Annotated in this window: 60 protein-coding genes and 1 pseudogene (1 of these 61 only partly in view); 47 read left to right on the forward strand and 14 right to left on the reverse strand. The window is 58.6% G+C overall.

What is annotated here, in order from left to right; all coding sequences use genetic code 11:
• The 25 genes and pseudogenes from L0U80_RS31190 to L0U80_RS31305 form a co-directional block, all read left to right on the forward strand.
• A protein-coding gene (locus tag L0U80_RS31190) for a hypothetical protein (RefSeq protein WP_233875212.1) crosses the window boundary here: on the forward strand, positions 1-478 show its 3' portion. It extends 182 nt beyond the left edge of the window; 478 of the gene's 660 nt are visible here — the last part of the coding sequence; its start codon lies beyond the left edge, outside the window; its stop codon occupies positions 476-478.
• A gap of 45 nt (positions 479-523) precedes the next feature.
• Positions 524-1,936 carry a hypothetical protein gene (locus L0U80_RS31195; RefSeq protein WP_233875215.1) on the forward strand — a complete coding sequence of 471 codons (1,413 nt, stop codon included), beginning with the start codon at positions 524-526 and terminating at the stop codon, positions 1,934-1,936.
• Entirely contained in the window at positions 1,933-2,400 is a 468-nt protein-coding gene (locus tag L0U80_RS31200) for a DUF7941 domain-family protein (RefSeq protein ID WP_233875218.1), read from the forward strand. The genes L0U80_RS31195 and L0U80_RS31200 overlap by 4 nt, the downstream gene beginning before the upstream one ends.
• A 99-nt stretch (positions 2,401-2,499) precedes the next feature.
• Positions 2,500-3,018: a DUF7941 domain-family protein gene (locus tag L0U80_RS31205; RefSeq protein ID WP_233875220.1), complete on the forward strand. Its 519-nt coding sequence runs from the start codon at positions 2,500-2,502 to the stop codon at positions 3,016-3,018.
• A gap of 91 nt (positions 3,019-3,109) precedes the next feature.
• Entirely contained in the window at positions 3,110-3,595 is a 486-nt protein-coding gene (locus L0U80_RS31210) for a hypothetical protein (protein WP_233875221.1), read from the forward strand.
• Between the two features lie 379 nt (positions 3,596-3,974).
• A complete protein-coding gene (locus L0U80_RS31215; protein WP_233875222.1) occupies positions 3,975-4,148 on the forward strand; it encodes a hypothetical protein in 174 nt (57 codons plus the stop codon).
• A gap of 434 nt (positions 4,149-4,582) precedes the next feature.
• Positions 4,583-4,969, forward strand: a complete 387-nt coding sequence (locus tag L0U80_RS31220; RefSeq protein ID WP_233875224.1) for a hypothetical protein — start codon at positions 4,583-4,585, stop codon at positions 4,967-4,969.
• Between the two features lie 94 nt (positions 4,970-5,063).
• Entirely contained in the window at positions 5,064-5,678 is a 615-nt protein-coding gene (locus L0U80_RS31225) for a hypothetical protein (RefSeq protein WP_233875227.1), read from the forward strand.
• A gap of 187 nt (positions 5,679-5,865) precedes the next feature.
• Positions 5,866-6,111, forward strand: coding sequence for a DUF6440 family protein (locus L0U80_RS31230; protein ID WP_233875229.1), 246 nt, complete (start codon positions 5,866-5,868; stop codon positions 6,109-6,111).
• Positions 6,112-6,268: 157 nt separating this feature from the next.
• A complete protein-coding gene (locus L0U80_RS31235; RefSeq protein ID WP_233875231.1) occupies positions 6,269-9,739 on the forward strand; it encodes a hypothetical protein in 3,471 nt (1,156 codons plus the stop codon).
• A gap of 47 nt (positions 9,740-9,786) precedes the next feature.
• Positions 9,787-10,236, forward strand: a complete 450-nt coding sequence (locus L0U80_RS31240) for a hypothetical protein (RefSeq protein WP_233875252.1) — start codon at positions 9,787-9,789, stop codon at positions 10,234-10,236.
• Positions 10,233-11,075 carry a hypothetical protein gene (locus tag L0U80_RS31245; protein ID WP_233875254.1) on the forward strand — a complete coding sequence of 281 codons (843 nt, stop codon included), beginning with the start codon at positions 10,233-10,235 and terminating at the stop codon, positions 11,073-11,075. The genes L0U80_RS31240 and L0U80_RS31245 overlap by 4 nt, the downstream gene beginning before the upstream one ends.
• A gap of 109 nt (positions 11,076-11,184) precedes the next feature.
• Positions 11,185-11,580, forward strand: a pseudogene (locus L0U80_RS31915) (arabinofuranosidase catalytic domain-containing protein); the annotation flags it as partial.
• A gap of 183 nt (positions 11,581-11,763) precedes the next feature.
• Positions 11,764-13,617, forward strand: coding sequence for a LamG-like jellyroll fold domain-containing protein (locus L0U80_RS31250; protein WP_233875256.1), 1,854 nt, complete (start codon positions 11,764-11,766; stop codon positions 13,615-13,617).
• A gap of 295 nt (positions 13,618-13,912) precedes the next feature.
• Positions 13,913-14,692, forward strand: a complete 780-nt coding sequence (locus L0U80_RS31255) for a hypothetical protein (protein WP_233875258.1) — start codon at positions 13,913-13,915, stop codon at positions 14,690-14,692.
• A 16-nt stretch (positions 14,693-14,708) separates the two neighbouring features.
• Entirely contained in the window at positions 14,709-15,059 is a 351-nt protein-coding gene (locus tag L0U80_RS31260) for a hypothetical protein (RefSeq protein WP_233875267.1), read from the forward strand.
• Positions 15,060-15,105: 46 nt separating this feature from the next.
• Positions 15,106-15,579 (forward strand): hypothetical protein, encoded by a 474-nt coding sequence (locus L0U80_RS31265; protein ID WP_233875270.1) that lies wholly within the window; start codon positions 15,106-15,108, stop codon positions 15,577-15,579.
• A 228-nt stretch (positions 15,580-15,807) separates the two neighbouring features.
• Positions 15,808-17,205: a hypothetical protein gene (locus L0U80_RS31270; protein ID WP_233875272.1), complete on the forward strand. Its 1,398-nt coding sequence runs from the start codon at positions 15,808-15,810 to the stop codon at positions 17,203-17,205.
• Positions 17,206-17,304: 99 nt separating this feature from the next.
• On the forward strand, positions 17,305-17,772 hold the full coding sequence (locus L0U80_RS31275; RefSeq protein WP_233875275.1) for a macro domain-containing protein: 468 nt from the start codon (positions 17,305-17,307) through the stop codon (positions 17,770-17,772).
• Positions 17,773-17,938: 166 nt separating this feature from the next.
• Positions 17,939-18,205, forward strand: coding sequence for a hypothetical protein (locus L0U80_RS31280; RefSeq protein WP_233875278.1), 267 nt, complete (start codon positions 17,939-17,941; stop codon positions 18,203-18,205).
• A 308-nt stretch (positions 18,206-18,513) separates the two neighbouring features.
• Positions 18,514-19,191, forward strand: a complete 678-nt coding sequence (locus L0U80_RS31285; protein WP_233875281.1) for a DNA polymerase III subunit beta family protein — start codon at positions 18,514-18,516, stop codon at positions 19,189-19,191.
• Positions 19,145-19,633: a Panacea domain-containing protein gene (locus L0U80_RS31290; RefSeq protein WP_233875284.1), complete on the forward strand. Its 489-nt coding sequence runs from the start codon at positions 19,145-19,147 to the stop codon at positions 19,631-19,633. The genes L0U80_RS31285 and L0U80_RS31290 overlap by 47 nt, the downstream gene beginning before the upstream one ends.
• A 57-nt stretch (positions 19,634-19,690) precedes the next feature.
• Complete coding sequence (locus tag L0U80_RS31295) at positions 19,691-20,209, forward strand: hypothetical protein (RefSeq protein WP_233875288.1); 519 nt, start codon at positions 19,691-19,693, stop codon at positions 20,207-20,209.
• Positions 20,210-20,276: 67 nt separating this feature from the next.
• Complete coding sequence (locus L0U80_RS31300) at positions 20,277-20,534, forward strand: hypothetical protein (protein ID WP_233875291.1); 258 nt, start codon at positions 20,277-20,279, stop codon at positions 20,532-20,534.
• A gap of 77 nt (positions 20,535-20,611) precedes the next feature.
• A complete protein-coding gene (locus L0U80_RS31305; RefSeq protein ID WP_233875294.1) occupies positions 20,612-20,785 on the forward strand; it encodes a hypothetical protein in 174 nt (57 codons plus the stop codon).
• Positions 20,786-20,802: 17 nt separating this feature from the next.
• Here the strand turns inward: L0U80_RS31305 and L0U80_RS31310 are convergent, their stop codons facing one another.
• Complete coding sequence (locus tag L0U80_RS31310; RefSeq protein ID WP_233875324.1) at positions 20,803-21,873, reverse strand: YagK/YfjJ domain-containing protein; 1,071 nt, start codon at positions 21,871-21,873, stop codon at positions 20,803-20,805.
• A 319-nt stretch (positions 21,874-22,192) separates the two neighbouring features.
• Between L0U80_RS31310 and L0U80_RS31315 the strand changes: the two genes are divergently transcribed.
• The 6 genes from L0U80_RS31315 (at position 22,193) to L0U80_RS31340 (ending at position 25,315) form a co-directional block, all read left to right on the forward strand.
• Positions 22,193-22,582, forward strand: a complete 390-nt coding sequence (locus L0U80_RS31315; RefSeq protein ID WP_233875327.1) for a hypothetical protein — start codon at positions 22,193-22,195, stop codon at positions 22,580-22,582.
• Positions 22,583-22,786: 204 nt separating this feature from the next.
• Entirely contained in the window at positions 22,787-23,110 is a 324-nt protein-coding gene (locus tag L0U80_RS31320) for a hypothetical protein (RefSeq protein ID WP_233875330.1), read from the forward strand.
• Positions 23,111-23,291: 181 nt separating this feature from the next.
• Positions 23,292-23,612: a hypothetical protein gene (locus L0U80_RS31325; RefSeq protein ID WP_233875333.1), complete on the forward strand. Its 321-nt coding sequence runs from the start codon at positions 23,292-23,294 to the stop codon at positions 23,610-23,612.
• Positions 23,613-23,812: 200 nt separating this feature from the next.
• On the forward strand, positions 23,813-24,208 hold the full coding sequence (locus tag L0U80_RS31330) for a hypothetical protein (protein WP_233875348.1): 396 nt from the start codon (positions 23,813-23,815) through the stop codon (positions 24,206-24,208).
• Positions 24,209-24,358: 150 nt separating this feature from the next.
• Positions 24,359-24,937, forward strand: coding sequence for a hypothetical protein (locus L0U80_RS31335; protein WP_233875351.1), 579 nt, complete (start codon positions 24,359-24,361; stop codon positions 24,935-24,937).
• A 12-nt stretch (positions 24,938-24,949) separates the two neighbouring features.
• A complete protein-coding gene (locus tag L0U80_RS31340; protein ID WP_233875366.1) occupies positions 24,950-25,315 on the forward strand; it encodes a hypothetical protein in 366 nt (121 codons plus the stop codon).
• 93 nt (positions 25,316-25,408) lie between these two features.
• On the opposite strand, the gene L0U80_RS31345 is transcribed toward L0U80_RS31340, so the two are convergent.
• From L0U80_RS31345 to L0U80_RS31355, 3 genes are all read right to left on the reverse strand, one after another.
• Entirely contained in the window at positions 25,409-26,695 is a 1,287-nt protein-coding gene (locus L0U80_RS31345) for a hypothetical protein (protein ID WP_233875406.1), read from the reverse strand.
• A gap of 67 nt (positions 26,696-26,762) precedes the next feature.
• Positions 26,763-28,895: a DEAD/DEAH box helicase gene (locus L0U80_RS31350; protein WP_233875409.1), complete on the reverse strand. Its 2,133-nt coding sequence runs from the start codon at positions 28,893-28,895 to the stop codon at positions 26,763-26,765.
• 30 nt (positions 28,896-28,925) lie between these two features.
• On the reverse strand, positions 28,926-30,548 hold the full coding sequence (locus tag L0U80_RS31355) for a DnaB family ATPase (RefSeq protein ID WP_233875412.1): 1,623 nt from the start codon (positions 30,546-30,548) through the stop codon (positions 28,926-28,928).
• Between the two features lie 139 nt (positions 30,549-30,687).
• On the opposite strand from L0U80_RS31355, the gene L0U80_RS31360 reads away from it, so the two are divergent.
• The 8 genes from L0U80_RS31360 (at position 30,688) to L0U80_RS31395 (ending at position 40,246) form a co-directional block, all read left to right on the forward strand.
• Entirely contained in the window at positions 30,688-31,221 is a 534-nt protein-coding gene (locus L0U80_RS31360; RefSeq protein ID WP_233875416.1) for a hypothetical protein, read from the forward strand.
• Between the two features lie 50 nt (positions 31,222-31,271).
• Positions 31,272-33,494, forward strand: a complete 2,223-nt coding sequence (locus tag L0U80_RS31365) for a hypothetical protein (RefSeq protein ID WP_233875432.1) — start codon at positions 31,272-31,274, stop codon at positions 33,492-33,494.
• A gap of 265 nt (positions 33,495-33,759) precedes the next feature.
• Positions 33,760-34,923: a hypothetical protein gene (locus L0U80_RS31370; RefSeq protein WP_233875446.1), complete on the forward strand. Its 1,164-nt coding sequence runs from the start codon at positions 33,760-33,762 to the stop codon at positions 34,921-34,923.
• A gap of 22 nt (positions 34,924-34,945) precedes the next feature.
• Positions 34,946-36,622 carry a hypothetical protein gene (locus L0U80_RS31375; protein WP_233875463.1) on the forward strand — a complete coding sequence of 559 codons (1,677 nt, stop codon included), beginning with the start codon at positions 34,946-34,948 and terminating at the stop codon, positions 36,620-36,622.
• A gap of 69 nt (positions 36,623-36,691) precedes the next feature.
• Positions 36,692-38,674, forward strand: a complete 1,983-nt coding sequence (locus tag L0U80_RS31380; RefSeq protein ID WP_233875489.1) for a hypothetical protein — start codon at positions 36,692-36,694, stop codon at positions 38,672-38,674.
• Positions 38,675-38,811: 137 nt separating this feature from the next.
• Entirely contained in the window at positions 38,812-39,216 is a 405-nt protein-coding gene (locus L0U80_RS31385) for a hypothetical protein (RefSeq protein ID WP_233875504.1), read from the forward strand.
• Between the two features lie 148 nt (positions 39,217-39,364).
• Complete coding sequence (locus tag L0U80_RS31390; RefSeq protein WP_233875519.1) at positions 39,365-39,691, forward strand: hypothetical protein; 327 nt, start codon at positions 39,365-39,367, stop codon at positions 39,689-39,691.
• Positions 39,692-39,844: 153 nt separating this feature from the next.
• Positions 39,845-40,246, forward strand: a complete 402-nt coding sequence (locus tag L0U80_RS31395) for a DUF3597 domain-containing protein (protein ID WP_233875522.1) — start codon at positions 39,845-39,847, stop codon at positions 40,244-40,246.
• A gap of 203 nt (positions 40,247-40,449) precedes the next feature.
• Here the strand turns inward: L0U80_RS31395 and L0U80_RS31400 are convergent, their stop codons facing one another.
• A complete protein-coding gene (locus tag L0U80_RS31400) occupies positions 40,450-41,292 on the reverse strand; it encodes a hypothetical protein (RefSeq protein ID WP_233875525.1) in 843 nt (280 codons plus the stop codon).
• Between the two features lie 479 nt (positions 41,293-41,771).
• On the opposite strand from L0U80_RS31400, the gene L0U80_RS31405 reads away from it, so the two are divergent.
• Positions 41,772-42,116, forward strand: coding sequence for a hypothetical protein (locus L0U80_RS31405; protein ID WP_233875539.1), 345 nt, complete (start codon positions 41,772-41,774; stop codon positions 42,114-42,116).
• A 71-nt stretch (positions 42,117-42,187) separates the two neighbouring features.
• Here the strand turns inward: L0U80_RS31405 and L0U80_RS31410 are convergent, their stop codons facing one another.
• The 7 genes from L0U80_RS31410 to L0U80_RS31440 all read right to left on the reverse strand — a co-directional run bounded on the left by L0U80_RS31410 (position 42,188) and on the right by L0U80_RS31440 (position 48,217).
• Complete coding sequence (locus L0U80_RS31410) at positions 42,188-42,700, reverse strand: hypothetical protein (RefSeq protein WP_233875556.1); 513 nt, start codon at positions 42,698-42,700, stop codon at positions 42,188-42,190.
• A gap of 53 nt (positions 42,701-42,753) precedes the next feature.
• On the reverse strand, positions 42,754-43,467 hold the full coding sequence (locus L0U80_RS31415; protein WP_233875559.1) for a hypothetical protein: 714 nt from the start codon (positions 43,465-43,467) through the stop codon (positions 42,754-42,756).
• 123 nt (positions 43,468-43,590) lie between these two features.
• Positions 43,591-43,917, reverse strand: a complete 327-nt coding sequence (locus L0U80_RS31420) for an H-NS histone family protein (protein ID WP_233875563.1) — start codon at positions 43,915-43,917, stop codon at positions 43,591-43,593.
• Positions 43,918-44,031: 114 nt separating this feature from the next.
• Positions 44,032-44,826 carry a DeoR/GlpR family DNA-binding transcription regulator gene (locus L0U80_RS31425; protein WP_233875566.1) on the reverse strand — a complete coding sequence of 265 codons (795 nt, stop codon included), beginning with the start codon at positions 44,824-44,826 and terminating at the stop codon, positions 44,032-44,034.
• Between the two features lie 76 nt (positions 44,827-44,902).
• Entirely contained in the window at positions 44,903-45,904 is a 1,002-nt protein-coding gene (pdxA, locus tag L0U80_RS31430; RefSeq protein ID WP_233875578.1) for a 4-hydroxythreonine-4-phosphate dehydrogenase PdxA, read from the reverse strand.
• Between the two features lie 49 nt (positions 45,905-45,953).
• A complete protein-coding gene (locus L0U80_RS31435; RefSeq protein ID WP_233875581.1) occupies positions 45,954-47,210 on the reverse strand; it encodes a four-carbon acid sugar kinase family protein in 1,257 nt (418 codons plus the stop codon).
• Positions 47,207-48,217, reverse strand: coding sequence for a 2-keto-3-deoxygluconate permease (locus tag L0U80_RS31440; RefSeq protein WP_233875584.1), 1,011 nt, complete (start codon positions 48,215-48,217; stop codon positions 47,207-47,209). The genes L0U80_RS31435 and L0U80_RS31440 overlap by 4 nt, the downstream gene beginning before the upstream one ends.
• A gap of 444 nt (positions 48,218-48,661) precedes the next feature.
• Between L0U80_RS31440 and L0U80_RS31445 the strand changes: the two genes are divergently transcribed.
• The 7 genes from L0U80_RS31445 (at position 48,662) to L0U80_RS31475 (ending at position 55,657) form a co-directional block, all read left to right on the forward strand.
• Positions 48,662-49,561: a LysR family transcriptional regulator gene (locus L0U80_RS31445; RefSeq protein ID WP_233875587.1), complete on the forward strand. Its 900-nt coding sequence runs from the start codon at positions 48,662-48,664 to the stop codon at positions 49,559-49,561.
• Positions 49,562-49,617: 56 nt separating this feature from the next.
• Positions 49,618-50,334, forward strand: a complete 717-nt coding sequence (locus L0U80_RS31450) for a substrate-binding domain-containing protein (protein ID WP_233875603.1) — start codon at positions 49,618-49,620, stop codon at positions 50,332-50,334.
• 32 nt (positions 50,335-50,366) lie between these two features.
• Positions 50,367-51,404 (forward strand): amidohydrolase family protein, encoded by a 1,038-nt coding sequence (locus L0U80_RS31455; protein ID WP_233875778.1) that lies wholly within the window; start codon positions 50,367-50,369, stop codon positions 51,402-51,404.
• Positions 51,397-52,080 (forward strand): 4-carboxy-4-hydroxy-2-oxoadipate aldolase/oxaloacetate decarboxylase, encoded by a 684-nt coding sequence (gene ligK / locus L0U80_RS31460; RefSeq protein ID WP_233875634.1) that lies wholly within the window; start codon positions 51,397-51,399, stop codon positions 52,078-52,080. The genes L0U80_RS31455 and ligK overlap by 8 nt, the downstream gene beginning before the upstream one ends.
• Before the next feature lie 13 nt (positions 52,081-52,093).
• Positions 52,094-53,038 carry an amidohydrolase family protein gene (locus tag L0U80_RS31465; protein ID WP_233875649.1) on the forward strand — a complete coding sequence of 315 codons (945 nt, stop codon included), beginning with the start codon at positions 52,094-52,096 and terminating at the stop codon, positions 53,036-53,038.
• 101 nt (positions 53,039-53,139) lie between these two features.
• Complete coding sequence (locus tag L0U80_RS31470) at positions 53,140-54,459, forward strand: MFS transporter (protein ID WP_233875652.1); 1,320 nt, start codon at positions 53,140-53,142, stop codon at positions 54,457-54,459.
• A 127-nt stretch (positions 54,460-54,586) separates the two neighbouring features.
• A complete protein-coding gene (locus L0U80_RS31475) occupies positions 54,587-55,657 on the forward strand; it encodes a porin (protein ID WP_267955040.1) in 1,071 nt (356 codons plus the stop codon).
• Between the two features lie 240 nt (positions 55,658-55,897).
• On the opposite strand, the gene L0U80_RS31480 is transcribed toward L0U80_RS31475, so the two are convergent.
• Both L0U80_RS31480 and L0U80_RS31485 read right to left on the reverse strand, forming a co-directional pair.
• The gene (locus tag L0U80_RS31480; protein ID WP_233875655.1) at positions 55,898-56,650 is read right to left on the reverse strand and encodes a class I SAM-dependent methyltransferase; all 753 of its coding nucleotides are present in this window, start codon (positions 56,648-56,650) and stop codon (positions 55,898-55,900) included.
• Between the two features lie 22 nt (positions 56,651-56,672).
• The coding region (locus L0U80_RS31485; protein ID WP_233875698.1) for a LysR substrate-binding domain-containing protein at positions 56,673-57,244 on the reverse strand (572 nt) is incomplete at its 5' end.

Raw genomic sequence — 57,244 nt, forward strand, 5'->3', positions numbered from 1 at the left:
TCCCGATGTCGACCGGCAGATGCAGAACGAGCGCGTGGAGCGCATGCTCTCGATCGTCCAGATGGCGCACCTTTGGGGAGAAGGCGTTTCGATCGGGCTCGTCGATCCGCGTGATGCGACGGAGATCTACGAGCGCCTGAGCAATCACCTTTACGCCTGGAAGGACAAGCTTGAGAACGAGGTCAATACCCGCAACGCGCCGCTTGAGGACCTCGTAAAGCTCGATGCCTTTGCGAACGTCGTGTACGCACTGGCCAGATACCAGTTTCCCCGCGATTACATGGATTCGCGCTTCGAGCGCAAGGCGCGCAGTCTCTTCGCCTTCACGGGCGAAAGCCTGCTCAAGCCACTCAAGCCGGCGCCCACACCCGTCAACCAGGTGACTGGTGAAGAAGACCCGGGCGAGCAGCGCCTGAGTCTTGCCGACGCGTTCGTGCGCGGGCGCCCCTCCCCGGCCTCGGCACTACGCTGGAAATAGACAGGCGAGGCGCTGCTGGATCAAGGCAGACGCGAGGGAGGCGCCATGGAGTTCGAACAGTCCGCCTTGATGGTCGATGTCGAGCAGATCATCAACGGTGGGTCCAACCCGGTACATTTCACGGTCGGTGCGACCATCCTGGTTACGACCACGAACACGATCGTCAACCCGATCAAGGTGACAGGTATCGACCTGAGGCGCGATTACCTGAATCGCTACTCGGACGAGCTGATCATCACCACCGAAATCCTTGCGGGACAGTACAGCAACCTCGTCTACCCGTACAAAAACGCGGTCGACATCACGCTCACGCGCACGCCGCTCATGGAGGTCGGCGACACGCCAGACGCTGGCAGCACGGTGCAGTCCGAGCGGTTCACGGCGACCCTCCTCGACGAAGGCTCGCCCCTGCTTGAGCAGAATACGCCCTTTGCGCCCACCCAGCCGAACCTGGATCTCACGGGCCCGGTAACGGTGCAGTTCCAGCTCGTGAACAAGGCGCTCGAGCAAATGCGAATGATGGATGTGGGCCAGGTTTTCCGTGGCTGCTCCGTTGACGACGCGATCAGGACTGTGCTGACCAATGCGTCACAGACGACGACTGTCGACGGTCAACGCACCGTCCAGGGCGTCACGATGATCCCGTCCGCCAACCCGACGCCGCGCGAACATATCGTGATTCCGCATGGCGTGAGACTGGTAGACGTGCCCCAGCATATCCAGAAGCACTGCGGCGGCGTCTACAACGCCGGCATGGGCTATTTCCTGCAGGGCAACCAGTGGTATGTCTATCCGGCACTGGATACGACGCGCTTTAACAGCGCTGCGGCGAACTCTCCTACCCTCACCGTGCTCAACGTACCGTCGAACAAGTTTCCCCAGGTCGAGCGCACGTATCGGCAGTCTGGCACGAACCTGATGGTGATGGCCACCGGCAGCGTGAAATTTCGTGACCCCAGCAATCACGCGCAACTGAACCTGGGCAACGGCGTGAGATTCTCGGACGCCTCGAAGTTCATGGATGGCTTTGTCTCGGTGTCGGACAACCGTGCGCTAGCTTCACGCGGCAGCGTCAACAACGAATTCATCGGCACGTCCCGCCCCAACGGCAACAACAACGTCCACGTCTCAGGCAATCCCGTCAACGCGAATTCGCTTGAAGAGTATTCGAATCTCGCGCGTGCGATGGGCGCGTCAATCACCATGGAGTGGGAGAACTCGAATCCAGACCTGATCGTACCGGGCATGCCGGCACAGGTGCTGTTCCTGCAGAACGAGCAGATCCAGACGCTGACGGGTGTGGTGATCGGCGCCCAGCACTATACGCAGATGCGCGGTCAAGGATTCAGCGCGTCGCGCTATGTCACCACAACGCACCTGAACATCTTTCTGCAACCCCAGGATCAGACCAGTCCGGCCTCTGCCACAGGTGCCGGCACGCCCCAGGATGCATCATGAGTACGCCTGCTGTCCTCGTGCTGGATTTTAGCCAGCCAGCCGAGGAAGTATTGCTGGCCCAGATCAACCATGACAACGCCACGCTGATTACACCCGATCAGGTTCGCATGGGTTACGTCGGTGCGCTTCCCCAAATCGATTCTGACGGCAGGAACACCACGGTCTATGTGAGCGCTGCGCAGGGGGCGAACCTCGAGGGCGCTGGATACTTCAATTATCACCGCATCGACATCAGCACGGTGCCCGGTACGCGTTCGACGCTCTTCACGCTTGTCGCCCAGAAGAAGCTGTCTGATCTGCTGCCAGACATCAACGCGCGCTTCTCGCTGAACCTCACACGGGCCGATATCGTCGATGCGCGACTGCCCTCTGTCGCGGCGGGTCAGACGCTCAATGCGAGCTTGACCATGAGCGCCCGCGCCCTGCTGTGGACCGGAACGCTTGCGCTGACGCTCACCCGATAAGCCATCCGCCGGACATCCGCAACATGCTATGAGCCGGTAGCCAGAGCCGGTCACCCAGGCGCTGGCGTCAAATCGTTTCGTTCCAGCTATGGAGGTCGTATGCAAATCAATACCGCGGAAAGTGCGGTGAGCAATCTGCTCGCACTGATTGTCGCGTCCAACGCCCGCTTTTCGTCGATGCACGAAGGGGCGTTGCAGGTGGAGTCCGTCACTGCACTCGCGACGCCAGACGCCGACGGCAACGATACGACCACCGTGGTGTCTGCGCAAGGATACAGCAACACGCAGGCCTTTTCGTACAGCCGCGTCGCGCTCACCGATATTGTTCCCGATTCGCCCCCGGTTGTCACGGTGACGGTTGGCGACGAAGAGGCCGATGTGCTCGCCGCGGTTGCCGCTGCCATGGGACTCATTGCCAGCGAGCTGATCCTGGTCGATCCAACGGAAACGCTCGCTGGGGCAAGCGAAGCGGTCGTTGACGCCAGTGCGACCTCGCTGCTCTACAACAGCAACCCTGTTACGGTGCCGCTGGACTGGGAGCCAGCTCACATCAATTCACTGGTCGACAACACCAGTATTGGCGGTTTCGAACCACCGCCCGACGGGGCGGATTCCTGATGGTTGAACCGCCCTGCACTGCCTGGCATGGGGGAGTCTTCCTCCATGCCTTTTATGCCGTCAGCACACGAACCACACGGAGATGGCGAAAATGAACATCGATCCGACGCTCAGCACAGTGGAAAATTTTCTTCAATACGCGACGAATCCCGCGCTGGGACAGCCAACCAGTCCGGACCAGGTTGCGGTGACTGCACCGCAACCATACGACCCGGCGACGCTGGGTTTCTTTCTCGGCGCGGGTCTGAACGTCGACGGTGAGGCCAGCAACACCCAGATCATCGTCTATCTGCGGCCGTCGCTCGAGGACGTGACGCAGGATGGGGTCAACCAGGTGCTGATCTACGAACGGCAGGTGCTTTCAGATGTGGTGAGTACCGGTGCAACTGTCGAGGTCGACTCACAGATGTCTGCGCCACAAATACTGCAAGCGATCGCGGGTGCCTTGGGTGTCGTAGCCGACGCGATCGGGTTTGTTACGCCACTGGACGGGCAGCCTGATGCGGTTCAGATTGACGCAGACCCATCACCGCTCTATCTCCCGGGTGCTGTAACAGTTCCGTTGAACTGGACGTAAGCACGAAACCGTACGTGATGACGATTCCAGATTTTTTCAGACCTATATTCCGCCCGTGAATCCAGACCAGTAATGGAATGATTCAATTCAATACTGTCAATACGAAAGGAGTGGAAGATGGAATTCTGGGCGAAGTTTGGAACGGCTGCAAAGATGTCCGCCTATCTGGTGGTTGCCGGTGTTGCATCTCTGGTCGTGGGTCAATCGATCAACGATCTCTTTAATCCGAAGTGAAAACACGAGTCAGGGAAACAAGATGAACTGGAACAAGCAAGGTGCACTCCTGAAAATTATTGCCGGCATCGCGATCAGTACCATCGCAACGACCCAGGCAAAGAAGTGTTTCGAAAATCTGTTCAACATCCGATAAGGTGAAAAAATGGCATTCTGCAAAGCGTTTGGTTACACGGCCGGAGCAGTACTCGGCACGTATGTTGGCTGGAAAATCGTGAGTGAAATCGAGTCCCATCTCAAGGCGAGAAGTCGGGAAAACAACGAGCAGCGGAAGCAGGAACAAAAGACCGGGCAGCCGCGGGAAGCAGCGGCAGCGTAAGAGCGTGCAGCACAAAAAAGGAAGGCGACATGAAGTCAGGAATTCTGGTGGGACTCCTGTTCGTCTACGTCATTGCCGAAGTGTACCGGCACGGTCGTTAGACGAACGGAAGGACTGGGAAGAATACCGCTGACATGCACTTTATGCGGTATCAGAAACAGCACAAAGGGGCGGTCCTGTCTGTGCGCTGCTGGCAAACCGGGAGCGAGCAGCGCGCCGCAGTCACCTGGACGATCCCCCGGTTCCCGGCTGAAAAGTCGGGAGCCCTTCGAAACCGCCTCACACGCTTGTGGAGGCGGTTTCTTTTTTTAGCGTCATGAACCAAAACAACTTGGATCCTATATTACTCAAACAGAGTACAAGTTGTTTGCCTCAATTTTCTCTCGTAGTGCTAAATCACGTTGACCACCTTCTTTTGCTAAAGGAGTATGAAAATGAAAGCTATCAAACTCGTAAAGGCGAATACCCTTTCCATTAGCGGTCTGAAGAATCATGTACGCAGCGCGTTTGAAGCGGGTAAGTTCATGACCGATGGACGTGCACTACCCAGCGTAGATTTCGGGCAACCAATCGCAGTGGAGGTCACGGCGATGGATACGCTGGGATTATTTCCGACCGTCGTTTGCGAGGATGACGAGGTTGTCGAACACGGGCGCCAGTTCACACGGCAGATGCATCTGAAGATGGTGCCGGACTGTGTGCATCAGGACGCAATCATGGAACTCGTTGCCGCGAACCGGTTGCTTGCAGGCGAGTTCGATCACGTGAAAAACATACGTGTTTGCCTGAAGAACTACAGCACCGCGAACGCCGTCATGTAAGAACCAGGCAGCAGTCAAACTGACCGGAGCCCCGGAAGCACTTTCACGTGCTTCCGGGGCTCTCTTTTTTCTGGAACCCAATTCGCACCGAAAGATGACCATCACACAAGACATTCTCTCGCTGTTCGCGAACGGCACGCGACTCGACCGCGCACAGATCCACGCGAAGCTTCCCCAGTACAGTCCGCGGCAAATTTCCAGCGCTGTGCTGAGCGTGAACGGTTGCGGGCGCCGCAGGAAGGCGCTACGCATTGTTGACTACAGGCTGTACGGTACAAGACGCGCGGCCGCGGTATTTGCTCTGGGCGCGGGACCCGACCTGCGTTACAGGGACTGGATTGCAGAAAAGCTCGATGCCAAAATTCTCACCCTCTTCAGTGACACCGAGGGGTTCACGGAAGATCAGATCAAACACCGCGTGCCGCCGGTCATGCGTAGGCATGTCAAGTCAGCCGTCGAGAGATTGCGCGGGAAAACCGGGGGAAAGCGAAAGATCCGCGTGATCGGCTACAGGGTGAGTCGTAGCGGCATCGGACCATCGGCTCCCATCTTCGCTCCCGGAATGCAGCGCGATGTGCATCGTCACGGCGGCACGGAACACGGCGATGCGCTGTTTCTGGGTGCCGATGCAACCCGCCGACTGCACCAGGCGAGAAACCGGTTCGAGCAGCGGCAGCTCGCCCGGGAACTCGATCACTATGGGCGGTAGTGCACCCGCGCGAGCGTAGTGTTTTTTCGGGTCCTCGCCCTGCCGGTTGCTTTCCCTATCCTTTGAACTGCGATTCCGGGTTCCCCTTCCATGTTTGCTTCGGCCCGCTGCGCACCACGTGTCAATGGTGCGGTTTTCGGCGTGTCCAGAACGGTAGCGCTTCCATTTCCTGTGCGGAGTAACTTTGATGAAAGCATCGAATGTCATCGGGGCACTTGCCCTTGGCGCTGTCTGCTTTGCGACAGGTTGGCTGCTTCCTTCGCCCCTGGCTGATGCAGTACGGTGCGTGTCCGACTTTCAGATCAAGATCAGGCCGGAGACGCTCGAGGTGTTTGTCGACAGGGAGACAGGTTGTGAATATGTCGGACTGGAAAAGGGTGCCCTGACGCCGCGCGTGAGTGCCGACGGCAGGCAGATCTGCAAGCTTCAGTGAGTTGCACGCAAGTCGTGGTGAGCCCGCAAATGGCCGATATGAAACGTAGCTGGGATCTGTAGTTCATCGATGAAAAATCGGGCTCACGGCGAGTCCGATTTTTTTTGCGCTTCCTGAATTTTATGGCCTTTGACCATTTGATGAGGGAAGCCATTTCATGTCCGACCCCGAAACTCCACCGTCGCCGGACTCGAGCGACGCAGATATCAACCAGGCCTCAGCGGCTCAATCGGCGACGTGGGCATCGAAATGCGCTGTCGCCTCTGAGGAAGCGGCTGCACTCGCGAGGCGCTACGCCGGAGAGGCCGGCAATGCGGTCAGCAGTGTGTTGGGCGTGTCGACCGACGCCGGCAATGTGCTGGTTGACGGCTCGGACAGCAAGGCACTACTCCGACTCGATCCGCGCCCGGACAACATGCTCGCCGGCGACGCCGAAGGTCTCTATGCCGTGGCCCTGCCAGGCAAATCCACCCTTAACGTGATCTGGGGGCAGTCGAATGCCGAGGGCGTACACGATGGCGGCCCCAATCCGGCGAGCGAGCTCGTCTTTGTCTGGAATCCCGATACGGGCACGTGGGGTAGTAGCGACTACACGCAGCCGCCCTTTTCGTTGCCCCCGCCTGCCGGGAATAACGGGAACAACAATGTGGGCCTGGCCTATGTCCATCGCGTGGCAGATGAGACACAGGCAAGCACGTTCCTTGTCTACGACGCTCAGGGCGGCAAACCCCTCTCGGACTGGGTGCCGCAGAGCGCCGTACGCTACGCCGCGCTCAAGGCAAAAATTGAGACCGCGCTTGCCTCGCCCGAACTGCAGGCCCTCGGCATCACGACGGTCAGCGCGGTGATCGGGCTGCAGGGCGAAGCAGACAGCTTTACGACCGATGCAAATCCCTTGCCGTCATGGGCACCCAGTACGCCTCATGTTGCCGGAGACGAGGTCAACAGCACGTCGCTCGGCGCCGTGTGCTGGATCTGTGTGGGCGCCGGAACGACAGGCGCAGTTGAGCCGGTCTGGGCGGGCAACGGCGCGGATGTGATTGTCGATGGCAGTTGCTACTGGGTCCAGGCCGGTGGCGTGAACGCAGACGGTTGCGCCGAGCGTGCGGAGTCGTTCACGACCTACCTTGCAGAATTCTCCACGCTCATCGACCAGTTCATGGCGGAATCATGGGTCGACGAAAACACCGCGTTCCTGATCGCCGGCATGAGTGGTCTGCATGACCGGTACGAGCCGACGTGGGCGCAGCAGTACTACTGCACGAACGACAATTCGCGTGTCGTCTTCGTCAGCGCGGCCGGCCTGCAAACTGAGTACGACGCGACCGGCTCGGGCGATTACACGCACTGGCTGGGCCCATCGCTCTGGGAGTTTGGTTACGAGCGCATGTGGGTGGCGGCGAACCAGCGAATTTCGCTTTCACGCTCGGGCATCAGCCTTTTCTATGGCCGCGGTGTCGGCGAAGCAACCGCGGCCGCTGCGCCAGGCACGCTCATTACACGCTTCTCGTCGTTGCTGTCAATCGACAGTTCAGTCCAGGGTGCGCAGCCGAATGGCGTTGCGTCGACGGGCTCAATCACATGGGGCCGCAATTGTGCGGCGGCCGGCAACAACAGCTACGCGTTTGGCTACGCATGCACGACGGCGAACCTGACGAACTATACGCTGGTAGCCGGGCGCGAGATCCATGCTCTCAGTGGCGCGGACTTTTCGGCAGGCTTTGGCTTCCAGAACGTGCTGAACACGACTTATGCGTTCGCGAGTGGCCGCGGACACATCGTGGCCGATTCAGGCCAGTCGGCCAGTGGTCTCTTCTCGCTCTACACGACGCCCCAGACGCCGGCAGTCATGGAACAGCATGGCGTTGGCACAACGAGTTCTGCGAGAAAGAATTCGCGCACCGTGCTGGCCGATGGCACGACGATCTTCTCTGGCAACCACAACTCGGACCCGATGCAGGCAAAAGAGATCACGTTCGAGTATCAGGATGACCACACGATCCGCTTCAAGCTGCGCACGGCCGATGGCAAGACCATCAATTTCGGGCCTGTGCTGATGCTGAAGACCATTCCGTTCGTGACCCCCCAGATGTACGGTGCGCTGGTAGATGGGGCCACTGACGACGCGGCTGACTTCCTTCTTGCGCTGAATTCCGGCTTCCCCGTGAAGCATGTCTGCGGGATCCTCGCGATCTCCTCCGTGATTTGCAACGTCGCCTGCGATATCGAGGTGTCACCCGGCGCCTCGATCAGACTGCTGAACAACAATTCGTCGACGCCTGGCATCACGCTCAATGGTCCGAATTCACGCATCGTCGCCTGGGGGCTGATTGATGGAAACCTTGCCGGTCGAACTGCCGTGGCATTGGGCACCCTGAGCGGTCCAACGGCGGACTATAGCGTCGCCTGGCTCTACAACGTCCAGAACGTGTCGGGCGAAACATGGTCGGGAACCCATCCGTCCGGCATCGAGATCAACGGCGGTACTGGCCAGAAGTTCTATATCAACGCGCGGAACTTTCCGAACAACCTGGCCGGCCAGACCGGTTCGCCGGCTCGTGCAGCGACTGTCGAGGGCTATGCGGACAAGGTGGTCGGCGCCGTTGACGCTGATAACGTGTGGGTTGGTGCGGTACTTGCCACGACGACATGCGAACTCACCCGTGTGAGGGTGACGAATAGCGGTCTCGAAGCGGTCTATAACCTCAACGGTGACAACACCGTCGGCGACATTTACTACGCCGGCCAGTACCAGGCGCTGGTGAACGAAGCCAATATCCATGTAGATCGCATTGTGCACACGGGAGGCAATCCGCCGACAGGCGCTGCGGTTGCCGCCAACGGTGGTGCAACCATCGCGGTGCAGAGTGCGGGCATCACGGAAGTGGGGCTTGTGCAGGTTGAGCGTAATCCCGCACTACCCGTGGCGGGACCTGGGACTCTGGTTCAGGTTCGCTCAGGCAGCGCGCAGAGCGGCCCGGTTCGCGTCGGTGCCGTGCAGGGCATTATCCGCCCGGTCAAGATCATCGCGCTGGGCTTCACGGGTCTGCTGCAGGAGCTCGACGTCCAGAACGTTGACGTTATCTGCGAGTACGACGCCGGCGTGATGACGGACATCACCGAGTTTGTCGACATCACGACCTGCCAGGAATTCCTGTTGCGCAACTGGAAGGTCAAGGTCGTTGATGTCAACAACGGCTTCGTCAACCTGAGCTCCTATTTCAAGGTCACGCTTCCTGGGACGAATCTGGTTCGCCCCAGCTTCATCGAGGATGTGCGCTTCTACCTGTACGAACAGGATGGCGTGACGCTGGCGCCAACAAGCCAGTTCCCGAACGTGCGGATCTATGGGGGCTCCAGTCCACTGATTTCATCAAAAGGAATGGCATGGGAGGCGGGCATCGCCTGCATGCGCGAGGCCAATGCGTTTGGCGTGCTGGGCGGTGAGGACGTCGCCAATACCATGCCTACCGCCGGTGGCCCCTGGCACCAGGGCAAGTATCTGCGTAACGCCTCACCCGTCGAGACGGGTACTGCCGGCAGCAAATATGTCGTACGCGGATGGACCTGTGTCGCAGCTGGAACACCGGGCACCTGGGTTCAGGACCGTGCATTGACGGGCAACTAGACGTAGCACGGGCGGCCCTGGCCGTCCGATCTCATAGGGGATGTTCAATGAGCACTGTCTCCCCGGAAACCAATCTCGAAACCCTGATCGCAGAGCTGGTGAGCCTCATCGAGGGGCTCGGAACTCCGATCAAGGCCGCTATCAAGACGGCGCAAACGACGGTCATCGTGAATCTCACCGCTGGCGCGAACGTGTCGCTTGATCTCACGCCGATTGTTCAGGGGGCGCCAGAAATTCTCTTCAACCTTCCCATCGCCGCGAGCACGACAACCACACTCTCGATCATCAATCCACCCGCGGCCGGTGTACTCGCGGAGTTCGTGCTCGTCATAAAAAACAGCGCAAGTTCGGCGATTACCTGGCCCGCCACCTTCAGGTGGCCCCAGGGCGTTGTGCCTTCCCTGAGCGGTGTGGCAGGCAAGCTCGATACGTTCGTTATTTACACACAGGACGGTGGCGCAAGCTACGACGCATTTGTCGCAGGACAAAACCAATGAGCCGCCTTGCCAGGCGGTTGCCTATGTGCAGTGGGCCGATCTATACAGGCCTGCTGGATCTGTTGAATCTCTGGCCAGTCGGCGCCTACAGCCTCCGACGGTTGACCAGGAGATATTTCGGCGCGTGCTGCATGGTCAGACGTGTGAGCGACTACAGTACCGCGACCATCAATTTTCTTCTTGACGGCAACCTGGACACCAGCAGTCTGCTCGCATTTGCGGGAACGGGGGATCTGTTTGTAACCGCACTGTACGACCAGTCGGGAAACGGCACATCCATGAAGAACTACGCGGGCAATCCGCCCATCGTTCAGGCGGGCGTGCTCGTTCTCGTGACGAGTGGCGGCACCCGTCCCGGGATTCTGGGCAGTGGCAATTCGCAGTACATGCTGGACCAGGGCGCGCAGTTTCCCATCAACGGACCGTTCACCCGCGCATCCGTGAACAGTATTCCTGGATCGGCACCGACTTCGGCCTTTCCCATCATGACTGGCACCAACGATATCGCCAACGAGGCGCTACGGGTCGCCAGCGGCCACTACCAACTTTATAACCAGAACAATAGTTTCACCTCCTCGGTAGCGTTGCCCTTCAATCAGGCCAACAGTGTTATCGAAAACTTCAACAATACGACGAGCAGCCTCATGGTCAATGGCACGCAGACAAGTGGCTCCCTGGGAGCCATTGCTGACAGTGCGACGTTGATCTCAATGACCCAGGGTGGATTCAGCGGAGGATCGTCCATATTTTCTGAAGTCCTTCAGTTCAACCAGTTGCTGGATGCGGACGATATCGGTCTCATCTACGCAGACCAGAAGAACTATTGGGGCACGCCATAAAGTCCCGTGGCACTGACGATATTGACCTCAGAGAGGACGCTCAATGAATGCGCTCTACTCCCAGCACGGCGGTGTGATCGATGATTGTTTCGTGGCGAGGTAGAGGTCCATGAGCCGCCTTTCACGACAGCTGCTCAAGGTGACGACGCCTCCCTGGATAGGAATACTTGACCGGCTGGTGGCGATCTCCGCAGGGGCATGGAGCTTGCGTCGCCTTCGAGGTGGATATGCTGGTCCATGTCTGAATGTGCGACGGGATAGCGACAACGCTACCCTGGACATTGGATTCACCCGATCGGGTGATCTGAACGTTACGCAGCTCCTGAATTTTGCAGGTAGCGGAAACGCGTACGTTACGGCGTTTTATGACCAGAGCGGCAACAATTCGCACTTGCAGCAAGGCTCATCCGCCTCGCAGCCACAAATCGTCAATGCCGGCGCTCTCGTTACCATTCCAACGGCCGGTCGCGCCGGTATCTCGACGAATGGTGCATCTACGAACGCACAATACCTGGCCACCAATGCAACTGCGCCATTGAACCTGCCGCAGCCCTTTACACGTTCGTCAGTCGTTTCATTCCCCGTAACCCCTACGACGTCTCCCGGTAACCCGATCCTTCTGTTCAGCGGCGGTGGACCAAACAACCAGTGGGTCGAGCTTTACGCGACGGCAACGGGCCAGTTCACCATGTACGTGAACGGAGGCTTCGTGGCGATCAATGGGGTAGCTGCCGGAATGTCGGGCAACATTCTCGAAACGTTCAATTTCAACAATAGCGCGTGCACGTTCAACAGCCAGAAGGCAACGGGCAGTGTCGGGGCAACGGGGGTCGGTTGCCAGTTGATGGAAATTGGTGGCTATAACGGCACGCGCGGCATGCAGGCAAACTACGGGGAGCTTATTCTTTTTTCGGAGGTACTCCCTGCGGCCGACCAGCAGAACCTGATAACTGACCAATGTAACTACTGGCAAACGCCGAGTCCGTATCGCGCCGTCGTACTGGCGGACGCGCCTTATGCATACTGGCCGCTGAATGAGACCAGCGGCACCCTGGCGGCGGACATCTCAGGAAACGGCCGTAATGGCAGCTATCAGGCAGGTGCGCAACTGGGTAAGGGAACGTTGCTGCCTGGAATGAGCAGCGCGTATGTCGGGCTAAGCGGGGCCGCCAATGCGTACGTTGATGTGAGTGCAGCAACGCAGTTTTGCGCGGGCTCAGCGTGGTCCGCAGAATGCTGGACGAATGTCAGCGCCTATACCGTATCCGGCTCAGACGGATCGCACGGCACACCCTGGGGAACCAACACCGGGGTGCGCTTTCTGGGCAACCAGACCTGGACCGGCGGTAGTGGATCGGCATCCGGTATTGATTGGGGCATCGAAGCTGTTGCCAGCGGTAGTGCCTCGTACAACGTCATTCTGTGGCCCGCGAGTTACCAGAATGTGCAGTCTGGCACGAACACCGCCCCCGCATCTGGTACTGCGAATCATCATGTTGTCACATACAGCAATGGCACATACAGTCTATATCTGAACGGCGCACTGCTCGCGTCTGCCAGCAAGGGCGACGTTACCATCCAGTCTGGTTTGCAGATCGGATCGGCAGGCTGGACGTGTGGCGCATTCGATGGCGTGATCGGCGAAGTGGCGCTCTATGCGAGTGCGCTGACCCCGCAGCAGGTTGCAGCTCACTACGCTTCAGGTGTTGCCTCACGCATCGGATTGCTTGATGGCCTGACAACGCCAGTCGTGGCCGCCTGGAGCCTGCGGCGGTTACGTGGTGGATATACTGGGCCATGCCTGAACGTGCGCCGTGACAGCGACAACGCGGCAAAGGATATCGGCTTTACGGCGACAGGCGATCTCGATATTGCGGGTCTGCTCGCATTTGTAGGCGCGGCGAACGGGTTTGTCACGACCCTTTACGACCAGACCGCGAACGCATCGAATTCCTCGAACCTCGCGCGTACGACGACAACCCAGCAACCTCAGATCGTCACGAATGGCGCACTCAATATCGCTTCGACTGGATCGGCACGACCAGCCGTGCTCGCGACCGGAACAGCAAGCTCATTCCAGAATCTTCTGGCGAATGCCACCAAGCTCACCATCAACCAGCAGCCTTTCAGTCGCGCGAGCGTGACTGGCATCCCGACGGGGGCTACGTCCAGCAGCTTCACGGTCATGACAGGTAGCGTCAACTATTCGATCATCGCCCTTAACGCAGTGAACCTGAAATATCAGATGTACGACTACAACGTTGGGTTCACTTCGAGCAACAGTGTCACTGCAGGCGCTATCAATTCCGTCACCGAAAACTACAACACGACGGCGAGCAGCATCGTCGTGAACGGGACTTCGACAAGCGGCTCGATCGGATCAGGCGGAGATGGCACCCAGCTTTGCATCGCGGGTGTGCTTACCGAGGTCGCGGGGGCAAGCGCCACACTCTGCGAGGTGATCCAGTTCGGCGCCTTGCTCACGAGTACGGATCAGGCCGCGCTTTACGCCAGCCAGAAGGGCTATTGGGGCACACCTTAGCGGCTTTGCGGATGTCGAAATTTACCGCAATGTGCAATGGTGTAGAGCGACGCTCGAGAAAACACGTCCTTGAACTTTCAACACATGCGTAACGGCAAGTGGGTACCGGACTCCGTAGTTCTTGAGTTCGGCAGTGAATTGGCTATGCTGGAAGCAGCTATTGTAAAGCACAGTCTCGATGACGAGGTATTTGACAAGGTAGTCGACGATGTTATCAACTGCATTTATCAAAGGGACTTGGCGTTAGAAAACCTCAACGATTACATGCGAGTACTTGAAGCCCTCAGGTATCGCCATGGTCTTCCCCGCGCTGCACAGAGGTTTGGTCAAAAACTCCACAGTCGTGCCGAGCAATTCGGCCTCTATCTCCACGGTGTGCTGCCATGGCTATATTCAGGGCGATGCGGAACTCATCAGCTCATCCTTTCAAACATTTCCAGCCGCGCAATTGATAACAGGTAAGGGTTACGAACTAAATGCGGGTTGGTCATATATTACGATTCTGGAAGGTATGTCTATTGACTTGACCGAAATTGGTGACCGGAGGTACCTGGTGTTCGCGGATGAGGGAAGATGTTGCAGATGGGGGGGCTATCTTGAGTTCGGAATATTCAGACTGGTGCTTTCCGATCTGGAGCGTCGAAGGATTCCGAACCTGGTCCCCGACAGTGAATCGAGACCTGCCATGGTCATTTTCGAAAAGGGGGAATTCTCAAGGGCACGTATCTATCTTGGCCGACTTTCGTCTGCTTCAAGACTTGAACTGATCTTTGCGGCACACGCCGTCAATGTGATCCGCATGGCCCCGGACACGGACCTGACCCGGATGGTGATTCCCGCCTGGGCGGCCAACCTCGCCTCAATGTTCTGCGCGATCTGGCTGACATTTATACGTGCGCGGGTGAGCGCACAGGAATGGAGCTTGCGTGACGTCACAGTCTTTTATCCAGACGTGACCGTTACGCCCGCTTTCACCACTCAAATCCGGGTGTTCGGACGCCTCATCCTTGGTCAGGACAACCTGACGCTGCGCGGCGGGCGCGACGTGAAGCTCCCACGCGTCGCCGTGTCGTGATATGCGAGGCATGCTCATGTATCCAGATTCGGTGGTACTTGAATTTCACGACGGAATAACGCAGCTCGACGCGTGCCTCATCAATTGCGATATGGGCGAGCCTTATCTCGATGAGTATCTGGGCACGATGATTGATGCACTGAGGAACAGCCGTGAGGCCGTAGCGGACATCATCGCGTGGGCAGATACGGAGTCCGTCACACATTACCAGTACGGAGAGATTTTATCGAAAACACTTGAAAATATTGCAAGAGGGCTTCACCGCAAGCTGCACGACATGATGCTCTATCCGGCGGACGGCATTTTACGCTACGCATTTTGCGGTCGCCTCGGAAAAGGAGCAATCGTGCTTGCGTTGCAGGAATAAACAGGCGGGAAGTTTTGAAAAACCGCTGTTCAAGCATGGACTTATCTTGGACCAGAACAATACAACGAACAATCGTCTTTCCCAGGACCACCCAGACCTGGGCGGTGCGCAAAACAATGAAAGCCGGGATGAGGATATTCTTCGTGGACCAAAAAGTGTGGTGATCGATCTGGGTCCAGCCATCAGGGACTTTGAAAACGACGTGAAATATATGCGTCAGAGGATCGACGTCGAAGATGTACTGAAATATCTCACGAAAGAAATCATCTCGAAGGACGAAGACAAGGACGCCGTTTACAACTTCATTGCAGACGTCCGATTTAAGAATGAGGAACGGATGGCACCGAATGAGATGGAATGTCTTGCGGCCGCCATCGAGAAGTTTGGACTGACGCTGATCGATCGCTTGCGTCAGCACAATATCTACAACCCGGAGACAGGCAGGTTTGAGTACGGCTTTTATGGCTTTGGACATGGCAACGGCAGCATGGCTGTTTTCAGAACACTCATGCTTCAATGAGGATAGGAAACGTTGATTTGTAAATGAAATAAAAGGGGGCGACATTGCCCTCTTTCTATGCCCGAAAATTCTGGATTTTGCGCAGACGTGCATACCTGTGGTTATTTACAGAACGTGGGAACAGCCTGATTTTTTCGGAAAGCCAGGAAGATACCTTTCTCGTTTCCACGTTTGCCAGCACACGTCTGAACGGAGGAACCCGTGAGACATGAACGGACAATCGAGAGGATGTCAGTCAAGAGCTTGCAGGATTTGCGCAACCTGCTTGTGCATGGACATGTTCCAACGGTGACACATCCGCAGTTCACGCTCAAGAATGCGATAGATGGCGAGCATGACAGCGTGAAGGTCGCGGTCTACAAGTTTCTGAGTGATCACATCGAGCATTCGATCGCCAGCGTTATCCACGGCCTGAAAGGCCATGGATACGAAGGCAAGTCGATTGTGTGCGCGATAAACACGTTAGTGAATGAAGGAAGCCTCGCTTCGCACAAGTACGGCACAGCCGCCCAGGCGCTGGATATCTGCGTGCGATTGATCGAGGGCAAGGTGATGCCTGAAGTCGAGGAGCGTAGCCGATGGAGCAAGTCTTCCGTGTACAGGCACAAGAAGACGGCATCAGTCAGGAACACACTCGGGACGCTCAACCAGCGCGAAGGCATTGAGACAGCGATCTGGAAAGCGATGCAGGACCACGCTGTCCGTAGTGTTGAAACGATCGTCGAGATAGTACGCCTGGCAGGTTTTGCCCCGTCGAGCGTGCGGGGCGAAATCATGCTCCTTGAGCAGATGGGGTGGTTTGAGATAGACAGGTCTGGAGGCGAACCGACCTGCAGGCTCAGGGACGCGATAGAAATGCCTGCGCAGGCGCGTGTGGACGCGGAGCTGGCGCGGCAGAGGGAATTCGACCCGACGCAACCCGCAGAGCCGGGTAGCCTGCTCGCGAAAGTACAACAGGCGCAGTTCGAGCTTGATAAGACAGCACAGTTGACCAATGCTCGCGACCAGACAGCCAATGGCGACGGGCAGCATGGTGGCCCGCGGCACTCTGCGCAACTCGGGACGGCTCGGGAACGGATCTGCCAGATCCTGGCGAATGGCCAGCATCTGAGTACGATGGAGATTTTCTCTGCGTTGCAAGCCGGAAGTTTCAATCTGTCAAAGAGCCGCCTGTACGAGCTGGTCAGGACGCTCCATGGCGATGGCCTGCTTCTTCGCGACGAGGATCTTCCGGAAGGATCGAACGCAGCGTACCGCTACTGGCTCGCACACCCGTCGCCCGTGCCGGATCACGTCGAGCCAGCGCCCGCGCAACAGGAACAGGCGGCAACCGAGCCCGATGGGCCTCTGGTGATCAGTGTACGTCTACGGGGTGTCGAACTGACGTTGCAGGAATGCGGCGAACTCTTGCAGGAGTTCAGCGATTTGTGGTTCCCGGGAAGGCAGCAGGATTGTGGAAGTCTGATCCAGTCGCATTTTACGATCAAGGGTGTTGATCTCTCGCTAGCGGAGCTGCTGGAAGTTGCTTCATGTCTGGCAGATGCAGCGGCTTACCTCCGGTCCATGCCTGGGCAGGCGGAGGCGGACGACCACGAGGGCTTTCCGGAACGGTTGCCGGCCAGCTGATCTCAGGTATTCGCGTAGCTCCGCGGTGCGGTCAGGAATCGGTACCGAAGACGATGGGAATGAGTCTCCCGGCCGGCAGATTACAGGAAGGGATGGGTAATGATCGAACTGATTGATGGGAACATCCTGTACGTGGATGTTGAAGCCGTTGTGAATCCGGTGAATTGCGTCGGCGTGATGGGTCGCGGTCTCGCTTTGCAGTTCAAGGAGATGTTTCCAGAAAACTTCGAAGCTTACGCAACGGCCTGCGTGCGCGGAGAAGTTCGGCCAGGACAGGTCTTTGTGTTCAAAAGGGATCCCCCGGAGAATCCCCAATACATCATCAATTTTCCGACGAAACGCCACTGGCGGGATCGAAGCCTGATAGAAGACATCGACGCGGGCCTCGCGGATCTGGTGAATGTCCTCAGGTACTGGGACATCCGCTCGATTGCCATTCCGCCATTAGGGTGTGGTCTGGGTGGTCTGGACTGGGTGAAGGTGCGGCCACGCATCGAACTGGCCATGGAACGCATTCCGCATGTGTACGTCCTGCTTTCCGAATCCGGGCAGCGGGTAGCGCAGTAGTGGGTTGGTTACGGGAGGCGCCACGTCCGTTTGCTGACAGCGTGGGAAGTTGCCGCACATGAAGGGTTCCTCAATCCTATAGGTACCGCAAGCGGTGCCGAGATATCGCTCCTGTCCTTTCGCATGGGGAGCGGGATTGTTCGAACTCACCGCGAGGCACACGAAGATGAGCACCCCAGAGACCGATGCGGGCGAGACTACGCCCGCAGCAACACCTACACTCGATCAGCAGGTCAACTTCATGTCGAGCGCGACGAGTCCCCCACTGCAGGCTTGCGTTGTTCAGATCTGGCCGGATGGTCTGGTTGATCTCGTGGTGACGGACCCTTCTGTCCTCGACGTTTTCAAGGTGCGTCGCGTGCCGTTCGTGGCCGCCGGTGGCACCAACACCCCGGTATATGCCGAAGATCCGCGCTACGCACAGGCGATGTAGTCCAGACGCGGCGTATCGCAGCCGAACGTGCGCACGCGTGCGCTGATCGCCCGCCTCCCTTCCCTGAAACGCCCTGGAGACCGCGGCTTGCTTCGCATGCCGTGGTCTTTATGCCGTCGGTCAGTGCGGACTGCCGTCACGCAGTAAAAGCTGACCGTGCCGGTCAATTCAATGGAGTGTCTCTTTCACGACGCGCTGGGAAGATTTTCGTCTGCAAGATCCGGGCGAAGCAACAGCCCCATGCGTTGACATGGGAGCAGTGATGCTCCCTGGCTACATGGCCACAATAATGGAGAGGATTTGAAAGTATGCAGACTATCCGGTTTACAGCAGAACTACTGAAGGGCGTTGCGCTCCTGGCGGGAACAAACGAAGTACGTCAATACCTTAACGGCGTGTACATCGAGGCGCGTCGCCACGAGACCCGTCTTGTGGCGACGGACGGCAAGAAGCTCGGGCTCGTCAGGACACGCATAGAAAACGAGATCGAGGCCGATACCTCGCTGATTATTCCGAACAGGGTATTGAGGCAAATCCAGGTACGCGCGAAACCAGGTCTTCTCGCAGATATCGTTATCGACGGCGGCAATTACTTTCTCCGGATCCCCGAACATGACCTGCAGTATGGATTCAAGCCGGTCGAGGGGAAATACATCGACTATGCCAGGGCCTTACCAGAAGAGATGTCTGGCAAGGCGGCCTGCTTCGATCCAGAACAGCTTGTGGTGTTTTCCAAATGCGCGCTTGCCCTGACGGGGAAAAAGCGCGTTCCCCGCATCACCCACAATGGAGAGAAGGCAGCACTCGTCACCATTGATGGCTACAACGACTTCGTCGGCATGATCATGCCGATGCCTCTCGGTAGCAAACCAGCCGATATCAGCTGGTTCAAGACGGTGCGCCTGCCTTCCGGGGGGCAGGACCATGTCAATCCACGCAATGCAACTCGCCGCGGAGATCGTCCGGCGATCGCCGCAGCACGGTAAGCAGCAGACAAACCAGTCCATCCAGAAGCTGGCGTACTTCACCCACGGGTGGAGCCTCGCCATCCTTGGACTGCCGGCCGTTGATGAGCAGTTTGAAGCCTGGCGACTCGGGCCGGTGCTCGGGCCGCTCTATCACACCCTGCGGGTGTTCTCGATCAACACCATCCCCGCAGATCATCCCCTGATCGCGCGGCAGCCGCGCCTGCCAGATGCGAGCGCTGAAGCGCAGCTGATCGAACGGATTCTCGAGGTGTACGGAAAACTGAGCACGGCGAGATTGTCGTCGATATCCCGCATGGAAGGTGGACCATGGGAGGTTGTCTGGCATGGACCACCCCATGATCGCCTGATCAGTAACGAATCAATTCATGCCTGGTTTGACCGCATTGCGCACTTCGAATACACACCGGGCGAGCATTGCCGCGAGCACGACTGGACGTGACGGCCGGCGCACTGCCCATCCCGGCAATTAGCACCTTACCCTATCGGAAAATCTGAAATGGATAAACAGCAGGATCAGAAAATACGCACGGACATCCGTCAAGGCATGGCTGCACAAGATCACGCCCATGCACGGGTCGTCACCCTGATTGAACTCCTGAACCGCGCAGGACAGGTTCAGGTCGATGATTCACCAGCCGATACGACCTGGCAGACTGCGACGGTGGAAGGTGCGCCCGGGAACGAGGTTGTCCGCTTCGCGTGGTCGGACAATCACCACGGTTTTTCGGTCGTGCTGACGGAAGGCGGCATTGCCGGCGGCGAATGGACAGGCGGTTCGTTCTTCTGCGAGGACGCTGAGGGAGCCGATACCCAGATCTCGCTTTTCGAAACGGTGCCCCTTGTGCCGCCGGGTCATGTCGCCGACCGTGCCGTACCTGAAGCGCGAACTGCCCTTGCAGCGCGGCTTGCTGCAGCCTTTCCAGCCTTCCTTGATGATGGCGCGGTCAACGGCGCCGATCTGGTGGACTGGATCAATCAGGAGCTGGGCGCCGAACTGGCCGCCCTGCGCCGGTAGCCCTTCGAGCTGGTCCCCGGTTCCGCAGTATCAGAGGTGGTACTGCGGAACCGGGGCGCAGGAGCCCATGATGAACACCGTCAAACCCCTCTGCCAGACGTGCGGCGATGGCGAGCAGCTGCCGCAGTACGGCGTCGCGCCCCACGAGTGTTTCTACAGACTCGGTCTCGCAATCGGGCAATCACGGCTGAAGCCAGCGAGCGAGTGGCCGGACAATTTCGAGCTCGATCCCGAAAGCGATGGCCAGTTGGGTATTTACCACTGCCCGGCATGCGGTCCAAAGTTCCGCGCGGGTGTTCGGGTGGAGTCAATGCGCGACGCCTGAAGTCCCAGGGCGCCCGAGAAGGCAGTCGGTCGTTGATGACTGCATCGGTGGTTGATCGTGTCTGACGGGAGCGCACCATGCCCAGCAAATCGCAGAAGCAGCATGATTTCTGGAAAATCGTTTCCAAAAGCCCCGAGTTTGCGAAGAAGGTGGATGCCAGCAAGAAGGTCGCTGACGAATTTCTGGCGGCCGACAAGCGCGCCGGTCGATATCAATCTCGTCGAAACCCGCTTGTACCCAGGAAGCGGTAGACGTTTCCGTCGCCGCCCTACATTTGCTTTCCCTTTATAAGCGTGTGTCCTCTGCCAATGGACAGTCGAAGATAACGGTCGAGCCTCGTCAGATACTGGAATGCAACATGCAAATCCGGGCCGTTTACCGCGCAATGCGCGTCTTTCCGGCTTCCGGCCCGTGTCAGCCTGCTCCAGTCAAAGTAGGCGCCGCGGCCCTGTGTGGCGTTTACACACCAATGTTCGCCTATTCTCTCACCGATATCGTGAATATCCAGACCGGGCGTCGAAGTAAAAAAGAACAGGCAATGGTAGTGATAGCCGGCACCCGAACTGTATTCGATCTTACGTATATGGCCCGGCATTGACATATAGAAATCGTGTTTGAGACGCGCGATCAGCTTATTGAAATGCTTTCTGGCTGACTGGTGGACCTCTTCAAACGACGTGCGAGAAATCGGGTTGGTGACACCCCGGTAACCAAGATCGATCCGGACGCATTGCAAGGATTGATGGCGATGGACGAGGCTCGCGCTATACGTATCCAGACTTCCCAGTTCCTTCTGGCTGGCACGGAGGAAGTTGCGCTCCCGGGATCTGAGATTGTCATCCGAAAGGGCAGAATTCAGTGACGTCAATACTTCATTGATTTCGTGGATGACCTGTATTGGTAGTCCGATTGCGAGCCACTCATTGCTCAGAAAGGCAGCATGCTCTGGAAGCATTGTGCTGTGGTCAATAACCGTTTCCAGTACAGGATTGATGGCGTGATGATCAAATGTTCTTCTGAGTTGTCTGCGATCGAGATGCAGCCACGCGCGGATCAGGAGCACGTCAGGCGTAAGCTGGATGAAATTTCTGTGCGGAGTCTCTTGCGACTTTATCGTGAGCCGCACCTGCCATCCTTTTCTGATTCGAGTCACGAGACGATCGATCCAGCCGAGGCTCTCGAGTAGTTCATTCTCTTGAGCGACGAGAAGTCGTGGGCCATCGGGTAGCGAACGGTCGAACAGAAAGAAGCGATCGCGCAGCCCCTCGCTCACCGCCTGCTGGAGCAGCGATGTGCCGTATCCAGCTGATGTAGCCCTTCCACATTGCCCGGTAGTCATCGCAGGTCACCTCGTCTGCCGATACAAACCAGTCTAAGCGACCGGGCTCGGCTGTGCCGGTCAATCTGGTTTATCTGTGCTCTGCAATGCTTTTCCGGTCCACCGTCATTCCTCTTTTACGCCTGCTCTTCATCGCGTTGGTTGTCAAGTTGAGAAGCCGGTTTGTCAGTCTTGCCTTGGCTTAACTGCAGACTGCGTGCCGGGGTATTGAATTCGACGATTCAAAAATATTTCAACCCTATATTCCACGGATGAGTTCAGGACAGAGATGAAATGAACTCAATCACTTAACAGACAGAAACGAACCAAGGAAATCAACATGTTTAACAGCGCACTGAATAACGTTCTCAAATTTGCCGCAACCGCAGTTCAGGAAACCCCCAGCATTTTCGATAGCGCACCGGTGGAATCGGCGGCCCAACCGGCTGCAGGCTTTGTCGAAACCTGTACGGATTGGGTGAGTGAAAACAAGGCCGCGGTGATTGGCGCGACCGCCGCAGTTGCAGTCGGCGTCGGTGCTTACTACAGCTACCCGTGGATTCGCGACAAGTTCAAGGGAAACAAGGGCACAACGGCTGCATCGAAACCGTCGACGCCGGAATCGAATCCCGCCGCCCCGACCGCTGAGGATGTGCAGGAGGATCTGAAGGCGGCTGTCAATCAGGCCAGGGAGTTCACGGAGAAGAATCCCAAGTCGACGAAGAAGTAAGTCGATCGTCTGAAACAGTGAATCACGGAGGCGCTCGCGCCTCCGAATTATTTCGGCAATTCAATAAGGGAGTGGATTAAATGGGTTTCTTCCCCCTCGCGTTTGCCGGACTTTGCATACTGGCCTGGGTGACCTGCCCTGTCGATGACCGTCTCTGCACGGCAGACGCAAGGCGGTCCAAACTTCACAAGGAGGCAACTCGCAATGAGCGAGCCGTTGATGTACTCGCTGTACGTGGCGAAGGCCGTTCTGCGGGATTTTAACGACGCGTATTTTCCTGCTGATCCGGATGATCCCGCGGCGCAGCTGCAGCGCAATGAGGAACTCATCGAAGAACTCGATGAGTATCAATGGATTAACGAGCAGATCCAGAAGGAACTCAAGCGCATTCACAAACGTGCCCGGTCTGCCGAGGACTTCGGGAAGTTAAACAAGGCGCTTGCGATCGCGGATGAGCCCACCACAGCGGAAGGCTATCACCGCGTTGCGGAACTCTACCGAAGGCTCACAAAGTTGTGGGATCTTTAACCGTAACCAGGGCCGGTCATGAAGGCGCCCAATGACGGGAGCGAGCGTCGCGGTTTCGCCGAAAACGCTGCAAGCAAAGGGAGGGGTGGCATCCCCTCCCGCCTTGTCCGTGCCTCATTTTTTTCACGCAAACGTGCTCTCCCTCTCGCGAATTGTGTGCATCGTCTTTCAGGAGAGGGCCGTGGACGCGAAAAAGAAGGGATTTGTGGCCAGGGTGTGCGAGGACCTGTTCTGCAGCTGGAACGGGGACGTTGACCCAGCCCGTTTCTTTGGTTACGGCTTTGTGATGATCGGCGGCATGGTCTTCATCGTTCTGTCAATCTACGACACCATCAAGCATCAGACATTCAACAGTCTCGCGTTCTCGGGCGGACTCGTGGCGATTGCCGGCGCGGTGACTGCGGCGGCGGCCGGCGTCAAGATCAAGGAATCGTCGGAGATCCCGATGCCGACTGAAGAGGTCGAGCAGGTGCAGGTTGACGTGTCGGCCAGGACAAGCTGATTGCGTTCAGGGATCGGTATGGGGCGTGTCCCTTTTCCCTGGTGTACCAATCGAGAAATGTTTGGATAGATATTACTCAAACGGGTGCCGGCTGACGGCGCAGCCCTGCGCCCGAAGTAAAAATAACTGCACTGGCTACTCCTATGAATGTCAGGCAGTTCAAGGAAACGGCATTCGTCAAACCAAGGAGAAATGTGCATATGACCGATCCAACAGACGATTCCCCGCGTCTGCGCCGTTCCAACTGGATCGAAGAGGTGAGGAGGCTCAAAACCCTCGCATTAAAGGGTTTGAGCATTTTGTTACAGGAAGCATTCGTCGGGAGACAGGAGGCGCTCGATAGCTTTATCAACTGGATTCGCTCACACATCAAATTTCAGGAAGACATCGACAGGATAGACAAACATGTAGACGCGTTCCAGGTCGATGTAATTGACCTGATTCATCCCCAGACACGGCAACTGACGCAGACGCTGAGTATCACGTTCAGGAGCCGCGATGTGACCGTTCACCATCCGCTCATCATCAGGGTGTACCTGGATCGCGACCAGACCATCCAGCCTGGCTCGATGCTGGTGGCTTCAAAACTCGAATAACCCGCTCTGAAACTGCCCGGCCACCAGGTGGCTGGGCGCTTTGCCATCTACCGCGAGTGCCGCAGCGATCCGACGTGAGACGAACTACCGGGCGCAGCTTTGCCGCGAATTTGCCCACGATCGTTTTCAATGGTTCCAGGGAGAGCTGAGATGTTGCATGAAGAAGTGACGACTCGCCAAAGCCCGGGCAAGACCCCTCTGGCGGGCCTATTGGAAAAGACCGTGACCGGCCTCTGGTTCCTGAGAAATGAACTGGCCGAATACATGGACGAAGAGAATCTGTCAAAACTGGTTCGCCGCGTCGATGCGGTCTATGAAGAGGCCGTCCGGATGCAGAACCATGCACGGCCGTTCATGCCATCGTTTCGCTTCAGACAGGATGAGGATGACGAAGGGGTGGTCTATCTGCGTGTGTTGCTGCCTGGCATGCACTTCAACCAGGGTCAGGTTGCTGGCGAAATTCGCATGTCCGCGATAACGATCGGCGCCCGGCCCACCCTGTCACTGGTGTCGGACTCGGGCGCGCGTGCGCTCGTGCGGGAGCATCGGTGGAAGGCGTCCGAGGAGGAGATTCAGGCACTTGACGATCTGATCAGTTCTGCGATGCGCCTGAAGAGTCTCGCCCGGAGTTTCCCGGTCAAGATTGCCTTCACCGATCATGGTGTCGAGATCGGGGCCAACTATGACGATCCCGCGGCGTCCGTGCGCGCGGCCCTGACATCGCGCTAGCGGATGCGTGCCATGTCCATCCTCACCCGGCAGTATTTTGCGACGAGCCAGCAGTTCGCGGATGCGGTTATCAAACAGATTACGCAGACGCCGGCCGACAACCTGCTCGTCAGCAATGCCCTTCAGGTAGCAATCGCTGCTGTACAGGCCGGCAATCCTGGAGCATCGATCGTGTACGGCACATTCTCATATCGAACAGCGGCTGGCAAATGGGTGCGCCAGATTAACCTGCTCATTGGCCTCGCCTCCCCTTTGCGCCATTTCAGATACGCCATCCTGTTTAACATGAAAAATAACCTGGGAGACTACTTCGTCGATACCTCAACGATGCAGACATTCGACTGTACGGGTCCTGATTCCAGCATCGGCATAAGGTAGGGTAAGGCGAATTTCGTTCGTATCGGGAGGGCATACAGTGACAGTGAGGTGCCGCACGGCACCTCACTGTCACTGTGCACCTCTCTTTTTTTGTTACGCGTTGAAGATGCCGCGCAGTCCGAGATAGTTGCAGTACTTGGCCCCGCGTAGCGATCGGGCTGCCTCCTGCAAGGCGGGCCTCTGGAATGCGCGCATCAGCAGCTTTGCGTATGCCTCGAGCCGGTCGCCGACCGCAATGACTTCCCGATCGCGCCCCTGCGCGGTCCCGGACAGCCTTTTGAGCGAGTCGCCGAGTCTGGCTGACGCTGCCGCGAATTTCGCTTCCAGCTCGAGGAAGTGTTTCACGTTATCGCAGTAGGCCTGGGCGGCATCGAACACTTCACCGAGCTGCTGGACCGACAGGACGATTTCCTTGCTGCGGGCGACAGAAGTTGCCGAGCCGGTAAATGCCTTTCGCGCTGAATGTCCCATGCTGCTTTTCTCGAGTACAAAGCCGCTTCGACTGAGCTGTTCGAGCCGGCTTCCCTGAGTCTGATCCTTGCTGGGAACCACACTGGTCACATTGAAGTACCTGCCGTTTCCCGTGAACTGGGAATCGAAAAGCTCGACCGGCGATCTGAGTGCTTCCACCTTTTTGGCGAGTGCGTCGATCGAAGGCTTGTCCTTTGCACTACCGCTGGTGAGTGTCGCGGCCAGCTTCTCGATCGATGCAATCACGTCGGCCGGATATTTCGTGAGCATGTATCTTGAGCCGGCCAGGTCGTTAGACAAGGCGGCAGTGAGGTTAGACGGCTGGCCCTGCCCTGTCGTGAAAAAATACCAGAGGCCGTGCAGATTGATTTCAATACGGTTGCCGAGTTTTCCTTTTTTCTGCTCGAATTCAGCCTTGTTCTGTCGTGTCTTGTTCTCGTATTTCGCGAGCTTGCCTTCGATTGACTTGAAGGAGTCGAGAATGATGTCCTTGTAGTGTTTGAAATTGAGTACCGGGTCCTGAAAAAGGAGGGTTTTGAGCGTCGTTCCAATCCCCTCGAGAGCAATCTCTGCCTGCTCCCTGGCACTGGCTTTGCAGTAAGTTTCCAGAGCAGGGAAACTCATGGCTTCCAGTCCGACGCTTCCGAGCTGCTGGTTGACGCCCCTGACGATCAACGCGGTGACGGCAGGCGTGATGACTCCGCGATGAACCATGCTGCGAAGCTGTTCGTAATATTCAAATATGGATTCAGCCGCAATATCCGTCGCCATATCGTGCTCGAAGTCCTCGTCCACGTCTTCGGCCAACCCGGCCAGTGCCTGATCATCTCCTTCCGGTACCGAGTCATCCAGGGTTTCCTCATTCTCGATGGGTTCATCGCATTCGAGCGCGACGCGCAGCAGGCTCACGATTGATTCTCCTCGGTCAGGTCGATCGCATGGCGGCAGGATCGTCAAAGGATTTGCGCCGCACGGCTCAACTCACATTGCGATGCAGGCAAGCCTGTTCCTGGAACTCGTTGGCCCATCGTGCCCAGCCAGGTATCGCCGAACCATAGACATCTACCGCGCCTGGCGCAGTCCAGGGTTCCATCGCCTGTTCGAATTCCTCGCGCGCGATAGCTTCCAGCACGAGTGTCCTGGTGGCACGCTCGTTGCGTTCGTGCAGGGACTCGGTGGCGATCAGCTGCTCGTTCTCGAAGCCCAGCAGCTCATCGACCTGCGCCCGGCTCCACTGCATGATGTCGATGGTGCGCGACGAGATGTTCGATGCGTCTCCTGTGTCGAGCACCACGTCGTTGACGTAGACGTTTTCGTCCTGCCCAAGGCGCTTGCATCGTGCGACCGCCTGGTCATACTCGAACGAGCGGAAGGGAGAATTGGCCATCACCATGGTGTTCGCCATGATGAGCGGAACCGCGGATGAGAGCGACTGATAGGTGGCGATCATCGGATTGGCGTCTTCGTCGCGGCCGAACTCGTTCACCATGCCGGCGAGCTCGTTGTTGGTCTCGCCATAGACGCGCAGGGGACGATAGCCTCGCTGCTTCAGGAATTCTGCTGCGGCGTCGACGACACCCACGTAACTCGTGAACATCAGCGTCTTCTTGAGCGCCGTGTCAATGATCTCCTCAAGGCCGACGTGCGGCACCATGTCGATGATGCACTGGCCACGCTTGCGACCGAGGATCTGGCCGAGCGCCTCGCCCTGCACTTTCAGCTTGTAGTATTTCACGACCGATTTCGCGTCCTTGAAGTCCTGGCGGAATGGCTTGGGGAGCGCGGGCAGGATGACCTTCTTTTCGTAACTGGTGGCAAAGCGGATCTCGTCCTTGAGCTTCGACGGGTCGAAGTCCTTCCGGATGAGTTTGACTGCCCGCTCGTACTGTCTGAAATTGTTCTTCTGTTCCGGGGTCACGAGCGTTTTCTCAAAGGCATTGAGCGCGCTCTCGAACATCCGTTCGTACTGGCGCATGTTCGAGAGATAATGTTTCGCGCGTGCGTCGATGAATCGGCGCATTTCTTCGCGGATGGACGTGAGTGTGTAGCTTTCGCCATTGGGGATACGGACTTTCTTCTGGATGTGGTAGAGCTCGACTTTCACCACACTGCCGCTTTCGACCTTGTAGGTCACTTTGCCGAGCCGGTGTGCCAGGATGTCATTGGCGCGCTGGGACGCCTTGCCGTAGATGGCGGAGAAGCGCTGCTGGGCATCGCGATCGAAGAGTGGATCGATCGTGCGAAAGAGCGGTGCCATCTCGCCGCCCAGTGCCTTGACCGGCGTTCCGGATTCCCAGAGGATGTACTGGCTCTTCGTGAGCTCGCACAGGGCAATGAAGAGCTGCGTACGTAGCGCCTCCATCTCGTTCATGCCATGGGATTCGTCGAGCAGGATGACGGGCTTGTGCCAGTGCTGGGTACGGGCGAAAGCAAGAAATTTTTCCTGCGCGTCGTAGTGCACGATGTAGTAGCGCATCCGCGCCTCGGGCGGCCGGCCCATCTGGCTATGCCAGTACGGCTGCGGCCGCTTGAACTGGGTGACGATCGTGTCTTCCCAGACTTTTTTGACCGCCCGTCCGGGACACACGACGATCACCACGTCGGCGTGCAGCTGCAGGCCGAGCGCCAGTCCCATGAACGTCTTGCCCGTGCCAGGGCCGGCGCCAAGCAGTGCGCCACGCAGGCGAAACCGGGGCACCATCTCATTGAACCACCGGAAAAAGCCCGCCTGGTGCTCAAGCGGATTCCACTTGAGCTGATTGAGCTGGCCGGGGTCGAGGATATCCGGATGCTTGATCAGCGTGTCCTTCATCCAGGTCGACTCATAGATGCCGGTCACCACCTTCTTCAAGGCCCGGATGTTATGTCCCCGCCTCTTTTCGGCAATGAGCCGGTTAAAGGCGTAGACCACATCGGGGGCGAAGAACCGGTTGAACGCGATGTCGGAAGGACTCACCCGGCTGAACATGATGCTGGAGATCTTCTGTGTGCCCCAGACCTGCGCAATGGTCTTTGCGATCGAATCGCCTGGCAGGCCCGACACCTTGATCTGGTCTCCCGATTCCTCAACACTCACCATGCCAAGCAGACGTCGCAGACCGGAGAACATGGGGACCCCCATACGCCTGGAGAAAATGGGTTACGCGCCCTCTACAGAAAAGTCCCAGAAGGGTTTCGGGCTTCTGGCGCCGGCTGGACCGCCTGGTGTATCCGACATCGGGAATGCGTTCGTAGAGACGGGGCCGCCGCCAGGTGATCTGCACGTGATTTCCGGCAAGTCGATATCGAACGGGATGCCGTGGCGGTTGAAGGGCAGCACGCAGTAAAGATCTCGCGGCGAGGTTTGACCGATAAGACGATGCTTGCCGCGCTGGACTGTGAGGTATGAATCGCTGTTGACGATCTCGATATGGATGAAAATTTCGAGGTCAACTTCCTGGTCGATTTGCCGCGAGCCCTTGTAGTACCCCATGCCGGGCAGATGCTTCACAAAATCAGTGGTCCCGTCCCGGATGAGTTGACGCGCGTCGCTTGAGAGCTGGTGCGGTGTGACGAAAGCGATTTTCTTCACCGAACAGAAGTTGCGTACACGCCGGTAGAGATCGAGCAGATCGGTGCCGGCGGGCCCCATGGTGCAGCCGGTGGTGGGCAGCATGGAAAGATAATCCACCATGCACAGGTGGATTTCGTAGCCCTCGGCTTCGAGCTCGAGAATCTTGTTGCATAGATCCTTGTAGGTCCAGTCCGAGGGATTGACGCGCATGAGGCGGATTTCGTAGCCATTCACGCGCAGGCGGTCCTGAACATAGGTTGCGATGGGCGCGATGTAGGCCTCGAGCTCGTCCTCCGACATCTTCTCGAAGTCCGCGCGGCTTCTCGTGATGATTTCAGCCGTGCGCCCATCGTGTGCCATCAGCACTTCGTACATGTACTGGAAGTTGAGCTCCAGGTCGTCCTCGAAGGAAATGCGCAGGAGCAGCGGGCGACGAGCCGGGTCGATCATCTCGGGCGTGTTGAAGAGCGCCACCCCGATGAAGATGCCGAGCGAGAAACCGGTCTTGAACTTGTGCTGGAGCGCCGGTATGACGACTTCCTGGCCGCGGCGCAAGCCACCGCGCAACATGCGGTTCACTGCCTGCCAGCCGGTCCTCATCAGACTCTTGCCACTCTCGGCTTTCTTGACCTCCCGGAAGATGCGTTTGATCTCCTCCACGCGCGAGAAATCGACCTCGGAGACGATGGCAGGATCCTTGGCTTCCGAATCCACCTGATAGGGTTCGAGCTCGGCGCAGACCTCCGAGACGAACTGCTTCATGCTGGTGACTTCGGTACGGTTAAAGCGCAGCTTGTTGGCCGCCTGGTTGATGATCTGCTGGATCTTCTCTTCGCGAAAATATTCGTTCAGGGCCCGTCGCAGATTCAATGCAGTGCGCCTCAGTCGGTTCTCGCTGAGTTCGGCGCCGATGCCATCAACAAACGAGCTATAGAGCTGCTCGTCCTCCCCACAGTCGATCTTCAGTTGCTGCAGGATCTCGACGCTTTCGTGTTCGTGGTCGAGTGGCACTTCGCACATTGAGAGTGCGGTTTTCCTCAGGGCCCGGATGATTTCCCGATCATGTTCGAGTCCGATGGAGTGTTGTGGCTCCTTGATATCGGCGAGCACGTTTCTCACGAGCTGCGCGGAATTTTCCTGTGCACCAGACAGTTGGCTCTCTCGAAACAAAAGCGTGATGCACTTCACGAGCATCAGTTTGTCGTTCATGTCGGTGAATAGTGTGAACAGCGTTTCCCCTGCATACGAAAGCGCCGGGAAATATTTTTTTGACCGTTGACCAGACTGTTGAACCTGGGAGTCGAATCACGTGTTCGCGTCAAGCTCACCTGGTGCATTGAAGGAGGTCGTGCTCATTCCCCATTGGGTGCATGAGGCACTGGCCCGTCAGAAGCTGCCACTGTCGGAGTGTCTGAATTTCGCTGTGCTGCAGAAGATGTCGAGCGTGAACGATCTGGCCTGTTTCTATGGCCTGCAGCACTACATCGAGGAACTGGTCTATGCGTCCGGCACGCTCGGACGTTGCTGGGAGAGTACGGCGACGGACAACGAAAGCCGCGTGCTGCTGATGCAAACAATTCTTCCGCTTGCGGCACATCTGCAGGCGAGCGGCGAAATCGAATCACGGCTATTCAGCGCGCAGTCGCGCCTGCCCTGGCACGACGAGCCTTTCAGCATTCACGACATCACGAGGGAGGTCGGGGGTGTGGTCATCTACCCGGGTTTCTTTGTTGAAGAGGGCAAACCCAACACGTATCGGGAGCAGCTGGTCGCGGGTCTTCTGAAAGTATTGTATGCGTACAACGCCTCGCACGAAGTGTCGGGCACGCGTCTTTTCCGGCACTACCTCGACATGTTATCTGGCAGGCAATTGACCGTCTGAGTCAGCCCGCCCCGGTAGCCTTCCTTCAATCGTGATAGTCAGGAATCCAGATGACCTACGCCACTACCCTCTTCCGGAACAAGGGCCGCAATGGGGCGCTGCCGGTTTCGCAGCTCGATCGGTTGATCGAGTCACTTCGCGGTGAACAGAACGAGCGTGGTGCCGCGTTCGCATCGAACCAGATGACGCGCGCCGCGCTTGCGCTCGAAAGCATCGATTCAGCGGTGCAGATCGAGCTGAACAACACGCTTGACGGGCTCAACACGGCGCTGGAGACAATCGTCACCGAACTGGGTCTGAGCCGCGAGCTCACTCAGGCCCAGCGCGATGCAGCGGGTGCTGCCGGGCTGCTCTCGGGCGACATCGCCGCGGCGCTGCACCAGCCGATCCGTCATGAACGCGTGTCGACCGAAAGTGTGAACTACCTGTCGCCCGAGACTGGCGAGTTCTACTACGAACGCATCCAGCCAGCGCTCGAAGCCTACGACGAAAAGGAGAACAAGAACGCTGTCGTCTACATGGTCGCCTACAACATGATGGCTGCCCGCCAGGACGAGTTTGGCGAAGCGTTCTATCCAACGGTGGTCGTCGGCAATGACCAGGTGGGCTACACCGTCTCGATACGGCTCATCGAGATCAGCAACGACATCCGCAGGCCGATTTCGGGCGACGCGTCCAACAACTTCAACCGTCGGAACATCGTGCAGGCGGTGATCTATCCGGACCTGCTGCGTAACGACATCACGAAGGTCATTCCGGTCGTGCGCGATGACTCGGCGAAATACTTCGTTGATCCGGCGCTCGTTGCGCCCTACAGCGTGCTGCTGACCGACGGTAGCGCCTCGAACACGGCGCCGCTCGCGATTGGCAAGAAATTCTCGCTGATCAACATCTCCCAGACCGAGTCGACGCTCGACAGCGGCCTGATGGACATCACCGATGCGCTCGATACCAACGTCGTGCTCGATGCCGTCTACGTCGAGTTCACCAGCGGCGGCACCGGCGGCACGAGCGAAGTCGTGAAGTTCCGCACGAGCGCGATGCAGCGCGCGACGTTCAACTTCGCCGTGCAGGGCTACTACCGGGAGATGAATCTCCAGTTCGACAGCGAAACGCTACTCGTGGGGCCGAACACGGTACTCGCCGACGGTGGCCAGTCGACCATCCTCGCACCCATCGTGAGCCAGGGCTACGAGGCGCGCATCGGCATGGATGTATTCGGCAAGGTCGTGCTGGAAACGGGTGACATTTCGCTGAATGCGTCGACGGTGCGCCTGAACTCGATCAAGGACACGTCGGACACCTCGCTCGACCTGACTACCGGCACTGGCGCGACGCTGGCAGCCCTCTTCGATGGGGCGAGCGTGATCGGTTTCGACATCGACGCGCGCCGCACCAACAGTAACCGCCGTCAACGCGGCAAGCTCCTGAACACCAACTTCTTCAGCCAGGTCTACACGGTGCCGCTGCATGCGCCGATCACCATTCCTCGCCCGATGCAGGTGGGCGATGTGAATGACTCGAGCGACCTCGCGGCGCTGATCACGGCCACACGCATCATGACCAGCAACGACGCGGTCGATGCGATCTTCCGGCTGCGCGACCTGCTCGCCGAGACGACGAGCGCGCTGAATACGACGCCGGTGCCGAACAACCCGCTCGACACCCCCGCGATCCTCGGTGTGTCGGCCTTTATAATCCAGCCGGCCTTCATGTACCGCGAACTCGCGGTCGACTCGAGTCTCGATTCGCTCTCCGCCCACCAGCGCGCGGCCGATGTGCAGGCGGCGCTGGTGAACGAAATCCGCGACATGGCTTATACGCTCTACGTGCAGTCCGGTTACAAGGCTGCGGCTGACGCACGTGCCGGCGGTGTGGCACCGGTCCCAACGGTGGTGATCGGGACGGATCCGTATATTGCACGATATCTGATGACCACGGGTGACCTGCGTACCATGGGCATCGCCTTCGACACGAAGGTTGTCTCAACACTCAACGAGCGGATGTCGGGCAAGATCGTTCTCTCGTTTGGTGACTTCTCGTCCGAGACGGCCGGTGTTCCGAACCCGCTGCACTTCGGAAACATGGCCTGGAAGCCGGAGACGACGGTCGTTCTGCCGATGGTGCGCAACGGCGCGCAGTCGAAGGAACTCACCGTGCAGCCTTCCTACCTGCACATCAACAACCTTGCGGTGCTTGGCATGATCGATGTCTCCGGCATCACTGCGGCGGCGACTTCGAAGGTGCCGGTGAACATGCGCACGGTTCAGTGATCTGCCCTTCTCCACTTCTGCAATACCCTGTCCCGGGGCTCACGCCCGTTTCGGTCTGGTGTCAAACCGGCCGAAACGGGCATTTTTTCGGCCGGTCCTCCTTCATCGGGCAGGCAGAGCGCCTGCCCTTATGACCGCCAGGCAAATGAAGAATTCTTCGCCGATATATTACTGATTGGAGCACTGTATTCACGGTGCACTTTCACAGTAGCGACAGCACGATATTCAAGTCAGGAAATCGAAATGAACGTGTGCCAATCATCGAATGAGTTTTGACCAGATCGACCATTTTGTCCCAGACGCCTGGTTTGGAACACCGGTTTTTTCCGTCGTGGGACGCAACGAGCTATATGGTACCCATCACTACGAGAAATTCGAAAAGAGGACGAGGTATTTCAACTATTTACCGCGAACTGTAACAGTCATCGAGCGCAATGGTCTGTGTGTGGAATTTCCACCACTTGACGATGCGACACGAAACGCATTCGTGATCCAGACCGACTGGCGGGTGCATCGAAGTCTGCAAACGCGCTTCCTTCAACTGCTCAAGGAAAGTCACGAAAATGAGCCGAGGAGCCTGCTGGCCCTGCGCGAATGCCTGAAGCGGTACAAGGTGGAACCGTACGATCACTGGGTAACGTTCCGGTGCGAGCTGGTGATTACGCTGGAGGACTTGAAGGAACACCGCGGAGAGATTTACGATCACCAGCATGACGTCGTTGTGTCGCTATCCATTGGAATAGATGCGGGTCCACATCCGTTTAGTGAGTCCGGGCGTATCCTCAAGCAACTGGAGTCGACGGCTGCCTCAGCCATCAAGAATGCGTACTTCGAAAGTATCAGGATCATCGACAACGAAGGAAAATATGGTGATCGTTACATCAACCGCGATGGTGATGTGATCCAGATAAAGAGTACAGAGGATCCGACGCTCGAGGATGGTGTGCTTGTGGTCCGCCCGAGGTCTGGCGCGAATAAGCGCCGGGCGTCGAGGATCGGGTGGCGGCGATATAGCTTCGAGGAAGCCGACGAGAAGCTTGAGTTGTACAAATCTTACGCTGACGCGGAAAACTATGGTGACAGCGAGACCAGAAGAAAGAAGGATCTGGCGGCTCAGGAAGCAGAACTCGCGCAGCGGAAGCACGAGCTGAAAGAACAGTCCCTCGCACATCAAGAAAAGCTGCAACAGTGGGAACGTGAAAAGGCTGAGTTCCAGCAGGACCTGGAACGACGTCAGTTCGAGTTCGAAGAGGAAGCGCGTCAAAGCAAACGCGAAGCCGATCGTGCGAAATATTACTACGAGCAACAGTTGCTGGAGGCAAAGCAGAGAAAAGACATGAACGACTGGCTCAAGCAGTTACCTGGAATAATGAGTGCAGTTGCGTTGGCATGGCTGACCTACAAAACCGCCAAACTGCAGACCGGGTAATAAATGGTAATCAGGGCAGTAAATGTGCCGTAACGCGCGAGGGAGACAGAAAATCGACCCCGAAATTGAAAGACTGATCGACGCGCATACGCCGCGTCTGAATCCGGTGATTGCTAACGGAATCGCAGTCGAGCACATGAAACAGGTGCACGTAATCAATTACATTGATTCGGTTATGCGTGCAGCGGCGAAAGGCTTTCCGGAGTGGCTAACCTACGAAGGGTGTCGTGTGTGCGCTCCGCCCGAAGAATATTTCGAGGCATCCCGGAAACAGGGAAATAGCAGAAGGACGATTGATATCGCTCGATCGGATCTTTACCTGGTGAAATTTCATTTCAGATTCCGGGGCGAGGACATCGAGCGCAACATGTATCTGCCATTCGTTGGTGATGCGGGATGCATCATGCTCAGGGGCAAGCGCTTCTTTATTTCTCCCGTGCTGTCTGACCCGATCATCAGCGTGGGTGCAGAAAGCGTATTCGTGCGATTGCAGCGCGACCTGCTGACGTTCAGACGCGTGACGCACTATTTCGTGGCCAATGGGCGTGTCGATCAGGCAAGCGTCGCATGGTCGCTGGTGTATCACAACACGCAAAAGAAGATGCGCAATGTCCAGCCGACGGTGAAGATGCATTCGACCATGGCGCACTATCTCTTCTGCAAGCACGGGCTGGTGAGGACGTTCGAACTATTTGCAAGTTGCACACCAGTGATCGGCGGAAGCGAGATAACAGCGGAACAATATCCGCCTGATTCGTGGGTGATCTGCAGTAGCCGGCAATTCAGGCCGAAGGGATTTCTGAAATCGGTCTATGAGCCATCACGGCTGCGCATCGCGGTGAGGCGCGAGGATTACGCGCGAATCATGGTACGCAATCTCATCGGCGGTCTCTTCTATGTTGTCGATCATTTCCCGTCCCGGGTTCAGCCCGAGTACGTTAATAACTCAGCACCAGCGTGGACGGACAACACGCGCACGTGGATCCTGCTGATGGGTCATGTGCTGTTTTCCGGCGACATGCCGGAGGGCGTGCTCGCCGACGAAATAAACAAACATCTGAAATCGCTTGATGAGTATGTCGACAGCGTGGTGCTGAAGAAATTCAGTGCAATCGGCAGGCGGGAGACCAATCTCTATCAGTTCTTTGCTGTTGTGGTTGAGAAAATCAGCGAATGGATTTTCGACGGTGCTGGACATATCAACAGCATGTACGACAAGGAGCTTTCAGTTTTGTATTTTGTGTTACAGGACATCACAAGAGCCATTATGGGACTCTATTATAAAGTCACGTCCGTCGAAAAGAAGGATCTCACACGCAAGGACATCGAGGACCGGATGCGAAATACCATCATGACCGGTCTGATCTACCGCATTACGAAGCAACACCCGGAGGTCACGCCGCAATCGAGTTCCGGGGACAACAAGGCGCTCAAGATTACGGGGGTGCTGGTGCCCCAATCGGACAGCTCCAGACAGGGTGGGCGGAAGAAGCGGGCGACGCTGGACGATCCCACGAAGTTTCTGCATGTCTCCATGGCGGAGGTCGGCGGCTACAGCAATCTTCCGAAGTCCGGGCCTACTGGCGATCGCCGGCTGAGTCCGTGGCTGCGCATCGACCCGTCAGGACGCGTGCTGCGCAATCCAAAGTTTATTGCAATGCTTGAGCGTATCCAGAGCGAGATTACGCGCTCCAGATAAATACCGACTGCTTTCCGTATCAATCGTCTCCTTTTGTCGAGAAACAGCTTTTTCAAGGAAATCTTTTTTATGTATCCCACGCTTTCTCCAACCGCACCTCATCCATTGCCAGTGCGACCGGACGCCCTGGAACAGAATTTTCTGCGGTTCTCGATACAGGATCCGCCATACGTTCCCAAGGTCGAAATCGAATCGTGGATGTACAGCTACGTGCCGATCGTCGCTGGCATGACCGCGAACGTTATCCAGGAGCAGTCCCGCAAGAATCCGTTGCGTGTCTTCTTCTTCAATCTCTTCGCGCGAAACCGGTTCGTCAATGCAGAATTTACCGCACTCGTCCAAGGTATTCTGGATTTCATTGTATTCAAGGTTGCAGGGGACCCGCGCCTGAACGTTGAGGCGATCATCGACGAAGCTGTCGAGTATATGGTTTCGCTGGTGACGGGTTCGATGATCAATGTGTATCCGCAGTTGCGGAACACCGTCGACGCGCAGACCGCACAGGCTGCCGATGAGCATGTTCGTGATTTCGGGCAGATCACGCAGGCAATCGATGAGTTTCGCCGACGGTTCGGCTATCAGCATCCTTTGCCTGGTCAATCCGGAATTCGGGCACCCGGATACCCGGGGATGATGGGAATGCATTCGCGTATGGACGGTGCCGGGTATCCGGATATCTATCCAGCGATGGATCATCAGCGAATCGCACCTGGATTTGCGGGGCGTTACGACGGAGTGCATGAAGCATCGGCACAACTCTTTGGGGGCACGCAGGCATCGCAACCCATTGTTCCCAGGTCCGGCGAGATTTTCAGTGGCCGGTTTGCCAACCTCCCAGACACGTCGGTGCCGCGATATGCACGCGTGAATGGGGCAACGTCGCAGGGAAACAGCACAATGAATGCCGTAATTGAGGAAAAGCCAGCGCAGAAGGATGGCCTGCTCGAAGACATTGACGAAACCGCGCTCAAGTGGTTGTCATTCAGGGATCAACCGTATCACCCTATTTTCAACCCGGATACCAGTCAGCTCTTCTATCAGGAGTTGGCCAGCGGCGATGTGCTTGCGGTTGTCAAGGCCCGCGGGGATGACATGGACTACGACCGTCACAGGACGAAAAGTGTTTTTGGTCCGGTTCCTGCAGGCCTCGATCTCGATGACGGCGAGCGGGTCACACATGGCCTGCAGCAGGGGCTGAAGGAAATCAGGGAGGAGAGACAGGCGCGTGAAGAGAACGAAACGCCAGAGGTCTGCACGCGGGTAAAGGAGGCGGCCATCGAGGAATCCTCGCTCGAGGCAGTCTGGCAGCAGGCCGCTGTGGAGTGGCAGGCCTCAGCAGAGGCGGGACGGCTGCCCGGCATTTACCGGGTCTATGGAGACGTGTATGACACGGTAGTGGGCGACGAAGATGAAAGTGACTTCGTCGAGGAGCTCAGGAATGCGGGTACGTTCAAGAACCTGCGGAGCATTCTGGACGACCAGTACGGCGTGGCGTCGGACAGGCTCTGGTACAAGGCCAACAATCGAGCGACCCGGCTCGTCAACCGGATTCTTGGGTTGAATCTGGGCTTGCCAACCACGATTGACTCGTTCACGGAGGATTTCGAGCCGCTACTGCAGATGTTGCGCCGGGAATATGGCGAAGCGATGGTGGAAGCATTCCTGCGCCACCAGCGCACCTTGATCGCTGCAATCTATCGTGAAACGCCCGAGGACAACCGGGTATATGTGGCGGACAGCATGTGCGACACGTGGCCCGAGGGATGGGATCGGCCGAAGCTGACCTTCATGTCATCCTGGTCGAGCCTGACGTTCGTGAACTGTACCGCTCATGAGCTGGCTGTCGAATGGGGCAAGGACACGACCGCCCTCGTCACGAGACGTGCTGTCCCTGTCTTTTACCAGATCGTGCGGGATATTGTTGAAGAGGCAAAGGATTTGGGCCACAACCTCGAACAATATCTGCTGCAAACGCTGGATGGCAAGATCATCGAAATTGGCACGGCATTCCTTGCCGACGACGAAGGCTATGTTGTTCGCCTTATAAAGTAAGTAGTACAAAACAGTATCGTAAATTTACTCCCCGCAATATGACAGGAGGTGATAACGAAGGTTGAGAAAGTGAATGATGATTCGTGTTCTTTTTATCGAACCGAAGTCCCGGGACTCTCAATTTTATCAGGAGTGAAATGATGGACGAGAAGGATGATCCACTGGAGGTAGTCGTTCAGGGTGGATCGATTGAAGCCAATACCGTGGTTTACGGCGTAGTGCAGAGTGCGCTGTCTGATGCGGGTTTTACTGAAGTGGCGGTTTCTTCGCCGCAAGGGGTAAAAGCCGCGCATGTCGGCAAGGTCCCGACGATGCTCGATGTTGTACGGGCATCGCGGCCGGAGCTCTTCGCGACACCGATTAGCGTGAGGCAGAACGCTCCTCTCGAGGAGGTCGGATCGCTCATTGCGGACAACCCCGACCAGCTGGACCTAGGTCATGTCGTCTATGGCATCGGAGATGCAGTCGACGATGAGCCGGGTCCCGCTCCGGAAGAATCCGCCGGCGAGGCCGGGAAGCCGATGGAATCCGAAGCGGTTTGACAGGAGAACTGGTCCGCGACGGAATCGTTAGTGGCTGAAACGCTGGACACCCCCCTCCATTTTCGGATGGAGGGGGTGAGCAGAGCTTTGCTGTTTTTTTGGAAGTTGTGACCGTAATTCGGTAACTGGATTCTGGAGGAGAATCACCGTGAACAGTAACGGACATGGGCCGAAACGTGATGAGGTCGCTGCATTGCTCGCAGTGATGGTGCCAGGCGAGGATTACACGACGGACGCTCTGGCCACGAAGCTTGGCTGGTCGACCTCGACCACGCGCACGATTATCCATGCTGCGGAGGACACCGGCATTGTCTGGAAGCACCGTTCCGCATGCAAGGGGCCACTGGTGTGGGTGCGTCACGATCGCATACGTGGCCCATCCCGATCGCTTTCCATACCGGCTGGAGAACTGCAGGGGTACGAACACGCGTGGCGGAGCTTCCGCGAGGTTTGCATGCTGGCGCATCCGTCGTAGGGACATATGCTTCGACGTGGTTCGGCCCAACCTTGACCTTTCCTGAAAAATATTCGGCGCTGCCTGGTGCATACTTGCCAGGCTGATCGCCGCGCGATTCAATGTGGCACGCGCTTTGCCAATCGGCCAATTTCAGAGAGAAAGGAAAGAGAGATGAGCATCTTTGGTGACATCGTGAACAAACTGTTCCACAAGGCCAAACCCGACGCGGCGCCGCCCGCGGCCGAACCGACCCCGGATCCGGCGGCAGCTCAGGCAGCCGCACCCGACGCAGTACCGGCACCCGCGCCGCTGGCTGATGTCGATGTGGCTTCGGTGATGGACCAGCTCGTTGCGGAAAGTGGTCAGACGTTGAACTGGCGCACGTCGATCGTGGACACAATGAAGGCACTCGGAGTCGACAGTAGCCTCGAGCATCGCAAGCAGCTGGCGCAGGAACTCAAGTACACCGGCGACATGAACGACTCGGCCAGCATGAACGTGTGGTTGCACGGCCAGGTGATGGCGGCGCTCGCCGCAAATGGTGGCAAGCTGCCGGCAGACCTCGCAGGCTAACGTTTGAGCTATTGGGTCCGGGCGTCGCACGCCCGACCTGCCATCTTGAAGTGGCGTACCGACACGCAGGTACCCGGGGCGCCTCAGGACATGGGCTCGAACAGCAGCGCGTCAAGCGCGGTGGGGTTCGATCATTTCACAGCGCGGCGAAAGCGCCGCCCTTCTTCGTTGCGCGATGCGAGCCCAAAGTCTGTTCCTCCTGCTCAAGGCAGCAGCTCTCCAGGTCTGAGTGCAATTCCTACATATTCGGAGCGGAAATCTACGCCAAAGCGGAAGGCTTTCCTCTCGCCCGAGAATGTCGGCGTCACACCGTGCCAGAACAGCGTTGCATCCTGGTTTGCCAATGTGGCGAAATATTCAGGAATCCTGTCAGTTTTTCCGGGCGTCAAGCACAGCTGTTGGTTGCCCGCTTCATGGACGAATTTTCTTCTCGATTTTATGACGTAGTAGTGCTCTTTCTGCTCGACGGTAGCTGCACCGAAAATAATCCGGTCGAGAGAGTTCAGCGTGTGAATGTCATTGGAGACACGGCCCAGAAATATAAAAGCCGTCTCGTATGTCAACGTCTCGTTTCCGATTGTCAAAGGTCGTAGCACCCGTTCATCGCGCGTCATCAGTGTCCACGCGTCAATCACCTCTTCCAGTGTTCCCGAACGTTGTGCCGGGACTACCCGGAACGTCGCAGCCAGTTTCAGTAGATCTTCTCTTGTCGGCTTCCCTGACTTTGGCTCTATCGGCGGCGTTGGGCCGAGAAGCGTCGGGATGGGTGCGGGAGGCTCGGGCGTGTCACGTGGCTTCGGCTCTCCAGGATAAGACGACGATTCGCTCGAACGCGCCTCGTTGGGGCAGCCGGGGGCATGTTTCGCGCGAGCGACGAAATAGGTGTGTTTCTTCCTCGCGGGATGCACTTCCGCGAAGCAGTTGTCGTGCGGACAATAACAGTCGAGGTGGATCGAGTCATTCTGCTTGTACTCGTACGCATCGTCCGCACTGATACCTGCACCGGTTTGCCAGCATAAAGCTTCCGTCATTAATTCATCGCGCATGCGACTTCTCTCCAGGAGTCCCAGTTTTCAATTTACCAGTTGTGGGTACACGCCCTTCAGTCGATCCGACCGGGATCATTGGCTGCAGGTATGAACGAGATTACGCGAGATGCGTAGTGTGAGACCCAATCACTAACGCAATACGACATGGGCGGTGGGCGTATGGTTCCTCTGCCTTGCGCATGGAACCTGCAGAGATGGGGACGCGTTTTCCAGTGATGAAGTTTGACCAGTAAATCAGAGCATTAAGATAAGAAGGGTTATCACAATAGCGATGTTTGACGACACGTTTTCGCGACAAACTGGGGCACGCTCGATGCCCTGTCGGCCGTCCATGACCGTTTGAGGCGTCTCTTCTTTAGGCTTTGCGGGCGGCCACGATCGGTGATACGCCCATGTTTGCGGCGCGCCGCGTTTTACGGCAGGATAAAGGTGTCGCCGGGCCCCGGAGTCTGGCTTCACCTGCAATCCTCCATCACATGGCTGACCGTTTCGAACTCCTTGCGCTTGCGCTGCCCGCCGGCTGCGCTCCGGAATCGCTGGCTCCTGAAGTCGCGGCGTTGATGGCCGCCTGCTGGCCAGGTATGAGTCGCGCCCAGTTGCTCGAGCGCGCCCGCCGTCTGGCCCTACGGGCTTCGTTACGTGCGCGGCCGGAAGCGGGCCCGGACGGTGTGCGACTCTATTCGCTGGTACTGGTGACTGGTGAGGTACGGACCGAACTCGTCGCCCACGTGCGACGCCTCGTGCGTCGGCGCTCCGTGCGTCGCGCAAAGGCTTCGCTGCCGCCGCCGAAAGACGTGCGGCAGCAGGGGCTGTTTTCGTGAGGGATGGGGGACCGTGAAGTCGCGTCTGTGGAGGCGCAAAAAAAACCGGGGGGCCGCAGCCCCCCGTTTGATCACTCTTCTTCCGTATCAGGATCGAGCCCGAAACGGGTCATTATCGTCCGTCCACGTTCCTTGCTGAGCGTCGCCGGATCGGTGGCCTTGACGGTCATCCGGCTGCGATCGAGTGGCCCGTCGAGCCTGTACGGTGTTGGCTGTCGGGGTGCCTGATTCTTCTGGACAGTCGTTCCCCCAAAGGATCCGGGCCAGACAGGGTCGCCAATGTGGCCGCCATGCTCAACCAATGTGGACACCTCCAAGAATTGAGGGGCTCCGGTTCGCATCAGCTCAACCTTGCGTTCGAGTTCCATCACCCGCTCGTCCAGTGCCTTCGGGGACTTGAAGCCGAAACTCTTGAAATCGCGTCTGGCGACTTTCCTCGGTGGACCGGCGGGACTGATTACCTTGACGATGAAATCGCCCCTTCCTGTTCTCTCGACCGGATGCGGTTCTGGTGCGCTACCCGCCAGATTCTGGGCAGGAGTGTCCGACCTCGCCGAGCCGAGGCGACCGGACGCAGCACGCATGCGCTTCCTGGCGCCACGAAGTGCGCCTGTCTGGTCCCGACGGAGGGATGTCATTAGAAAAACTCCTTTTCACGCAGATAGCTATGCAAAGTTTGCACTGACCGGCTTGTCGGCGCAACCTCAAATACCAGGTCGCGTTGCTTGCCGCCGACGAGCCAGAACTGTCTCCCGCCCGGCTGGGCAAAGAGATCCAGCAGCGATTTCAGCGATCCATCGGCCAGGCCGGCCGGAAAATGCGGGAAATACTGAAAAAGGGCCGTATCAGATTCCGATTGCACAGGGCCGTCAAATCCATAGCGCGGCCAGGCGTAGTAACCCAGTAGCCGGCTGCCATCAGGGAACGATGGGCGGTTCCTGCCGCCGACCGCCTGGAGCCGGATGTGGGGTATTTTAAGGGTGGCACACGCGCGCACCATGCGCCAGAGCATCACGGCGGCCAGTCCGGGCGGCGCATCTTCGCGCAGATGCACGAAATCGACGTAGAGGTAAGGCTCGCCGTTCTGGTCGGCGTGAAAACTGACCGTATTGGTCGACACGAGATAGCTGGAGCCGATGACCTCGAAAATCAAGGTCTGTCCATCGAACCCAAGCTCAATGTTCGCGTCAGCGGGTGCGCCACACAACTGCGTGATGGTCTCGTCGCCAATCGCCTCGAACCCCTGCAGGTCATCGGGATCAACATTGTCACGATCGACAGGGACGGCATCCTGAAACCAGGACGACTCGATGGCGAGGGGCGTGTTCAGATCAACGGCCGCGGGCATCATGGATTATTGTTCAGGCGGACGGGCAGAAACCCCAAGTGTAACAGTGCATTCAGCAGCACCGCTGGCCCAGCATGATGTCCGTGGCAAGTAGCAGCTCGAGACTGACCGATGGCCGGATCGAGCTTACCGGATGAGCAACTCGTCGCGATCCTGCTCAAGGATCCAGCTGGGTGGCCTGCCACGCCCGGACCAGGTTTCACCCGTTGCGGGATCACGATATTTCGGCAGGGCCGGGTCGCGCACGCGTGCCGGCCCAAATGTGCGGGTGATGTGCCTTGGCATTGGAATCACCTGGGTCGGTACCAGTCCGACGTCGTACGCACTCAGCTCAAACGTCTCGATCAGTTCGCGGCATGTCGCGATGGCGGCATCGACCTCTTTCCTGCGTGCGTCTTCAATGCGCACATTCAGATCCGCTAGCTGGGCAAGGAGAGCGGGAACTTCTCTCATGCGGCAAATCCTCCTCTTTGTGCCGGCTTCCGGAAAGCAAAAGCCGTATCGCACAAGATCACCTGTTTGCCGTAATTATTCCACGTGCCCTACCGGTTCGGTTCCGGTGCGTTTTCAGGGGATGGCCGGTGGTCTCACTTCCGAAGCCAGCTCGACGCTGACTTCTTCGCGCTCGCGAAACGGCGCCAGCGTCGCCTCGTCGGCCAGTGCCGAAGTGATGAGCCGCCAGTCACGCAGCAGCGGTGTCCAGTGTTGCTGACGCGCGCGGCCAAGCTTGGCTGAATCGGCGAGCACGATCACCTCCGCCGCTCGTGCGACGATGCATTCCTTGAGCCACGCCTGCTGGGCAGATGCCTCGCACAGGCCGAATTCTGCGACGACCCCGTCTGCACCAAGGAACGCGACATCAACGGTCAGCCGGCCCAGCATGAGTTCAGCCAGCGGCCCGAGCGTACTCATGCTCGAACTGCGCAGTTCGCCGCCGATCAGGGTGAGCCGCACACCCGGCGCGTTGGCGAGCGCCATCACCGCGAGCAGGTTGTTCGTCACGACATGCAGGTTTTCACGCGTGGACAGATGGCGCGCGAGCGCGGCACAGGTCGTGCCTCCGTCGAGCAGCACGGTATCGCCATCGCGAACGTGGGCGGCGGCCGCCTGTGCGATGGCTTCCTTCTGTTCGCTTTGCGCCGACTTACGCTCCTCGAGCGAGGCCTCGGGTTCGTGCATGCCAACGAGCGCGGTTGCACCCCCGTAAGTGCGCACGAGCCGGCGCTGCTTCGCGAGCACGGTCAGGTCGCGCCGGACCGTCGCTTCCGACACCTCCAGCGCCGCGCACAGCTCTTCAACACTCGCGTCCCGGGTACGGACAAACTCAAGAATAGCCTGATGGCGTTCGGTCGTCTTTTTCACTTCGTCAGCTGCGTCGCAAGGGGCTTTAACCAGGGGGCTTCATCTTACCTGACCCCTTGCACGCCTGTCCGTTGCTTCAGTGACGACGCGTGGCCAGTTCCGCGCCCTGGCGCAAGGCCTCGAGCATGCTGCCTTCATCGACGACGCCCTTGCCTGCGATGTCAAACGCGGTGCCGTGATCGACGGACGTGCGGATCACTTCCAGCCCGACCGTGACGTTCACTCCCGCTTCGAGGCCAAGCACCTTCACCGGACCGTGTCCCTGGTCGTGATACATCGCGACCACCAGATCGAAGTCGCCCCGGCCGGCGCGGAAGAACAGCGTGTCGGCTGGCAACGGACCGGTCACGTCCAGGCCTCGCTCCTGCAGCAGCTTGACCGCCGGAATGATCTTCTCTTCTTCCTCGCCATAACCAAAGAGGCCATTCTCGCCTGCATGTGGATTGATCCCGCACACGCCGATGCGCGGCTTCTCGATACCCGCCTTCACGAGCGTTGCATGGCCGCGCTCGATGGTCCGCTGCACGAGGCCCGGCTCGATCTTGCGGATTGCGTCGATGATGCCGATGTGTGTTGTCACGTGGATCACGCGCAGCTGCGGCGCGACGAGCATCATCGACACCTCGTCGACGCCGGTCAGATGCGCGAGCATTTCCGTGTGTCCCGGATACTTGTGGCCGCCCGCATGTAACGCTTCCTTGTTCAGGGGCGCCGTGCAGATCGCATCGATCTTGCCGGCCTGGGCAAGTTCGGCTGCGCGCTTGATGTATTGATAGGCTGCATCGCCCGCGACGGCCGACAACTGCCCGAACGGCAGGTCTTCGGGAATCAGCCCGAGGTCGATGCAGTCGATCGTGCCCTGCTCGTAACGCGCTTGCGCAGCATCCTCGATGCGGCGAATCTTCATCTGGCCGCCGACAATATCGTTGGCGCGTTCGAGGCGCTTTGCATCACCGATCACGAGCGGACGGCATTGCGCGTAGACGGACGCATGCGCCAGGCTCTTGACGACGACCTCCGCGCCAACGCCAGCTGCATCGCCCATCGTGATGCCGATTACAGGAAGATAGTTGCTCATGATTTGATCTCTTTGGACTTCAGGGTTTGCTTCTGTTCATTCGCGGACGTCAATGCGGTGCGACGTCCGGTTCGGTTTCGTTACGCAGGGTCAGCCACGCCGCGTACAGCGCGTGGTCGGTACCGAAGGCCCCTGCCTTCGTGACGATGCCGGGGCGATGTTCGCGTGTGGCATCGAGCGGACGCGCGACTGCCACGCCCGCTTCGACTTCGGCCAGCAGATGCAGATGGGTAATCTTCGCGGTCGCAAGCATTGCCCGCGCGGTTTCGCCGCCCGTGGCGATCAGACCACCGGTCTTCGTGAAATGCGGTTCGACGAGCGCAGCGAGTGCTGTGGAGAGCTGCATGCCTTCAGCTGGATCAAACGCATCGTCGCGTCCAATGCGCAGCAGCAGATCGCGGCCCGAGCGCAGCGATACGGCAATCTGGCGTTGCCACATACTCCAGTCGGGATGGCTGGCACCCCAGCGCAGTACAACTGGCGGCACGATCAGCTCCTCAACGCCGCCGCGCTCGCGAAGCATCGCGCATTGTCGCTCGCTCACGGCGGACAGGCTGCCAACGAGAATGAGGATCGGGCCACCGGGGAATTCCGTGGTCCTGGCATCGTTACACACGCGCGCGCGCCGATCGAGTGCAGCTATCTCCCGCGCGAGACCGCCCGAGCCGACCCAGAAAAAATTCGCACTGCTTCGCAGTGTCGCATGTGCCAGTGCGCGCAGCGCCTGTTCGGATTGTGCGTCGACGATCAGCGCCTGCACACCTCGGGCGGCCTTCGCCTCTATACGGGTCGCGAGCGTCTGCGGGTCATCGCGAAAGGCGTCTGCGTCCAGACGCTCGGACGCGAGACCTGCCCGCGTCAGCTGCGAGGCAATGTCCGCGCAGCGGCCGGCGTGCTCCAGCTGCCATGTTGCTGTCTGCTCCAGGGGCTCACCATGCACGTAGACCCGGCCGTCCCGCACCGTGCGCCCGGTGGCCGGAAACGCAGGGGCAATGATGGCCATGCCTGCGAGTGCCTGCAGCCCTGCCACTTCGGCCGCCCAGTTGCCGCGCAGCGTCGAATCGATCTTCTTGTAAAGACGCTGGCCGCTCATGCTCATTTCCGCGTATGCGGCCGCCGTGCGCGCCGACGCCTCTTCAGGCGACAGACGGCGCGTATCGGTGTCGACGGCGATGGTGTCCGCGTCTTCGTGTGCCTGCGTGTGCGTCGCTTCCAGCGTGACAACCGTCCGATGCCCCGCACCCGCAAAGCCAATCGCGCAGTCCGCAGCACCCGACAGGTCGTCCGCAATGATCAGGATCTTCATTGGACCCGTTCCGCCTGATTCTCCATTCCAACCCTCGCTCCAGCGCTAGCCTGCCGTTGTTGGTACCGCTTCGCGATGGACGCAGTGAGGATCGGCGAGAGGATCGCGGTGACAACGACGCACGCCGCGACGAGCAACGTTGCGCTTTGCGCTGCCGGCTCGTAGACCGGGTTCGCGGCGGCGACGAGAGCCGGCACCGCGGCCGCATTACCTGCGGTATTGGCCGCGGCCACACCGGCGACGCCCGTACCACCCGTCAGGCGATCAGCGAAGTACAGCGGGATGCCCGTTACGATGACGACCGCGATGCCGAGTCCGATCCCAAGTACTCCCGCCTGCCAGACCTTGTGCAGGTCAAGACCCGCGCCGAGTGCCAGTGCGAAGAACGGAATCATCACCGGGACCGCCTTCGCAAGAAAGGCGCGCATCTCACGATCCAGATTGCCAAGCAGCATGCCCAGCGCGAGCGGCAGGATGCTGCCCACCAGGGTCTGCCACGGGAATGCCGAGAGCCCCGCCACACCAAGCGTCACCATCGTCAGGAACGGCCCGGATTCGAGCGACATCAGCGTGTAGGCACCCACGTCTTCCGAGCGGCCGTACTGGCCCATCAGCGCCATGTAAAGGCCGCCGTTGGTGTCGTTCATCGCAGCGACGACCGCGAGCGTCGAGATGCCCGCGAAGAGTCCGGAAGAGATGGGTTGCTCGCCAAGGAAATGCCCAAGAATCACGCCAACGATGATGGCCGCGCCGACTTTCGTGACGAGCAGCGCCCCGCCCTTCTTCATCAGGTAGGGCGTGGCCTTCACATCGATGCCCGCGCCCATGCACACGTAGAAGACGGCGAGGATCGGCAGCGCACCCGTGAACAGCGCACTGGTGAACGAGCCGAAAAATTTCGGCATGCCCGGCAGGAACGTCGCCACCATCGAGCCGATCAGCAACGGCACGATCATCATGCCGCCGGGGATGCGTTCGATCGAGCGCTTGATTGGAATCTGAACCATGCATGTCTCCTAGCTTTATTCGTCGCGATGATTGGTTCGCGCAAGGAAATTATCTCAAAATGATCGAGTCGATCAGGACTGAGTGTAATCCCGCGTAGAAAATTGCGCAAATCAATCACTAGAATGATTGGGGCAATCACGTTGGTCAGGTGGACAGGAGGCGTCTGGATGGCGCGCCGGTGCTCCTTTGCGGGGAGAGCTGATTGCCGGGAGCCTGGCGTGCGGGGAGCGGAGCTCTGGTGCGGTACGCTTCACGCACGCCCCGTAGGGTTTGTCTTTAATTCGAGTTCGATGGAAATTCTTACTGGTCGCGTTATATGAATATGAGATGCCACGCGAGGTACAGACGTCGCCGTGGAGAAAGAAGCTCAAACAGATCAGTACAACGACTCAAGCAGGCGCCCTGTGAAGTAGTCAGGAGCGCCCACTCTTGCGAAAAGAAAAATGAATCTCAAGCAACTGGAATACTTCGTTCGTGTCGCCGAGCTCGGTAGCTTCGGCAAGGCCGCCATGCAGTTGAACATGACCCAGCCCGCGCTTTCACGTCAGGTGCGGCTACTGGAGACGGACCTGCGCACCACACTGCTCATCCGCAATGGACGCGGCGTCGTGCTGACCGAGATCGGCAAGCGACTATTTGACCACGGCATGAGCATCCTCCAGCTTGTTGCGAGCGTCACTGAAGATATCGAAGCCGCGCGCGACGAGCCCTCCGGACACATCGTGGTGGGTCTGCCCCCAAGCCTGACCCGCCGTCTGACCCCCTTCCTTGTTGATACTTTCCGTCGCGAATTGCCAGCCGCCTCGCTGGCCATTGTCGAGGGGCTCTCTACCCATCTCGTCGAATGGATTGCGATGGGCCGGGTGGATCTGGGCCTGATCCACAATCCGCAATCCAGTCCTGCCATCGCAATCACGCCCGTACTTGACGAGGCACTTGGCCTCGTGAGCCGCGCGGCGCGTGGTGACGCGAAAGTCAAACCCCTGCCTTTTTCCCAGCTTGCCGACTATCCCCTGATTCTTCCCGGACACACCCACGCGATGCGCCGGCTTCTCGACACCCAGGCTGCCATGTCCGGGCTGAAGCTGAATATCGCACTTGAAGTATCGAGTGTTCCGTCAATCCTTGACCTGGTCGACGCTGGCTACGGTCATGCCGTACTGACCCAGACGGCGCTTGCGGCTTCGGACCGACCGAAAGCGTTCACGCTGCGCCCGTTCAGGGATCCCATGCTGACCAGCACCTTATGTCTCGCGGAATCCGCGCACAAGCCTGCCAGCCGGCTCGTGCGCCAGACCTCTCGATTGCTGCGGGACCTGGTCTCCCATGCCGAATCGTTATAACAGCTAGTAGGATCGTTGTACTAGGCAACGCATATCCCGATGGCCAGAATCGGGCCATGGAAAACCTTGCCACTTCTGTTCGTCCCGACGTGAGACTTTCCGGTATCTCGTCGATGGCGACCCGCCTGCTCCTCGCTGATATCAGCACGCTCTACCACGAGCAATGTGGTATCGACGTTCATTTCCGGTCTGTTGGCGGCGTCGACGCTGCGCGACTTGTGCGCGAAGGGAACCCTTTCGATCTCGTTGTGCTCGCAAGTGATGCACTTGACGCACTGATTGCAAGCGGTCATGTGCTGGGCGACAGCAAGACGGACGTTGTCCGCTCGAACGTTGCTGTAGCAGTACGTGCTGACGCACATCACCCGCCGATTCATGACGGGAAGGCAGTGCGCAAAGCGATACTCGCCGCGCGCAGCATCGGATATTCCACCGGACCCAGCGGTGCGGCCCTCATGAACCTGCTTGCCGCCTGGGGCATCGCCGATCTGGTTGCCCATCGTTTCGTGTTGGCTCCAGCGGGCGTACCGGTCGGTCAGCTTGTTGCGGATGGGGTCGTCGAACTGGGCTTTCAGCAGCTTAGCGAACTCATGAATCTGCCTGGCATCGACGTGCTCGGAACGATGCCGCACGACTGCGCCATCGTGACGACGTTTTCAGCTGCGCTCTGCTCGAGCGCGACACACCCCGGACATGCCCGTGACCTGCTTCAGGTCCTGCGCTCACCCATCACAAGCGAACTCAAGCATCGCCACGGCATGGAGCCCGCGTGAGCGATCGCACTCCCCTTCATGAGGAATTCCCTTTGATCATCGACATACACGGTCACTACACCACAGCACCAAAGGCGCTCGAGGAATGGCGCAATCGCCAGATCGCCGGCATTACTGCTCCGGAACAGATGCCAAAGGTATCGGAGCTCAGGATCACCGACGATGAACTGCGTGAGAGTATCGAAGGCAACCAGCTCAGGAAGATGCGCGAGCGTGGTTCGGATCTCACGGTGTTCTCGCCGCGCGCTAGCTTCATGGCGCACCACATTGGCGATTTCAGTGTCAGCAGCACATGGGCGGCAATCTGCAACGAACTGATCCACCGCGTCTCGACCCTCTTCCCTGATCACTTCATCGGCGCGGCCATGCTGCCCCAGTCACCCGGTGTCGATCCGCGCTCCTGCATTGCGGAGCTCGAGCGATGCGTCAGGGACTATGGATTTGTTGGCGTGAACCTGAATCCGGATCCGTCGGGTGGTCACTGGACTTCGCCGCCCCTCACGGACCGCCACTGGTACCCCCTGTACGAAAAGCTGGTCGAGCTCGATGTCCCCGCGATGATTCACGTTTCGACCTCGTGCAACGCGTGCTTCCACACGACGGGGGCGCACTACATCAATGCCGACACGACGGCATTCATGCAGCTGGTTCAGGGCGACCTGTTCAGGGATTTTCCGGCACTCCGGTTTGTGATCCCGCACGGTGGCGGCGCAGCGCCCTATCACTGGGGCCGGTACCGCGGGCTCGCGCAGGAACTGAAAAAGCCGCTCCTCACGGAACATCTGCTCAACAACGTTTTCTTCGATACCTGCGTCTATCACCAGCCCGGTATCGACCTGCTCACGAAAGTCATTCCGGTCGACAACATCCTGTTTGCCTCGGAGATGATCGGCGCGGTTCGCGGGATCGATCCGGAAACCGGCCACTACTACGACGACACGCGGCGCTACATCGAGGGAACGCTCAACCTCACCGCCGGCGAGCGGTACAAGGTCTACGAAGGCAACGCGCGTCGTGTCTATCCGCGTCTTGACGCGGCACTCAAGAGGAAGGGAACGCAGGATGTTTGAACTTGGCATTGTTCATCGACGCGTCGAGCGCACTGCGCCGGAAACTGCCGACGCACTTGCGCGCTACGGCAGCGCTACCGTGCACGAGGCGATGGGCCGTGTTGGCCTCATGAAGCCGTATATGCGACCCATTTATGCAGGCGCCCAGGTTTCCGGCACCGCGGTCACCGTCCTGCTGCAACCGGGCGACAACTGGATGCTGCATGTGGTGGCCGAGCAGATCCAGCCTGGCGACATCGTCGTCGCGGCCGTGACGTCCGAATGCTCGGATGGCTATTTTGGCGACCTGCTGGCAACCAGTTTCAAGGCACGCGGCGCGCGTGCGCTGGTGATCGACGCGGGAGTACGCGACGTCCAGACCCTCGCGCAGATGCAGTTTCCGGTCTGGAGCCGCTTTATCAGCGCGAAGGGGACGATCAAGGCCACGCCCGGTTCCGTGAACGTCCCGGTGGTGTGTGCTGGCGCGCTCGTGACACCAGGCGACGTGATCGTCGCCGACGACGATGGTGTGGTCTGCGTGCCGCGCGCGATCGCGAAGCAGACACTCGAGGCGGCCGCCGCACGCGAGGCCAACGAGGCGGCCAAACGGGAAAAGCTCGCCAGTGGTGTGCTGGGACTCGACATGTACGGTATGCGCGAGCCGCTGGCGAAGGCAGGTCTGCGCTATGTTGACTGAACGGGAATCGCACATGTCCACCACGCAATCCCGCATCGCGTCCGGACCCTTCCAGAAAACACCGGGCTGGCTTGACTGGTTTGAAGGCCCGAGCCGGCCGCAATTCGCCCTGCCCGCCGGTGCTGTCGACGCACATTGTCATGTGTTCGGCCCGGGCGAGGATTTTCCGTACGCGCCGCAACGCAAGTACACGCCGTGCGATGCCTCGAAGGAACAGCTTTTCGCGCTACGTGATCACCTTGGTTTTGCGCGCAACGTGATTGTCCAGGCGACGTGCCACGGGGCCGACAACCGCGCAATGATTGATGCGTTGATCCATTCAGACGAGCGCGCACGGGGCGTCGCTACGCTGCCTTCCGACGTCACGGACGCGCAGCTGCAGCACCTGCACGACGTGGGCGTACGCGGCGTGCGATTCAACTATGTCCGGCGGCTGGTGGATTTCACCCCTGCGGATGAGCTGATGAAAATGGCCCACCGCATCGCCCCGCTCGGCTGGCATGTCGTGATCTATTTCGAGGCGCCGGATCTGCCGGAACTGTGGGACTTCTTCACGTCGCTGCCGACCACCGTGGTCGTGGACCACATGGGACGTCCGGACGTGACGAAACCGGTCGATGGTCCCGAGTTCGAGCTCTTTGTGCGCTTCATGCGCGAGAACCCGAACGTGTGGTCCAAGGTGACCTGTCCGGAGCGTCTCACCGTTGCCGGTCCCGCGGCCCTGAATGGTCAGCGTGCGCCTTATCGCGATGTCGTGCCATTCGCCCGCCGTATTGTCGAAGCGTTCCCGGATCGCGTTCTGTGGGGTACCGACTGGCCGCATCCGAACCTGACCGGCCACATGCCTGACGACGGGCTGCTGGTCGATTTCATCCCGCACATCGCGCCGACCGAAGAACTGCAGCGCAAGCTGCTGGTGGAAAACCCGATACGCCTTTACTGGCCCGAAGAGAGGTAAAGGGCTTACCGCATGCCGGATCCGCCGCGATCGACAGGCATGCACTGAAGCGGGGGCAGGTATGCCCCCGCTGCATCATTCAAAACAAAGGAGACTCACCCGTGCATCCCCCTCCCGCAGGAGCAGCCGATCTGGTGCTGACTCCCATGCAGAAGTCCCAGGCCGTTGCGATGTCATGTCTTGGCTGGGCATTCGATCTGTTCGATCTTTTCATCCTTCTTTATGTCACGCCGATCCTGGCGCATGTGTTCTTCGATTCGACGAACCAGATGCTGTCGCTGGCTGCGGTGTACGCCGCCTTTACGGTAACACTGGTGATGCGCCCGGTTGGCGGCTACGTGTTTGGCCGCTTCTCCGACCGGCATGGCCGCAAGCGGACCCTGGTCATCGCCTCGGTGGGTGTGGGTGTCGTCACTGCACTGATGGGCCTCGTTCCCGCTTACCAGACAATCGGCATTGCAGCGCCTCTTCTCTTCCTGTTGCTGCGTCTGGTGCAGGGCGTGTTCATGGGGGGGATGGTGGCGGCCACGCATACGCTGGGTACCGAATCGATCGGCCCGGAACATCGGGGGCTCGCCTCGGGAATCATCACTGGCGGCGGGTCGGGGATCGGCAAGCTCTTCGCCTCGCTCGTGTTCCTGCTGGTGAGCTTTGTGTTTCCTGACCGGCTGTTCACCGAATGGGGCTGGCGCTTCATGTTTTTCTCGGGTCTCGTCAGCTCGCTGCTCGGCCTGTTCGTGTTTTCGCGTCTGCACGAGTCTCCGTTGTGGCTCGCGCTGGCTGCCAAGCGACGCCATGCACCGCAGGCCCAGCAAGACGAGCGCAGCATCCTGCGTGGCGGCTTCGCCAGCGTGACGCTTGGATGCGTCCTGCTCACGCTCACGGGCGGTGGACTGTCGTATCTGACGTCGGGCTATCTGCCCACGTTTCTGAAGATCGTTAATCAGCTACCGCACAGGGAACTGGGCCTGATCATGAGCTGCGCCGCAGTCTGCGTCACCGCTTCATCCGTGCTGTCCGGCGCGCTGACCGACCGCATCGGCCGGCGCCGCGGCATGCTGCTTTGCGGCGCCGTGTCCCTGGTGTCCATCCCGTTGCTTTATCTTGGGCTCGGCCGCGCACAGACAACGGGCGCGATCGCCGCCTACGCGATTGCGCTCAGCGCCATCGGCACGTTCTGCTATGCCCCGCTGCTGATCGTGCTTAACGAGCGGTTCCCCACCGAACTGCGCTCACGCGGAACTGCCGTGTCGTGGAACATCGGCTTCGCGATTGGCGGCTCGATGCCGGCGCTCGTGTCGCTGATCACCAGCGACGCCAGTGCGCTGGCCGTCACGCTGGCAGCGACATGCGGGCTGGTCAGTCTTGTCTATCTCGCTGTCGCGCTGCTTACGCCGGAGACAAAAGGCGCGATGGGCTGAGAGCAGACCCTTCTTCCATCACTTCTCGCAGTGGTGCGACCTGTCCGATTCAAAGTCCACCGCAATAGCGTCCCCCTGCAATTCTGGTTTACCGCAGGGTGACCGAAAATATTAGTCAGGATAACAAATGAAAAAGAATATCAAATATTTTGCGGCCCGGCCCCATGCCGGCATGAAAATGACCTTTGCCGCAGCGGCGTTGATGGTTGGGGGCGCAGCTTACGCCCAGTCAATGCCCGATCTGGGGTCTTCTTCAGTCCAGATGTACGGGCTGATCGGCATGTACGTCGACCAGTCGAAGCTCAGTTCAACGCCGCACGGAACGGTCCAGATGGGCGGTGGCGGGCTCGTTACGTCGTTCTGGGGCATTCGTGGACAGGAGGACATTGGCGCCGGCACGAAGGTGATATTCGCACTGGAAAGCTTCTTCCGGCCCAACACCGGCCAGATGGGGCGCAACACGACGGACGGGCTGTTCTCGCGCAACTCGTATGTGGGGGTGACCAACGACGCTTACGGCACGCTCAAGCTTGGCCTGCAGACGACGCAGACCTACCTGAACCAGTCGATGCTCAACCCGTTCGGCTCCTCGGTCGTGTTCTCTCCGCTCATCACGCAGTCGTATGTGGCGGGCTACAACGGCACGGTACTGGGCGATACGGTCTGGGGCAACACGATCGGTTACTACTCCCCTTCTTTCGCTGGTCTGTCGGGCGTCGCGCAGTACTCGGTGAGCACCGTAACAGGGCGTCAGGGGCGGGACAATCTTGGCCTGCATCTGATGTACAAGAATGGCCCGCTGCAGGTTGCCCTGTCTGCACAACGGGTCAGGGCCGCGATTGCCGCACCCACGGCCGATCAGTATCTTTATCTCGCGGGTGCGACCTGGGACGCGAACTTTGCGAAGTTCTACGGCGCCATGCAAACCACCAACACGACGACATCCGAGGTTGGATCGCACACTTACGAGCTCGGCGTGTCGATCCCGGTGACCGCAGTGTCGGCCGTGCTGGCCGAGTGGGCACTCACCAGACAGACTGCGCCGAAGGAGCAGAATACGGTGCACAACACCGGTTCGCTTGCCTATGCGTACTACCTGTCGAAACGCACGCAGGTGTATGGCATCTACTCGTATGACAAGATTTCCACGCATCCGTCCGGCAGCACGTACGGTGTCGGTATCCAGCATACCTTCTGAGATGCAAGCTCCGTTTGATATGCGGAGCCTTTCTGATGCGTGAACGGCTGTCTGACTATTCTGCTAATCGCAGGCCTGATCAGACAGCCGTACTCCATGACTTCAACTGGGCGCCATGTCGGCGTCCTGTTTTTTTTGCGATTGACGGTCGTGCTGCCGTCGCTAACGGGCCACCGATACGATTACGCTGGAAAGCTGCCTGATTGAAATGCTGAATTTTGGAGTACAGTCACGGCCGCGTCAGCGTTGTTGCTCCGGCATGGCCTTGATGAGCGCATTGGCGCGCATCGGTCTCACGAAATGAGCGCCGTCGTCCGTCATGTGTGCCTCAAATGCGCGTCGGACCTGTTCGACGCGCTGCGGCGTGAGCCCAAAATCACTATGCGTGACGCGCATGACCTTGCGCTCAAAGTCGGCAAAGTCCATGAACCGGACGGGAACCCGGTAGTGAATTTCTCCTGCACTGCCCCAACGTGAGTCACCCGACGCGCGCACAAGTGCGTCGAATGCCAGCTGCCGGACTTCTTCCTCGTCGTGAAAAAGACGGATGATTTCGTTTAGCTCTCCGGCAAAGACCGGTTCAGCGAAGTAAGCGACCCCGCCCGGACGCAGCACGCGATGAATTTCGTCCAGTGCCCGATCGAGCAATGCCGCAGGTACGTGGTGCAGCGACTTGAACATCAGCACTGCATCGAACGTCTGCGCCGCAAACGGGGTGTGCTCGGCAGGTCCGTGAAGATACGTGATGCGATCGTGCCGATTGCGCTGCTGGTTCTTCTCGAGCTGGATCAGGTCGACCTCCAGCGCGCAAATGCTGATGTCGGGCCACGTGTCGGCGATGCGCCGCGTCATTTCGCCGGTACCGCAGCCGATTTCCAGGACCTCGTGCAGCCGTCCCTGTGCAGACAGCGGTTCCAGGGCGTCTTTCAGAACGGCAATTTCATCGCGGATTTCACTGCAGAAAGGATCATGGAGCTGCATCGTCGGGATCATGAGGGTTGAACGGGGTGTCATATCACGCGTCGCCAGATGCCAGCATCGTGAGAAGACTACGCGAAAACTGCGGCAGCGACTCCACGTTGCGCACGCAGAGGTTGAGCCGCCGCTCGGCCCACGGGTCATCAAGCGCTATGGGAGCGATATCCATGTTGTCGGCGAGCTTCCAGGCGATCGACGCCGGAATGATGCCGATGCCAGCGCCCGCGGCGATCATACGGCAGGCCGCTTCGAACGAAGCGACCTGGATGCGTAGTCTGAGCCGTCTGCCGAGAGCGTTCGCGGCCTGCTGAACGAACGCATGGATGGCGGTCGATTCAGGAAGGCCGACGAAATCGTTGTCGAGCGTTTCGGCGAAGCGCACCGACTCCCGCAGGGCCAGCGGATGATCCGTACGGGTGACCAGCACCAGCCGGTCGTTGCGGTACGGCAGCATTTCGAGCTGCCCCGGATCAATGTCGCCCGCGACAATACCAATATCCGCCAGATTTTCCGCCACGCTGCGCACGATCTCGTTGCTGGGCGCTTCGCGCAATTCGATGTTCACGTTGCCATGTTCCTGCAGGAACCGGCCGAGTACATCGGGCAGGC

The sequence above is a fragment of the Paraburkholderia adhaesiva genome, from assembly GCF_021390575.1.
Classification (GTDB): domain Bacteria; phylum Pseudomonadota; class Gammaproteobacteria; order Burkholderiales; family Burkholderiaceae; genus Paraburkholderia; species Paraburkholderia adhaesiva.

Bases quoted from the DNA above. Each gene is read 5' to 3' on its own strand.
- L0U80_RS31280 (WP_233875278.1), top strand. From the start codon at position 17,939: ATGAGCACCCCAGAGACCGATGCGGGCGAGACTACGCCCGCAGCAACA.
- L0U80_RS31315 (WP_233875327.1), top strand. From the start codon at position 22,193: ATGTTTAACAGCGCACTGAATAACGTTCTCAAATTTGCCGCAACCGCA.
- L0U80_RS31405 (WP_233875539.1), top strand. From the start codon at position 41,772: ATGGCTGACCGTTTCGAACTCCTTGCGCTTGCGCTGCCCGCCGGCTGC.
- L0U80_RS31220 (WP_233875224.1), top strand. From the start codon at position 4,583: ATGAAAGCTATCAAACTCGTAAAGGCGAATACCCTTTCCATTAGCGGT.
- L0U80_RS31450 (WP_233875603.1), top strand. From the start codon at position 49,618: ATGGAAAACCTTGCCACTTCTGTTCGTCCCGACGTGAGACTTTCCGGT.
- L0U80_RS31285 (WP_233875281.1), top strand. From the start codon at position 18,514: ATGCAGACTATCCGGTTTACAGCAGAACTACTGAAGGGCGTTGCGCTC.
- L0U80_RS31370 (WP_233875446.1), top strand. From the start codon at position 33,760: ATGAGTTTTGACCAGATCGACCATTTTGTCCCAGACGCCTGGTTTGGA.
- L0U80_RS31300 (WP_233875291.1), top strand. From the start codon at position 20,277: ATGATGAACACCGTCAAACCCCTCTGCCAGACGTGCGGCGATGGCGAG.
- L0U80_RS31200 (WP_233875218.1), top strand. From the start codon at position 1,933: ATGAGTACGCCTGCTGTCCTCGTGCTGGATTTTAGCCAGCCAGCCGAG.
- L0U80_RS31260 (WP_233875267.1), top strand. From the start codon at position 14,709: ATGTATCCAGATTCGGTGGTACTTGAATTTCACGACGGAATAACGCAG.
- L0U80_RS31465 (WP_233875649.1), top strand. From the start codon at position 52,094: ATGTCCACCACGCAATCCCGCATCGCGTCCGGACCCTTCCAGAAAACA.
- L0U80_RS31305 (WP_233875294.1), top strand. From the start codon at position 20,612: ATGCCCAGCAAATCGCAGAAGCAGCATGATTTCTGGAAAATCGTTTCC.
- L0U80_RS31375 (WP_233875463.1), top strand. From the start codon at position 34,946: ATGTGCCGTAACGCGCGAGGGAGACAGAAAATCGACCCCGAAATTGAA.
- L0U80_RS31415 (WP_233875559.1), bottom strand. From the start codon at position 43,467: ATGATGCCCGCGGCCGTTGATCTGAACACGCCCCTCGCCATCGAGTCG.
- L0U80_RS31310 (WP_233875324.1), bottom strand. From the start codon at position 21,873: ATGACTACCGGGCAATGTGGAAGGGCTACATCAGCTGGATACGGCACA.
- L0U80_RS31350 (WP_233875409.1), bottom strand. From the start codon at position 28,895: ATGTTCTCCGGTCTGCGACGTCTGCTTGGCATGGTGAGTGTTGAGGAA.
- L0U80_RS31365 (WP_233875432.1), top strand. From the start codon at position 31,272: ATGACCTACGCCACTACCCTCTTCCGGAACAAGGGCCGCAATGGGGCG.
- L0U80_RS31250 (WP_233875256.1), top strand. From the start codon at position 11,764: ATGTACGTGAACGGAGGCTTCGTGGCGATCAATGGGGTAGCTGCCGGA.
- L0U80_RS31210 (WP_233875221.1), top strand. From the start codon at position 3,110: ATGAACATCGATCCGACGCTCAGCACAGTGGAAAATTTTCTTCAATAC.
- L0U80_RS31240 (WP_233875252.1), top strand. From the start codon at position 9,787: ATGAGCACTGTCTCCCCGGAAACCAATCTCGAAACCCTGATCGCAGAG.
- L0U80_RS31380 (WP_233875489.1), top strand. From the start codon at position 36,692: ATGTATCCCACGCTTTCTCCAACCGCACCTCATCCATTGCCAGTGCGA.
- L0U80_RS31195 (WP_233875215.1), top strand. From the start codon at position 524: ATGGAGTTCGAACAGTCCGCCTTGATGGTCGATGTCGAGCAGATCATC.
- L0U80_RS31410 (WP_233875556.1), bottom strand. From the start codon at position 42,700: ATGCGTGCTGCGTCCGGTCGCCTCGGCTCGGCGAGGTCGGACACTCCT.
- L0U80_RS31330 (WP_233875348.1), top strand. From the start codon at position 23,813: ATGACCGATCCAACAGACGATTCCCCGCGTCTGCGCCGTTCCAACTGG.
- L0U80_RS31215 (WP_233875222.1), top strand. From the start codon at position 3,975: ATGGCATTCTGCAAAGCGTTTGGTTACACGGCCGGAGCAGTACTCGGC.
- L0U80_RS31400 (WP_233875525.1), bottom strand. From the start codon at position 41,292: ATGCGCGATGAATTAATGACGGAAGCTTTATGCTGGCAAACCGGTGCA.
- L0U80_RS31255 (WP_233875258.1), top strand. From the start codon at position 13,913: ATGGTCTTCCCCGCGCTGCACAGAGGTTTGGTCAAAAACTCCACAGTC.
- L0U80_RS31295 (WP_233875288.1), top strand. From the start codon at position 19,691: ATGGATAAACAGCAGGATCAGAAAATACGCACGGACATCCGTCAAGGC.
- L0U80_RS31225 (WP_233875227.1), top strand. From the start codon at position 5,064: ATGACCATCACACAAGACATTCTCTCGCTGTTCGCGAACGGCACGCGA.
- L0U80_RS31205 (WP_233875220.1), top strand. From the start codon at position 2,500: ATGCAAATCAATACCGCGGAAAGTGCGGTGAGCAATCTGCTCGCACTG.
- L0U80_RS31270 (WP_233875272.1), top strand. From the start codon at position 15,808: ATGTCAGTCAAGAGCTTGCAGGATTTGCGCAACCTGCTTGTGCATGGA.
- L0U80_RS31245 (WP_233875254.1), top strand. From the start codon at position 10,233: ATGAGCCGCCTTGCCAGGCGGTTGCCTATGTGCAGTGGGCCGATCTAT.
- L0U80_RS31355 (WP_233875412.1), bottom strand. From the start codon at position 30,548: ATGAACGACAAACTGATGCTCGTGAAGTGCATCACGCTTTTGTTTCGA.
- L0U80_RS31385 (WP_233875504.1), top strand. From the start codon at position 38,812: ATGATGGACGAGAAGGATGATCCACTGGAGGTAGTCGTTCAGGGTGGA.
- L0U80_RS31440 (WP_233875584.1), bottom strand. From the start codon at position 48,217: ATGGTTCAGATTCCAATCAAGCGCTCGATCGAACGCATCCCCGGCGGC.
- L0U80_RS31290 (WP_233875284.1), top strand. From the start codon at position 19,145: ATGCAACTCGCCGCGGAGATCGTCCGGCGATCGCCGCAGCACGGTAAG.
- L0U80_RS31395 (WP_233875522.1), top strand. From the start codon at position 39,845: ATGAGCATCTTTGGTGACATCGTGAACAAACTGTTCCACAAGGCCAAA.
- L0U80_RS31435 (WP_233875581.1), bottom strand. From the start codon at position 47,210: ATGAAGATCCTGATCATTGCGGACGACCTGTCGGGTGCTGCGGACTGC.
- L0U80_RS31235 (WP_233875231.1), top strand. From the start codon at position 6,269: ATGTCCGACCCCGAAACTCCACCGTCGCCGGACTCGAGCGACGCAGAT.
- L0U80_RS31475 (WP_267955040.1), top strand. From the start codon at position 54,587: ATGAAAAAGAATATCAAATATTTTGCGGCCCGGCCCCATGCCGGCATG.
- L0U80_RS31420 (WP_233875563.1), bottom strand. From the start codon at position 43,917: ATGAGAGAAGTTCCCGCTCTCCTTGCCCAGCTAGCGGATCTGAATGTG.
- L0U80_RS31480 (WP_233875655.1), bottom strand. From the start codon at position 56,650: ATGATCCCGACGATGCAGCTCCATGATCCTTTCTGCAGTGAAATCCGC.
- L0U80_RS31320 (WP_233875330.1), top strand. From the start codon at position 22,787: ATGAGCGAGCCGTTGATGTACTCGCTGTACGTGGCGAAGGCCGTTCTG.
- L0U80_RS31340 (WP_233875366.1), top strand. From the start codon at position 24,950: ATGTCCATCCTCACCCGGCAGTATTTTGCGACGAGCCAGCAGTTCGCG.
- ligK (WP_233875634.1), top strand. From the start codon at position 51,397: ATGTTTGAACTTGGCATTGTTCATCGACGCGTCGAGCGCACTGCGCCG.
- L0U80_RS31230 (WP_233875229.1), top strand. From the start codon at position 5,866: ATGAAAGCATCGAATGTCATCGGGGCACTTGCCCTTGGCGCTGTCTGC.
- L0U80_RS31335 (WP_233875351.1), top strand. From the start codon at position 24,359: ATGTTGCATGAAGAAGTGACGACTCGCCAAAGCCCGGGCAAGACCCCT.
- L0U80_RS31275 (WP_233875275.1), top strand. From the start codon at position 17,305: ATGATCGAACTGATTGATGGGAACATCCTGTACGTGGATGTTGAAGCC.
- L0U80_RS31445 (WP_233875587.1), top strand. From the start codon at position 48,662: ATGAATCTCAAGCAACTGGAATACTTCGTTCGTGTCGCCGAGCTCGGT.
- pdxA (WP_233875578.1), bottom strand. From the start codon at position 45,904: ATGAGCAACTATCTTCCTGTAATCGGCATCACGATGGGCGATGCAGCT.